Here is a 57,671-nt window from a genome sequence, read left to right on the forward strand (position 1 = left end):
ATTATCTGCGCTATTTTCCTTGTTTGACTGCAATTTATCTCACTTTTATCCTCATTTTTAAAATGAGGACATGCCCTAAAAACAAGCAAGTTTATAAAATAAGAATGAGTAGCAATCGAGCCTCTAACGATGGTGATCTGGTCAGGCGCTGGTGTGTCGAAGGAAAAGGACTCGCTGTAAAATCCTGCTTGGATGTTTCGAGTGACATATCAGAAGGCAAGCTGATTCATATCATAACCGACTATCAAGCAAAGCCAAGTGAGCTTTGGCTCATCTGCCCAAGTAGGCAATCGATAACCCCTGCGGTCAGACTGCTCAGAGACACCTTAAGAGAAAAATGTAAGGCGCTTTTGAGTCGTTTAGCCATATAGTTTTCACGCTATTGTATAATGCACGGCTTCAATCTATCTGTATTGCATCCTGTTGCCTTTTGGCTTGGTGGCCTCACTCGGTTGGGCCACTCCGTTGATTTCTGCTGTGATCGCTTATACCTTCTTTGGTTTTGATGCCCTTAGCGAAGAGCTAGAAGAACCTTTTGGCTTGGCAGCTAACCAACTACCCCTGACTGCCTTATCACACACAATCGAAATCAATCTGCGAGAAGCATTAGGAGACACGGATATCCCACCTGATATCGCGCCTATCAATGGCTACTTACCGTAAGTCGCATCAGCAATTGAAAACCTAGCTGTCCAAATGTATGATGCCACTATACTTGGTACATCCCTTGCTAATAATGCATGAGTTCGTCTACCATCTGCTTACTCACATTGATAAAAGTAAGTGAACACTATGAATTACCAAACGCTACGTCACCATTGTCCAACTTGGGATGATTATATTCAGCACGACTTTGTCAAGCAGCTAGCGGCAGGTACGCTCGCCCCTGACAGCTTCCGCCACTACCTCGTCCAAGACTATTTATATTTGATCCACTATACTCGAGTGATGGCGTTGAGCGTGTATAAAAGCGACACGCTGGCGCAAATGCGCGTCGGTCAAGCAGGCATCAATGCCATGCTCGATATGGAAATTGGCATGTATTTGGACTTCTGCCACCAATGGGGCATAGCGCTTGAAACCGTCGAGAATGCGCCTGAATCTACCGTAACTATCGCCTATAGCCGCTATATATTAGACGCTGCCCTGTCAGGCTCACTGGCTGAGCTGTATGCCGCTATTGCCCCTTGCTTGATGGGTTATGGTGAAATTGGCAAACGCATCAAAGCCGAAGAGTTCATCACGGGCAATCCCTATCAACCATGGATTGATGTATTTGCTAGTGATGCGTTTCAAGCGATTACTGCGCAGAACGAAGAGCAGATCAATGAACTACTGGCACATGCTAGCCCTGCTCAAGCAGACAAGTTCCAACAGTTATTTAATACTGCTTCACGGATGGAAGTGAATTTTTGGCAGCAAGCATTAGATCTGTCATAACTCGTATTTTTATAGCAAATTTAACTTCACGTACTATTCAATATAGTTGATTCAATTTAAAAGAGTGATAAGGCAACCGAGTGCAGATGTATGAGTAATACTTTAAGCGAGGTTAACACTGTCACTCTTTTATAGTGGATTAACGATACAATAAAAAATCCTCAAGGAGAGACACCATGGCAGCATTTGATGAACACGCAAGCGCGTACGATAGCTGGTTTTTTGACAATCAAAACTTACTGACTAGTGAGCTAAAATTAGTTGCCCATTTCTTAGATAAAAACAGTGAGATATTGTCTATCGGTTGTGGTAGCGGATTATTTGAATCACTACTAGCAAAAGATTATGATATCCATATCAAATATGGTATCGAGCCTTCTAAAGACATGGCCGCCGTCGCCGAAAAGCGCGGATTGCAAGTAGATATCAGCCCTGCTGAAACTTGCGAGATTGAGCCCAATAAGTTTGACATTATTATGTTCAACGGCAGTGTCAGCTATATCAGCGATTTAGATGCCTGTATTAAAAAAGCCTTTAACGCTCTAAAAACTGGCGGCAAATTGATTCTGATCGATGTACCAAAAGAGAGCGGCTTTGCCAGCTTATACAATTTGGCCAGCTCGTTAGGCACTTGGGAGCATCCGCTACTTGCGCACATCTCCCCTGCTGACCCTTATCCTATTGAACTGGTAAAATCAGCCAATTGGCGCACCTCAGATGAAAAAATCGCGCTGATGCAAGCCAATGGTTTCGTCGATTTTGAGTATGCGCAGACCTTATTGACCCATCCAATGTATGCCAATGTTAAGGTACAAGAGGTCATCGAAGGTTATGACCGTGGGGATTATGTGGCGGTTTGTGGTTATAAAAGATAAGCGGTCGCTATCAGTACCCTGTCCGTACCGTAGCCGAAGGTTCGACATACCCTAATGTACTGTCGTCGCTATCACAGGACTTGAATAATAGGCTTAGTGCCACTATAAATGGGCAATAAAGCTCTTATCCAAATATAGTCAAATCCATATAAATCCGCTACATCGTCATCCGCGCTAAGCATACTAATGTATAACTTGCGCTCGGTTTACTTGTATCGAAATTATTTGAATTCAACTATAGCTCATATTTAAAAAAACGAGGCAAATATCATGAGTGATAATTCAAAAGATACTGATAATCAAAGCACCAACCAAAGCAGCAACCAAAACACCAAAGACGTCACCATGACGGATCTGACACCCAATGAAGGTGTCTTAAAAGGCAAAAAAACCGACATTCAAAATCCAGAGCTGTGGGATTTTCCAATGAACTACCCTTTGAGTATCATTGGTCATGAAGGTGAGCATGAAAGCTTACTTAATGAAGTGAAGCTCATCCTCGGTAGCCAGTTCCCTGATTTTGATTTGGCCTCGATAGAAGTCAAGCCGTCGAAAACGGGTCGCTTTCATTCAGCGCGTGTCAATTTATACCTCACAGCAGCCGATCAAGTGAATACACTTTATGCGTCACTTGACGATGCAAAAACGGTTCGCATGGTCGTATAAACAGGTAATGGGTGTTTAGAAAAAAACCCCCTTTTCCGTCCAAATCGTCACTCACTATTGATAACATACGGGTGGCGATTTTTTATGGTTTGGTGTACAATCTGCGCCCGCATTATTGCCGCTCTGATCACTATCATCAGTCGACAATAACCGATAAAATAAAAATCAAACCACCACGATATTTTTACAAAAAATTTATGATGAGCGCATTTGCGTCTAACCCTTATCCCATCGTCCTTTGCCCAAATCTGGACCGTCTACAACCTCGCAGCAACATAGTTTTAGTCTAAAATCAATATAGTATTTTCAAAATTTTCCCGCTATATTGTGCCTACCAATTAACAAACACGCTATATGTAGTACTCAGTGATTTTAATCATCATTATGAGTAGCGGTAGTTTTTTGCCTAAAAAAACTGGCTATCGCAACCCAGCATCGTAGCGTTATAAAGAATGTCTGCCGCCGATTCAGCGCGCAGCATCACAATAAGCAATCAAAATAGAGGCCAGCATGACACATATTGACAAAATCCAAGTAACCAAACGTGATGGACGTTTAGAGCCTATTGATTTAGACAAAATTCACAAGGTGATAGCGTGGGCCGCTCACGGCTTGGACAACGTGTCTGTGTCGCAAGTTGAGCTAAAGTCGCACATCCAGTTTTATGAAGGTATCAAGACTCGTGACATTCACGAGACCATCATCAAATCTGCCGCCGACCTTATCTCTGAAACGACGCCTGATTATCAATATCTAGCGGCTCGTTTGGCTATCTTCCATCTGCGTAAGATTGCTTACAATAGATTCACGCCGCCACATCTATTCGATCACGTTACAACCCTAACTGATGCTGGCAAATATGATGAGCATATCCTAGCTGACTATAGCCGTGCTGAATTTGACGAGTTAGAAGCGTATCTCGATCACTGGCGCGATATGAACCTTGCGTATGCAGCCGTTGAGCAAATGGCAGGCAAATACCTCGTCCAAGATCGCGTGAGCAAAACCGTCTTTGAAAGCCCACAGTTCTTGTACATGCTGGTTGGTATGTGCTTGTTCAGCCGTTACGAAAAATCAGAGCGTATGAACTACGTGAAGCGTTTCTATGATGCGACTTCAGAATTCAAAATCTCACTACCAACGCCTATCATGTCTGGTGTGCGTACGTCATCGCGCCAGTTTAGCTCGTGCGTATTGATCGAATGTGGCGATAGCTTAGACTCAATCAACGCCACCACTAGCGCCATCGTACGCTATGTGTCACAGCGTGCTGGTATCGGCATCAACGCGGGTCGTATCCGCGCCCTTGGTAGCCCTATCCGTGGCGGCGAAGCACAACATACTGGCTGTATCCCATTCTACAAACTGTTCCAAACGGCCGTTAAATGCTGCTCACAAGGCGGCGTCCGTGGCGGTGCAGCGACTCTATTTTACCCATTATGGCATTTAGAAGTTGAGTCGTTACTGGTACTGAAAAACAACCGCGGCGTCGAAGACAACCGTGTCCGTCATATGGATTACGGTGTCCAGTTAAACAAAACGATGTACACGCGCCTCATCAAAGGTCAAGACATCTCGCTATTCTCACCAGGCGATACTCCGGGCTTGTATGATGTGTTCTTTGAAGATCAAGACAAATTCGAAGAGTTATACACCAAGTACGAAAATGACCCTGCTATTCGTAGCCGTCAAATCCCAGCAGCAGACTTGTTCAGCCTAATGATGCAAGAGCGCGCCAGTACTGGTCGTATCTATATCCAAAACGTCGATCATTGCAACACGCATAGCCCATTTGACGCGACGGTTGCGCCGATTCGCCAGTCAAACCTATGTATGGAAATTGCGCTACCGACCAAGCCACTTGATAACATCAATGACGAAGAAGGCGAAATCGCCCTATGTACGCTATCAGCAGTCAATTTGGGTAAAGTCGAAAACGTCAGCGACATCGAAGAGCCAGCCGAGCTAATCGTCCGTGCGCTTGATGCCCTGCTCGACTATCAAGACTATCCAGTAAAAGCCGCTCAAAACGGCAGCATGCGTCGCCGTACGCTCGGTGTGGGCGTGATTAACTATGCTTATTACCTTGCGAAGAATGGCGTACGCTATTCAGACGACTCAGCATTGGGTCTGACGCATCAAACGTTTGAAGCATTGCAATTCTATCTTTTGAAAGCGTCAAACAAATTGGCAAAAGAGCAAGGCGCTTGCCCTGCGTTCAATGAGACTACATATTCACAAGGCATCTTGCCAATTGATACGTACAAAGCCGACTTGGACAAAATCTGCCAAGAGCCGTTACATCTCGATTGGGAGACGCTACGTGGCGAGATCACTGAGCACGGTCTGCGCAACTCTACTCTAACCGCCTTGATGCCGTCTGAGACCTCTAGTCAGATCGCCAACGCGACCAACGGTATCGAGCCACCACGTGGTCTGGTCTCTATCAAAGCATCAAAAGATGGCATCCTAAAGCAGGTCGTGCCTGAGATTACGACGCTAAAAGATCAGTACGAGCTACTATGGCAAATGCCAAACAATGACGGTTATCTAAAGCTGGTCGCTGTTATGCAGAAGTTCGTCGATCAAAGTATCTCTGCCAACACCAACTATGATCCTGTTCGTTATGCTGGTGGCCGTGTACCGATGAAGATATTGCTAAAAGACTTGCTAAACGCTTATAAAATGGGTGTAAAGACGTTGTATTACCATAACACTCGTGATGGTGCGAACGATGCCCAAGCGGATATGGAAGATGATTGTGCTGGTGGTGCATGTAAGATTTAAGCTATTGATGGATGGCGGGCTTAAGTTTTTAAATCCGCTGTTTGCTATCGTTTAAATACTTGCTTGAAATCGAATTAATGAGTTGTACTATTCCTGTAGAAAGCGAATGAACTTAAAAAGAAAACATCATTTTGTCAGCCAGTTTTATTTAAGGAACTGGTATGACAGTAATGAAAAAATCATTGTTTGGGATGGACATAAAAAAATTTCCTCTAAATCAGAATCTATTGGCTTTCAAAGAGATTTGTATAAGTTAGCCACCCTTACCAATAAACAGTATGAATTGCTTGATAAGTACTTAGAAGATTGGGAACTCAAAAAAACATCCATTTATAAGCTTAGCTTTAAATATATATTAGAAGCACAAAGCATCTTTAGCAATGGCTTCAAATTTGTAAATCCAAAGGATTTAGACACAATAGACGAACTAAATAGTATTGAAAAAGAGTTTTCAACTAATATAGTCGAAGAAAGACTTTCCAGACAAGAAAGTTTATTTAGTCAAGTATTAGAAAAGTTGACTTCAAAGTCAATTAATATGTTATCGCTTAATGACTATAGTTATTTGGTACATTTTATTGTATTTCAGTATATGAAGACTCCAAAGAAAATAAAACACCTGATTTCTATCACTGAAGAGTCAGAAGTTTTTCGAGAAGCTAATTTCAACAACGAACAGTATAAAACTTTTTGGTTGATATTTACCCAGTGCTTTCAAGAAAGGGTTTATCTTTCAATTTTCAAACAACTTTACACAATAAAAATTTATAGTAATACCTCTAATATCAATTTTATAACTTCAGACGACCCTTGTTTCAATCAAAGAATTAATGAGAATGGTTTTTTAATTCAGCTCCCCATATCTCCTAAGATTATGATTGAACTAGCTCCCAACACTTACGATGATGATTTCACGAAAACAGCGGTCGATTATTACAGCCTGAGCAGTGACAATGCTAATGAAGTATTTCTCTCAGACTCCTTTGTAACTTTCGATAATATAGAAGAAGAACAAGTCATAGATTTAAACCAGAAAATATTTAGTAACCGTGATAGATTTATTTACGCACAGCAAGTAGATGATATTAGCACGTTAGAAACCGTATAGTATTGTAGGATGCGCCCAGCTCAACGATTGAATTTAAAAGGTGCATTAAATGCACCCTACGCCTATTTAAAATTAACACAGCGAGCGTAGGTTGGGTGGAGCTTGCGACACCCAACGATTTTAATTGAATAATACGTTGGGTGTCGTCCCTCGACACCAACCTACCTTTAGATCGTAACGGTTGTTGTAGGCTAGGTTAAAAACCTAGTTGTAGGGTGCGCCCAGCGCACCAATGAAATTCAAGAGTTTAAATAGGTTGAATATAAATGCAGCTGTCTTCACCAATAAGTTATAAAAGCTCTGCTAATGCAACAATTTACCGTGATGGTGGTTCGCTTGAATTAAGATTCACTGCAGATGACAATAGAAGTTACTGTATATTTATGGAAGTTGTTCATGACTCGCCAGATGATTGCAAACGTTATCATCCGCCGATGCTGTTTAAAGAGTCATTTGATATAAATAACAGTAAGCCTGAAGACTTTATCGGCTATCTAAATTGGCAACAGATTGAAGGCTTGATTAGCGAAATTAAGATGTGTATTGGTCAAGGTTTCAAGAAACATCCTGATATCGCATATTTTGAATTGATTGAAAATATTGCAAATGATAATGGTTGGCTTATTAAGTGATGTAGGGTGCGCCCAGCGCACCGATAATATTCAAATTGTGTATAAAAGTGCGTAAGGCGCACCCTACAAATTATTCCCAAACGGAAGAGTCATTAAGAAAAAAGAAAGACGCCCTAGCAAGGCTTTTTAGCCCCGACTATAGCGGTATCCTGCTGACGACGATGGCGATGCAGTCTGTGGCTGAACGTAGTATCGAGACAACAGGAATGCGGTCAGACACGATAGACTGCACGCCAGCGGCTAAGCAGATACAAGCGGTAGGCGGGATTAGCTACCCAAAATATTTAAATTGAACACAGTAACAAATAAGACCTAATTTTCGTGCTAAAATTAGCCCTATATTTAGAGCGTAATATTAGCGGAGAATGAGTCATGCAACCAATATTTGCCACACAGACAGCCAGTATCTCAGAATTAAAAGCCAACCCATCGGCACTGATCAAACAGTCAGATGGTGAGTCCATTGCTATTTTAAACCACAATAAACCCGTGGCTTACTTAGTTTCGACAGATGTATTCGAGCGCATGATGGAAGCGATGGACGACATGGCATTGAGCCAAACCATTAGCGCACGATTAAATGACGGGCAGATACCGATAAAGGTAACGTTGGATGACTTATAATCTTGAGTTTCATCCTTTAGCGTTAAAAGAGTGGAAAAAGATAGCACCAAATATTCAGCAGCAGTTTAAGAAAAAATTACAGCAGCGATTGTCAAACCCTCATGTGCCTGCGTCAAAACTATCGGGACATACGGATACTTATAAAATCAAATTACGCACTGTAGGGTATCGTTTGGTATATACCGTAAAAGATGATGTGGTGGTGGTTTATGTATTGGCAGTTGGCAAAAGAGAAAACAACAAAGTATATGACAATCTTGCGACGCGCCAGCCATGATGAAGCTAAGATATTGAGACATTTATCATAAAAATCGTCCAGCGCTATCATAGAAATATAGAAACACACAAACAATAAAAACGACGGAGGTCATGTGCAATATACCGCAATCATCAAAGACGGTGGTTTGTTTATCCCAAACGTATTTTCAGACCTAAACGATGGTGGCTCGCATATCGTACAAGTGGAAGTCGACATCGCAGACGTCCGTGAGCAATTAGGTGAAGGCATAGCAGTAAAACCAGAAGTATTAAAGAAAGACGCCGCAAAAGCACCCAAAAAACCAGTAAAGAGAGCGACCAAAAAAGACGTACAGAAAGAAATACAGCAATTATCAGATGATGAGGGTTTGAGTGCGCTGCGTAAAAGTGCCATCGATGAATTGGAAGCATTGGATGATGTGGAGCTGAGCGAGATATTCAAAGCGTATATGAATGATGGACAGACGCCAGAGCAGATATCACTAGAGCACTTGTAATCTAATCCAGTCAAACCCAGTCAAATCCCTATAAATTAATAACCGTATCAATTATAAAGGCAGTCCCATGACTTACTCGATTTTTTCTCAAACGCCAAACAATGCGCTAAAAGAGCCGATGTTCTTTGGTAATCCAGTCAACGTGGCGCGCTATGACCAGCAAAAGCACCCAATCTTTGAGCAATTGATTGAAAAGCAACTGTCGTTCTTTTGGCGTCCAGAAGAAGTTGATGTGTCAAAAGACCGTATGGACTTTGGCAACCTGTCCTCGCATGAGCAGCACATATTTTTGAGTAATCTCAAATACCAGACTCTACTCGACTCTATCCAAGGTCGTAGCCCAAACGTAGTGCTATTGCCATTGGTTTCGATTCCTGAGCTTGAGACGTGGATTGAGACATGGTCATTCTCTGAGACCATTCACTCGCGCAGCTATACTCATATCATTCGTAATATCGTCAATGATCCAAACATCATATTTGATGACATTATGCAAAACGAGCACATCTTAGAGCGTGCCTCTGACATTGCCCAATATTACGATGACCTGTACCGCAACTCGCAGCTATATAGCTTATACGGTGCTGGTACGCACAACGTCAATGGCGAGGAAGTGACTGTCGATTTGAGATCACTGAAAAAGCAGATGTATCTGTGTATCGTCGCGGTCAACGTCTTAGAAGCCATTCGCTTTTATGTGTCATTTGCCTGCTCGTTTGCCTTTGCTGAACGTAAGCTAATGGAAGGTAATGCCAAAATCATCAAGCTCATTGCTCGTGATGAAGCGCTGCATTTGACGGGCACGCAACATATGCTGAACCTCATGCGCAATGGCCGTGACGATCCTGAGATGGTCGAGATTGCCGCAGAGTGTTATGAAGAAAGCATCGAGATATTCCGCAAAGCTGCCGAGCAAGAAAAAGAATGGGCAGGTTATCTGTTCAAAGATGGTTCGATGATTGGTCTGAATAAAGACATTCTTTGCCAATATATCGAATTCATCACCAACTTGCGTATGGAAGCCGTTGGCTTGCCATCAGTATTCCCGAACTCTAAATCAAACCCGATTCCATGGATCAATACTTGGTTGTCGTCTGACAATGTGCAAGTCGCGCCGCAAGAGACAGAAATCAGCTCTTACTTGGTTGGTCAGATTGACTCAGACTTATCAGACAGTGATTTTGATGACTTTGAGTTGTAGAAGATAGTTTTTCAAGATTGAGCTTTTAATATAGTCGATTCATTATAGAATAAGTGTAGTGCTGCTGGGATAAGTTTTGCGCAGCCTCTGTCTGCGTAGGCACAGCAAGCAAGTAAAATTTATCCCAGTAGCACGTTATAATAATTGTACTTATTTTATTTAGGATTGACCATATTATAAAAAGATAGGATAAATTATGACGTGGGTAATGACCAGTAAAAAGCAATTCTACTTGCATGATGATGAAAGTCTGCTCGATGGACTGCTGCGCACTGGACACGACGTCAATTATCAATGTAAGGAAGGCTACTGTGGCAGCTGCCGGATAAAACGTATCGCCAGCTCACACGTCATTGACTATCCGTTTGAACCACTTGCCATGATTGACGAAGATGAAATCCTGCCCTGCTGCTGCCGTGTGCAAGGCGTCATCTATATCAATCATGACCCTATTGAGAAATAGAGCAAAACAAACATAAAAAAGCGCGCTATCTACATAAGATAGCGCGCTTTTTTAGTCTATTAGCTAAATGCATGTGCTGTCTCATAAACACATTATGAATCAGCACATCGTTATGACAAATTACTGTGCTGCGGTGTCTTGTTCAAACAGTTTCATTAGCTCTTCACGCATACGATCACGCTCAGCCTTTGACATCATGGGCGCTTCTTCATCGTTCTGAATGCTTCGCTCGGGCATCTCGCCCTCTTCCATTCCGCCTATGCTTCCCTCTTGTAGGACGACAGGACGCTCGATAGGTTCTTGTGCTGGGCGCTCTTCTAGCATTATTTTTACTTGTGCATTTTTACCTTGGCGTAGTATCTGTGCATCAAGCTCAGTATCTGGCGCTTTGCGAGCAACGTACTGAATCAAAGTATTGGCATCTGTCATTTCCACACCGTCGATTGTCAGGACGATATCGCCGACACGTAGACCACTCTTCGCCGCTGGACTTTGATCGATGACGTTTAGTACTTCTACACCAGTTGAGCTTTCAAGCTGCGTTGGATCACGTAGCTGCGATTGTATCTCTATACCTAGCCAGCCACGACTGACCTTGCCGTCTTTAATCAAAGCATTCATTACTTGCTCAACCAGCGCTGTTGGAATGGCAAAACCAATGCCCATCGAGCCACCAGAGCGCGAGAATATAACCGTATTGATACCGACCAACTCGCCGCGAGCATCGACCAGCGCACCACCTGAGTTACCTGGGTTAATCGCGGCATCGGTTTGAATGAAATCTTCGAACTTATTGACACCCAGCCCCGTACGTCCAGTCGCTGAGATAATACCTTGGGTCACGGTCTGACCGACACCAAACGGGTTACCAATCGCCAATGCCAAATCACCCACGCGAATAGGATTTTCGCGGAAGCCAAGTGGTGTCAATCCTGTCATATCGACCTTGATCACTGCCAAATCACTATCAGGGTCAGTACCAATGATTCTGGCACGGCTCTTACGACCATCGTTGAATGCGACTGTGATCTCATCCGCTTTTTCGATTACATGGGCATTGGTTACGATATAACCGTCCTCTGATACGATCACGCCTGAACCTAAGTTGGTTGATCCTTGATCTTGGGAAGGCCCACTATGATCTTCAAAGAACCGGCGCAGGATAGGATCATCCATATACGGATGCTCTGCCATCGTCTGGGTGGTATAGATATTGACCACAGACTGTGACGCACGCGCGACCGCATTATGATAAGAAGAAATAGGTGCTGGCGTATCTGCCACCGGCTCTGACGCCTGCTGATCAGCCGCTGAGGTTCTCGGCGGCTCCCATGTGGCCTCCGATGTCGACTTCATACTCGTGAACAACCAGATAAACGCTGCCAATACTAATAGCAATAAGACCCATGGCAACCATTTTAATAAAGATGCCTTGTTATTGGTGTTCTGGGATGACGACATATAGAACCTCTATAAATTTAATGCAAACGGACAGTGGGAAACAGAGTGAGATGCCTGCAATTTCTGAAATATTATTGCTTGGTTAGCGCTTGATGACCCGCTAGGCAGACTCACATGTATAAATTATAACCGCAATGCCGTGAAATAGTAACGTATCGTGTACCATTTCAGTTATCCATCTTGTCTACTCTTTTACAGCAGCATGTTAAAATAACTGCTACAAAAGTATGCCTTAAAGAGCGATTGAGTATTTTTCTCTTAAGTGAATGTGTTGTCCTGCAATAATAATAAGGAAATCTAATGACTGAGAACCATACGACATCTGAACCTTCGAACAAAAGTATCAGCGCGCAAGCATTGACGCAGTTTTGTGATGACTATCTATCTGCCAGTGCTTTTAAAGACTACGCACCAAACGGCCTACAAGTAGATGGCGGACGACCGATTCAGAGTATCGTAACAGGTGTGACAGCATGTGAAGCACTGATTGATGCGGCCATCGCTGACAATGCCGATGCCATTATGGTACACCATGGTTATTTTTGGAAAGGCGAACCTGCCCCTCTCATCGGCATGAAAGGTCGACGCATCCGCAAGTTGATGCAACATGGTATCTCTATGATTGGCTATCATTTGCCCCTTGATGCACATCCTGTTATTGGCAACAACGCAACACTTGCTGACATACTAGATATGACCATCACTGGTGCACTCTATCCTACCGAATCCCATCCCGTTGGCAACATCGCCACTTGCACACCGCAAAGCGCGGATAGTCTCATTGCAAAGATTACGCAAGCACTAGGGCGTGCACCGCTACATATTGCGGCCGAGTATAATTCTGGTAAAGAGGCAGAGAATAAAAGGCTTATCAAACGTGTCGGTATTTGTACGGGCGGCGCGCAAGATATGATTGAGCAAGCTGCCACGATGGGCTGCGATGCGTTTGTCTCTGGTGAGATATCAGAACGTACCACGCATATCGCGCGCGAGCTTGGTATTGATTACTTTGCCTGTGGTCATCATGCAACCGAACGTGGCGGTATTCAAGCGCTAGGTGAGAGAGTTGCCCAGAAATTTGGACTACCAGTGACTTTCATCGACATCGATAACCCAGCTTAACAATTAGAGTTAGTCATTAAATTCAGCCGTTATAAAACCACCTCAGTAGTAACTGAAACATATAGTGTAAGAAAGCCCATAATATTAAGTAGGTTAATCAAGTTTTAACCAATGTAGCAATAATGAGGGCATTTCTTACCGTCTATAGTCCAATTGTTAAGTTTTATCGCTCTTTTCTTAACTTAACTTGAATAATCTACTATATAACCGCATATTAGTAATTGAAGAAAGAACGTTTTGTCATGAAACTTCCCATTTATTACAGCTTCCGGTTATGGCACTAAAATAATGCTGGTAGTCATTTGAGACTTTATCATGCTACAAGTGATAAGGCTTTAAACTGCTATCCATTGAAATACTATGTTTGCACTATATATTTTAGCAACATGGTATTTTTTTATTTTTAGTGTCGCGATGATGGTATTAAATTACCTGTTTGATAAAAAGCGACACAAACTATCAAGCTTGGTTATTTTACTTACCCTTATTGCTGGACAAAAAACTTTAACAGCCAGCTATCCTATTACTAGTGAGTCAAGGTATAGCCAGCCATTAAAGTTAGCATCGTAAAAACAGATGAATGTATTTGCTTAATTAGCAAATGATTACATCAAGATTTTGCACGATGTCGTTGTCTCAATGACTTAATCATGACCTTACCTGTGTTTGACATATAGTTGTTTGGCCACTAGCCATATTTAGTTATCGATGAAGGAATCATCTGATTTATATCCTTCGCGTCGTTGTGCGTCCAGTTTTTAAAATAAATATAAAATATTATTTTAGAACGCTTTGATAACGCACCGATAGCTGGCTGACGACAAACTACCCCACTAACTCTTAGAGAGAGTACGCTAGTGGCGCTATAGTCAAGCAAGATAGAGTGGCATTTTTCCTATTAAAAGGTGCGACTTTATTTAAGATGCGATATCGATATATGTCAATATTATGGTCATATATTTGTACGTGTTTTTGCGGTAAGAAGGATGGCTAAAACTAGGAGACATCCATGCAGCGTATTACTTATCGTGTAAAAGTATCTGCGCAAGGGGCCAAACGCCGTATCTCATATTTACTGCGTCCATCTAAACGCCTACTGAACACTAAAAGTAACCTCGTTACATCCGTTAACCCTGTTACTTCAAGTCGTTTTGCCAGAACCAAAAAACTGGCACAAGTTTCTAGTATTGCCCTGCTCTCTTTACCAGCTGAGAGTTTTACTACCATGGATTCACAAGTGCCAACTTATGATCATGTCATGCTGGAGAATACCTTAACCATTGCCGCTGTACCAGGTGACAGCACTTATTTTGCGACGGACGGTTTTCAGCACGGCTTCGGTTATGACTTGGTACGTACCTATGCTGATGAGCTGGGCGTAGACGTCAACCTAAAAGCCTATGCCAGCGAAAAAGCTGCTCTCAGAGCGGTAAAATCAGGTAATGCTGACATGGCGTTGACGACAGCCAGCACCCAACTCAAAAGCCAGCTAAATTTGTCTTCTGTCAATGTCAGCTGCGGTTATGATGCAAGCTTGACCAAAAATGGTCTACATCCCAAGGTCAGCTGGACTTTCAATTCAGCCAATGATCCGCTATCGCAAAAAGCCAGTTACTTCTTGTGTGATAGCATCAAACTACAAAACACACAAAAACTAGCAGCGTTTTACAATCAGAACTTGTTAAAAGACGCTTATAGTCAGGATCACTTCCAAAAAACACTGACAGAAAAACTGCCTGATTATCAGTCTTCGTTTGAAGAGCAAGCTCGCAATTACAACCATGACTGGGAGCTATTAGTTGCTATGGGCTACCAAGAATCACATCTTGATGCCAACGCCGTATCTCCGACTGGGGTACGCGGCCTCATGATGCTAACCAACAATACAGCAAAAGCCATGGGCGTCTCAGATCGCGTCGACCCTTATCAAAGCATTGGTGGTGGTGCACGTTACTTAGAGCAAATGAAGTCAGACTTTGCCGATGTACCCAAAACTGACCGTATTTGGTTTGCCCTTGCTGGCTATAATATGGGTCCGAATGCGGTAAAAAGCATTCAACGTAAACTGAGAGCTCAAGGTATTGATGACAAAAGCTGGGCAAATATCTATGCTTACCTTGCTGAAAACAGAGCGTCGAACAGCCGTTATGGGCAAGCGATGCACTACGTTAGCAATATCAGAAGCTATCTTGAGACTATTAAAACTCAGACTGTTTAAGTGATTGTTTTCTTAGTGATTTTTTAAGTGATTGTTTTAGTCTCGTTTTGTCAGCCTTATTGTGTGAGTCTCGTTCTAAAATAGAGTTAAAAAAACCTTTTTGGTAAATTTATTTTAGGATGGAATACACAATAAAAAAAGCGCCTAACGATATCGTTAGGCGCTTTTTTTATTGTGTATTCCATCCTAAAATACGCGGTTAAGACCATTTAGCGCCGCGACGCGATAGGCTTCTGCCATCGTTGGATAATTAAAGGTCGTATTTACGAAGTACTCAAGCGTATTGTTACACTTCATGACCGCTTGTCCAATATGGATAATCTCTGAGGCATGATTGCCGTAGCAATGAATCCCCAATATCTCAAGCGTCTCACGGTGGAATAATATCTTTAATACGCCTGTACGCTCACCGATAATCTGGGCGCGAGCGAGATGCTTAAAGAAGGCTTGTCCCACTTCATAAGGTACTTGCTCATCCGTTAGCTCCTGCTCGGTCTTACCAATACTGGAGATTTCTGGAATGGTATAAATACCAGTAGGAACGCTCGAAACTGGCTCTGCGTCGCTATCACCAACCATAAAGGCTGCTGCACAGCGACCTTGGTCATAAGCAGCAGAAGCCAGAGATGGCCAGCCAATCACATCGCCAGCCGCATAGATATTTTCGATATCAGTACGGTAGGTATCATCCACCTTTAGCTGACCACGACTATTGGCTTCTAAGCCGATGGACTCCAAGTTTAAACCTTCCGTATTACCTGAGCGACCATTAGACCAAAGAATCGCATCAGACTTGATTTTTTTACCACTTTTTAAATGCAAAATCACACAGTCATCGTGAGTCTCAAGATGATCAATCTCTTCGTTATTGCGGATAAGGACGCCAAATTGTCTAAAGTCATGCGCTAGCGCATCACTGATTTCACTATCTAAGTAGCTGAGCAGCTTACCCTGATTGTTGATCAAGTCGACTTTATAGCCCAGACCGGTAAAGATAGAGGCGTACTCGCAGCCAATCACCCCAGCACCATAAATGATGATTTTTTTGACCACATAATCCATTTGCAGGATTTTATCCGAATCAAAAACGCGCGGATGATTGAAGTCTAAAATCTCAGGACGATAAGGGCGGCTACCAACAGTGATGATGGCTTTGTTAAAGGTAACGGTTTCAAAGACATTTTCATCAAGCTCAACACGAATGGTATGCGCATCGGTAAAGCTTGCCCAGCCATGAATCACTTCAATCTGATTGCGCTCATAAAAGCGAGTATGGGTGCTAACTTGATTGCGTATCACTTTACGAGCATTTGCAAGCACCTTGTTTAGTGGTACTTGGTGATACTCCATCGCCTTGGTAAACATAGGATCACGGCGAAAGTTAATCAAGTTAAATACCGATTGGCGTAACGCTTTACTCGGAATCGTGCCGACATGAGTAGAGTTGCCCCCAACTTGCTCACGCGGATCGATAACCACGACTTTCTTGCCTGATTTAGCAAGCTTCATGGCGGCCGCTTCACCAGCGGGTCCCGCGCCCAACACCACCGCATCATATTCAAACTGATGCTTGTCGCCCTTGATACGCTCAGAGTCTCTAGTAAATCCTGACTTTACATCAATACGGGTATCGTCTAGCGGATTAACCAAGTCAGGGTGGTGCATGATGTCGTCGGTGACTTGCTCATGTGTTTGTTCGATTTTTTCTTTTTTATTTTTGTCTGCCGTATGTTCAGGATTTGGCGCTACGCCGCTTTCTTTATTAGATACTTCGGTATGAATGTCTTCACCAGTGTCATTGGTAGCATCGCTAGTATTTTTGCTTCCCATTGTGTCCTCTTTATTTCTTTATTTGTCTGTCTTTAGGCTATGAATGAATCAATGCAAAGATGCGTCAGGGTCATGCTCCTAAGGAGTGCCCACCATACGTTGTGATAGGATGTTTTGCAATGTCCAATGCCCTGTCAAGCTTTGTTTGCCTTCATCTATTTGTGGACGCGCACTAATTATATACTCGGTGCCAAGGCTCGGTTTAAAATCATCGATCCAATCATAAGGAATCTGAAACACGCTGCCATCTTTGCTCGATTTGGCCAACAAGCACTGCATCGGTAACGCTGAAGCACACGCCACACGATTTGGCATAACAGTAAGCGTTTGCGCTTCACCCAACACAATCGTTGGAACATAACGGGGCTCAGGTACCGGCTCACGTGCAAATGGCGAGGTCTGACAAGCACTAAGCAAAGTCGCCGCGCTTAACAACAGGCTGGTAAGTAATAAAGGTGTCTTTCTAGACTTATAAGATGAACTCATAATATTCTCTATATGATAAAGGCATTGTTTTAAGTGAAATTGTTTTATACAAAATGGTACAAATTATTTTTGTCAACGCTAACATATTATTAGCTGCCAGCATTAACCAATACGGCGCTTAAGACCCGTCGTTTGTAAGATACGTGTGGCAATTTCTTCAACCGACATCTCTGATACGTCTAAGCTAGGAATACCGTGCGTGATATAAATACCTTGTATCGCCCGCTGCTCTTGCTGACACTGTTGATAACTAGAATAACGACTGCCTGCACGGCGTTCTTGACGAATTTTGACCAAGCGATCCGTATCAATGAGCAAGCCAAACAATTTGTCTTTGTGCTCACGCAACGCTTTTGGTAATTGATTGTCGTACAAATCATCTTCGGTCAAAGGATAGTTGGCCGCACGGATACCGAATTGTAAGGCTAGATATAATGACGTTGGGGTTTTGCCCGAGCGTGAGACTCCAATCAGAATAATATCGGCCGCATCATAATGACGTGTGCGTGCGCCATCGTCATTGTCCAAGGCAAAATGAACCGCGTCGATACGTTCCTTGTAGGTCTCAGAGTCGACATCATCGTGTGCATGACCTGAGTGTCCGTCTGGCTCCACCCCAGTCTCTTCGGCAACACGACCAATCAAACCCTCGTACATATCTAAGTTACAGCTGGTCGCTGAGTTGATTTTTTCGCGAATTTCAGAGTTAACAATGGTATCGAATACCAAAGGCAACACACCATCGCGTTGATAAGCCATGTTAATTTGCTCAACAGCGTCTTCGGCGCGCTCTAAACTATCGACATAAGGCAGTACGCGCGTCTCAAAAGGAACGGAAGCAAACTGACTTAAAATAGCACGTCCAAGAGTCTCAGCCGTAATAGCCGTACCATCAGAGATAAAAAATGCACTTCTTATGGTTTGCGAATTGTCTAAGTTCAACGCATCATGATTTTGTATCGTCGGCTTATTTTGTTCAGATAGATTGCTTGAGTACATAACTTTGATACCTCGGTTGAAACCCTAATATTGGCCTGTGACTGGCTTATTTTTTTGACTGTCTTTTGATCAGTCATCATATTTTAATGATTGATTCAATTATTCGCGCAGGGCGTTTCACTTTTCATTATACGCATAATAGAAGCTCAATAGAAATCAATGTTGTCGACAAGCGACGACAAACACCCCGCTCTTTCTTTCGATATTGTCCTGCACAATTTCGTTTTATTGACTATGTAAGTCCCAATATAAGTCCCAATATTATGTTCTATATATAGTGGTAAAAATCCTAGGAGTATTTTTGGACAGATTTTACTCATTTTTAGGGGGTTTGATGAAAATTATGGCACCCTGTTATTTCGGTAGCATTGACATTTTGGCTCGGCCATAAAAGTAAAACCGTCAGGCAACTGACGTAAATTATGTAGCAAACCCGACAATTTGTATCTTTTTGACGAATTTTTTGGTTCTAGGTCTCGAAATTATCCAAATATAGGGGTATAATTGACCGTTATAATCTTTACTAAATAACCTTATTTTCTGGAGTTATCATGGCAGCGCAATCTACAGCACTTGTAATCAATCTTGATCAGCTAGGAAAAGACGACATTGAGATGGTCGGCGGTAAGAACGCCTCATTAGGTGAAATGATCAGCCATTTGTCTGATTTGGGTGTTAGTGTTCCAGGCGGATTTGCCACCACTTCAAATGCATTTAACCGTTTTTTGAACGAAACTGGCTTGCTTGACAAAATCAACAGCGAGCTAAAAACATTAGATGTTAATGATGTAAAAAAACTTGCAGAAACGGGTAAAAAAATCCGTACGTGGATTATTGAGCAAGAGCTGCCAAGCGATCTAGAGCAAGAAGTGCGTCAGTCATTTGAAACCATGAGTGGCGGCGATGACATCGCGGTTGCTGTCCGTTCTTCTGCGACTGCCGAAGATTTGCCAGATGCCTCATTTGCCGGTCAGCAAGAGACTTTCCTAAACATTCGCGGTATTGATAACGTTCTGATTGCGATTAAAGAAGTATTTGCCTCTCTTTATAACGACCGCGCAATCTCTTATCGTGTACACAAAGGTTTTGAGCACGAAGGCGTTGCATTGTCTGCTGCTGTACAGCGCATGGTACGCTCAGAGACTGGTGCTGCTGGTGTGATGTTCACCCTAGATACAGAGAGTGGTTTTGATCAAGTGGTCTTTATCACCTCAAGCTATGGCCTAGGTGAAATGGTCGTACAGGGTGCGGTTAACCCAGATGAATTCTACATCTCTAAGCAATTGCTAGCCAATGGCAAACCTTCTGTTATTCGCCGTAACCTAGGCAGCAAGCATAAGAAAATGATCTACGGTGATGAAGGCAGCACGACTAAGTCTGTCAAAACCGTTGATGTTGAAAAACAAGATCGCATGCAGTTCTCGCTATCTACCGAAGAGCTGACCTCACTTGCCAAGCAAGCGATGACCATTGAAAAGCATTACGGTCAAGCGATGGATATCGAATGGGCAAAAGACGGCGACACCAATGAAATTTTTATCGTTCAAGCCCGTCCAGAAACCGTAAAAAGCCGCCAAGACAGCAATGTCATGGAACGTTATATCATCAATACAACTGATGCAAAAATCTTATGTGAAGGCCGCTCAATTGGTCAACGCATTGGTGCGGGCAAAGTACGTATCGTTAGCAACCTAAACGAGATGGACAAAGTACAAGACGGCGACGTCCTCGTATCAGACATGACCGATCCAGATTGGGAACCAGTCATGAAGCGTGCCTCTGCCATCATCACTAACCGTGGTGGTCGTACCTGTCATGCAGCTATTATCGCCCGTGAGCTTGGTGTACCGGCTATCGTCGGTTGTGGTAATGCCACTGAACTGTTGGTTGATGGTCAAGACGTCACTGTTTCGTGTGCCGAGGGCGATACTGGTTTCATTTATGAAAGCCAAATTGACTTTGAAATACAGACCAACTCTGTTGAATCTATGCCAGATCTTGCCTTCAAGATTATGATGAACGTTGGTAATCCAGATCGCGCCTTCTCTTTCACCCAAATGCCGAACGAAGGTATTGGTCTTGCGCGTCTTGAATTCATCATCAACCGTATGATCGGTGTGCATCCAAAAGCCTTGCTAAACATGAACAGCTTGCCACGTGAGATATCACAAGCAATCCAAGAGCGTATCGCTGGTTATGCTTCACCTGTTGACTTTTATGTTGATAAATTGGTCGAAGGTATCTCAACTTTAGCCGTTGCCTTTATGGATCAGCCAGTTATCGTTCGTATGTCGGATTTTAAATCAAACGAATATGCTAACTTGCTTGGTGGTAAGCTATACGAGCCATCAGAAGAAAACCCAATGCTTGGTTTCCGCGGTGCCAGTCGTTATGTGTCTGACAACTTCCGTGACTGCTTCGAGCTTGAGTGTAAAGCACTGAAACGCGTCCGTGATGAGATGGGTCTAGTCAACGTCGAGATTATGATTCCTTTCGTACGTACCGTTGGCGAAGCAGCACAAGTCATCGAGTTACTTGAGAAAAACGGTCTAAAACGTGGCGAGAACGGCTTACGCATCATCATGATGTGTGAACTACCGACCAATGCGCTATTAGCAGAAGAGTTCTTAGAATACTTCGATGGTTTCTCAATCGGCTCTAACGATTTGACTCAGTTGACCCTTGGTCTAGATCGTGACTCAGGCATCGTCTCACATCTATTTGATGAGCGTGACCCTGCGGTTAAGAAGCTGTTGACTATGGCTATCGATGCTTGCCGCAAAGCGGGTAAGTATGTCGGTATCTGTGGTCAAGGGCCATCAGATCATCCAGATCTAGCTTACTGGTTAATGGAGCAAGGTATCAGCTCAGTATCATTGAACCCAGATTCAGTACTAGATACTTGGTTATTCTTGGCTGGCGAAGAATCAAAGTAAGCCATTACGTTCATTCGTAGCGGTCATTTACACAGTCATTAAAAGTACCACTATTAGGGTCTATTTGATTTTTTCAAATAGACCCTAATATAATGTATGAAGACATGACTAACTATGCAGGCAATTATGCAGATTTTCCTTGCTCGAAATAACGTACAAGCTGGGCCATATAGTTTGGATCAGCTCAATATCATGCTCACATCTGGTGAAGTATTATTTGACGATTTGATATGGCACGACGGCCTAGACCAATGGCAGCGAGTTGGTAACTTGACGAACAATCAAGGGGTTTATCGACCTACTAGCATCAGCAGCCCTGAGGTTAATGACTCTATTGTCAATAATGTCACCGTGTTTCCCGAAGACACTGAAACCAGTAGCGCTAAAGACGGAAAAAGCGTGTCGTTAGACAGACTATATGGTAAGCCTGAACGTCCAAAAGACAATGCCAAAGCAGATATGACCAGCAACCGTCATCACACACCGCATAATAATGTGTCATTAAATAAAACGGCTGCTAATAAGAATATCACAGCCAAAGATAAAGTCGTTGGCGATGTAGTACTAGCCCCGATCATGTCGCGCATATTGGCAACTGCGCTCAATGGCTTATTGTACTTGCTAGCCATCTTTCCACTTGGATTAGCGTTAACCAAAATGGATGTGGACTATAGCAAGTTTCAAAATATCCAAGACATGGACGCCGCTTATCAATATTCAATGACGCTGATGGAGAGCCTTCCTAGCAGCACATTGATGATATCGCAAGTCATGGTTTTTGGCTTGTTTGCGTTACAGTTAGTATTTATCACTATGCGTGGTCAATCACTGGGCAAGCTGATTACAGGTATTCGCGTCGTGGATCAAACCACGCATCGTCTGCCTTCTTTTATCAAACTTATCGGCACGCGTACTTTGCTATTGTTCATTATTTACAACTTACTGTTTTCATTCACCAGCTTTTTAGGTTTTGTGATTGTCGCCATTCATTATTATATGGCCTCAAAAAGCCCGCAAAATATCGGCTGGCATGACAAGCTTGCCAAAACGTTGGTGGTAAAAGCAGATAGCAGTCAATTGATAAAACAGCCCAAAGTAAAATAGCAACGTTTTGAGCGTTTTATCAAAAATAAGTCTTAGATGATGTCAAAAAAGTAGCGTTTTATCGTGGCTTTTTATTGATACAGATCATTGATACAGAAAAATTTATTGTTTTCATGTTTTTATTGGCAGCTACGCAACGATTAACCTTTGTGTTAATCGTTGCGTACTGTTATAATACGGCGCTTTATAAACTAAGCTTTTTTCCTATTATATTTTGTTATATTTGATGGGAATACAGCTTACCTTATAAATCTCCTTGCTATTAACATAGGGTTAATAGCTACTAATCCGTAAGGAGTCATAATGCGACATTACGAACTGGTGTTAATTGTACACCCAGACCAAAGCGACCAAGTGGTCGGCATGGTTGAACGCTATATCAAGTTAGTTCAAGACAACAACGGTGTTATCCATCGTTTAGAAGATTGGGGCCGTCGTCAACTGGCTTACCCAATCAACAAGATTCACAAAGCTCATTACGTTCTTTTCAACATTGAAACTGACGGTGAGACTTTAGCTGAGCTTGAAGAATTATTCCGTTATAACGACGCGATCATTCGTAGTCTAGTTATGCGCCGTGACGACGCTGTCACTGAAGAGTCGCAGTTAGCCAAGAATGCCGATGAAAAACGCGCACGCAAAGCAACTACTCGTCGTCCAGACAGTCGTGAAAACGATAATGACGACAACGACAACAGTGAAGACTAATTAAAGGAGAATACTCATGGCACGTTTCTATCGCCGTCGCAAATTCTGCCGTTTCACTGCTGAAGGCATCACTCACATCGATTATAAAGATGTTGAATTGCTAAAACAGTATATCAGTGATAATGGTAAAATCGTACCAAGCCGCATTACCGGTACATCTACTAAATATCAGCGTCAACTAGCTACTGCTATCAAGCAAGCTCGTTATTTATCGCTACTTCCATACACTGATAACCATCAGGGTTAACCGTTAACTAGGAATGACTCATGCAAATTATTTTGTTACAGCGTATCGTCAACCTTGGTAAACTCGGTGAAACTGTCGATGTAAAACCAGGTTACGGACGTAACTTTCTTATCCCATTGGGCAAAGCTCTACCTGCTAATAAAGCTAACATTGAAAAGTTCGAAACACGTCGTGCCGAACTCGAAGCTGAAGAAGCAAAAGAAGTAGCTGTTGCTCAAGAACGTGCTGATGCATTGACTGACGTTAATGTTATCATGCGTGCTAAATCAGGTGACGAAGGCAAGCTATTCGGCTCTATCGGTACTCGCGATATCGCTGAAGCATTGACTAACTCAGGTCTAGAAGTAGACCGTGCTGAAATCAAGCTACCTGAAGGTACACTACGTCAAGTGGGCGAATATAATGTTGATATTCAACTACATCATGACGTTACTGCTAGCATCTTAGTTACTATCCTATCTGAAGATGGCGATGACCAAGATACAGCTGAAGAAGCTACAGACGAGAATGACAACTATTCTGAAGAGTAATCTTTGAAATAGTTAGACTCAGTCTATAAAAAGCCAGCAACCTTGTGTTGCTGGCTTTTTTTATGTCAATTCATTCAGCGCACACATCGGCTCAATCTCTTAATCCAATGACTCAGCCAACACTTCATAAATCCTAGCGTCTGATGCTTGTGCGACATTGAAACGCATAAAATTTTCAGCGTTCTGAGCTTGACTAAAGACATTGCCCGGAGCCAATAACACACCCTTTGCTAAGCAAGCGTTTGCTAATTCAGCCGCGTTGTTGCCCTCAGGTAACTGACACCAAAGAAACATGCCAGCTTGTGGTAATAGACAGGGAGCTATACCCAATTTAGCCAAGCGTGGTAACGTTTGCAAGCGTGCTTTTGCCAAGCGTAGATGCATAGTATTCATATGTTTGCGGTAACCACTATCTGTCAATGCAGATAAAACCACTGCTGCCGCCAACTGCCCACCACCAAAACCTGTGGCTATTTTTAAGTCTAATAAGCTCTCTACCCAAGCAGTTGGTGCCGCAATATAACCGCAGCGCAATGATGCAGATAAGGTTTTAGAAAAGCTACCGATATAGAATACTTGCGATAAACCATCTAATGCTGCCAACCTAGTTGCTGGAGTAATCTCAAAGTCCGCAAAAATGTCATCTTCAATGATATATAACCCAGCGGCTTGTGCCAGTTGCAGCACTTTATAGGCTGTGGCTGGTGACAACGTAGCGCCTGTAGGGTTATGTATCGCGGCATTGGTTATATAAAGGCGCGGCTTATGCTCATCTAATACTGCAGCGAATACATCAACATCCGGCCCAGTAGAGGTGTAAGGTACTCCTACCACCTTTACCCGATGTGCTTTTAATAACGCATGAAAATTAAAGTAACAAGGATCATCTACGACTACGGTATCACCTGGTGTCAATAAAAAACGACAAATCAAATCTATGGCCTGTGTACCAGACTCAGTCAACATGACCTGCGACGGTTCCGCGTTTATCCCCAAACCTACCATACGCCTAGTAAGTAGTTGGCGCAATTCTAATAATCCCAATGGCGTGGCATACTCGCTCATCACACTCGCACTGCCCTTCGCCACACTACGCAATCCGCGACGCATACCTTCTTCATATAGCCAGTCAGGCGGTAACCAGCCACATCCTGGCTTCAAAGCATTATCAGAAGTTTCAAGCGATTGCCTCGACACCCATAACGGATCTACGGCTCGATCAAGCTTTGGAGCAATATCTGCCAAGGATAGTGGTGGCGTAGACTCGGCAACGTAAAAGCCAGCACCTGGACGCGAGTATATAATCCCATCAGCTTGCAGCCGCTCATAAGCTTCTACGACTGTCGACGGTGAAAAACCGTGATTTTTAGCAGCGGCGCGTACCGAAGGCAAACGTGTACCGGGCATGTAGATGACAGTAGCAATCTTTGCTTTTACATCCGCTCTTACCATCTCAATACGAGTCGATCCAATTTTCATAATTCTCTATTCTCTATTCTCTATTCTCTATTCTCTATTCTCTATTCTCTACCATGCCATTAGACCTCTTGCAAAAGTCATAGGTTTAGCTCGAAATTAATGATACCAGCAAACAGCTTCATTCTAAGATCATAGCGCTGACGACGGTTACGATATTTATGAGCCACGATTTTGAACAACTTAATTAAGCCTATTTTGTGCTCAACCACAATACGGAACTTTGCCAGATAGTGATTGGCCTGTTTGCATATCTCTAATAACTGACCACCACGAGGTTTCTTAAATGGCGTGAAGGTTTGGTTATGTAGCTTTGCTATACCCTGATAACCACTATCGGCTAATAGCTTGGCGTCACAAGGTAACCAGTCAGGACAAGTATCTTTATAGAGCTTAAAATCGTGGATTGACCCTTTGCAGGTTTGTACATCAAGTATCAACCCTGTTTGCCAATGAACGATAACCTGCGCTTTTAAGGTGTGTTGTTTTTTCTTACCGCTATAGTAGTCGCTTTGGTTTTTTTTGGATGCTCAATTGGGGTTTCGGTCGCATCAACAATGACGACGCTCCAATTGATGTCATCATCGACGCGACTAGGGAGCTTTTTGGGCAATTCAAACTTGCCAGAGTCAATCAGGATGTCTTCTACTTTACGGATGATACGGCTAGCAGAAGATTCATGAATACCAAAGTCCATACTGATATGATAAAGCGTGCGGTATTCACGCCAATAAGTCAGCGCTAGTAGTATTTGTGCTTTAAGACTGAGCACGCTGGGTCTGCCTGATTTGGTTTTAGATGCTTCATGCTCTTGCATGGCCTCAAGCATGTCATAAAAGGTGGCTTTATGAATGCCAGTATAGCGTTTAAAACCAGCGTCACTTTGTTTGAGTAGCTTATCTATGTTTGGCATGGTTCCTAAAAAGTTATGAGCGTCTTCTTATTTTAATTCCCTTTGCTACTTTTGCAAGAGGTCTAATATCGATAAAAAATTTAGAGATGTATGGGAGGAAGCTAGAATAACTTATTCAATAGCTATCATTGAGAAAATGGTACTCTCAACTAATCAAGATATATTTCATTCACAGATACCAATGGAAGCGAATGGAATGCTTAGTAAGGAGTTGTCTAATTCCTACATAGTTCAAAGAGCTTGGTCTGAAATACCTACAGCTAGTGTTTCAAATATTTTGATACAGGTAAGATCGCGCCTTTTAGATTTTGTTCTGGAATTAAGTTCTGAGTTCTTTAATATAGAATCTGATAAAGAAATAAAAGAAACAGTTGGAAAGCTCGATGCTTCCAATCTCTTTAACAATGCGATATTTGGAGACAATGCAACTATATTATTGGGTTCAGAAAATATCCAAAAAGTGACAAACAGTATTGTAAAGAATGATTTTGATTCGTTAGCTGTAACATTGCAGCAGAATGGAGTTCATGAAAGCGATGTTGCCTTGCTCAAAGATGCTATTAATAGTGATCAGAGTTTTTCGATAGTTGAAAAGGACAAATTTGGTCCTTCGGTAAAGTCATGGATGGAGTCAATATTATCCAAAGTAATAAATGCAAGTTGGCAAATTGAGTTAGGCGTGGCAGGGAGCTTACTCGCTACAGCACTAAACAATTACTATGGTCTAGTAGCATAATAAAAAGATGTAGTGGAGCAATGAATACTGTACATCGCTTTATTCCAAATAATAATCTTACAAATAGACTTTCTTTCTTAAAACTCCAAACCTAAAATCTCAAATCCTAACTATTAAAGGGAACCCTATGACCACCTCAAAAGTAACCTACCAAGGTAATTTACGCACCCAAGCCATTCATTTACAATCTAATAACCAAATCATTACCGACGCTCCTATAGACAATCACGGTAAGGGCGAAGCTTTTTCACCGACTGATTTATTAGCGACCAGCTTAGCCAGTTGCATGCTGACCATTATCGGGATTAAAGCTCGCGATATGGATATCGATATCACTGGTACTACCGCTGAAGTGACCAAAGTTATGACAGCTAATCCAAGACGCGTGAGTGAGATACATATCATTGTGACTTTTAATAATGAGCTTGATGATAGAACACAAACCATCTTTTATAACACCGCATTGACTTGCCCTGTGGCTAAAAGTATCCACCCTGATATTACTCAGAATGTCACTTTTAAATGCGCAAAACCGCTTTGATAAGGTAACGACTATGTCTGCCAAAATGCTACTCATCGTCGCGCATGCGCCATCGCCCAACACTCAGAAATTGGCGCAGGCAGCTCTCGACGGTGCCAATCATCCTGATATAGATATCACTGTCATCTTGAAATCACCGCAGGATACGCAGCCTGAAGATGTGTTGGCTGCTGATGCGCTACTACTAGGTACGACCGAAAATCTAGCGTATATGGCAGGGCTGACCAAGGACTTTTTTGATCGTTGCTATTATCCAGTGTTGGAAGAAAAGCAAGGCATGCCATTTGCGGTATATATACGGGCAGGGCATGATGGCACGGGTACTAAGCTTGCGCTCAAAACCATTTCCACTGGATTACGCTGGTCATGGATTCAAGAGGCGCTGATACTACAAGGTGATTGGCAAGATAGCTTTGTTGAGCAAGTAGAAGAGCTTGCCATGATGCTGGCTGCTGGGGTAGAAGCGGGTATTTACTAGTACTGAGACATTTGGCAGTGACTAGAGTAGGATATGACAATGCTTATGAATCTATCGACATTAATGCTAAGACAATAATAGACGGTCTGGAGAGAGTAGTCATGCATGACACTGATCTAAATAGTGATAATCTGAATAGTAAAGTGGACATCGCTGCATTGCCGTTTTCTCAAGCGTGTGAGAATAATAAGCAGCCTATCTTAGAAGTGCTGCAAATTGAACTACAAGGCTTTAATCATGTGTTAGAGATTGGCTCTGGAACTGGTCAGCATAGTGCGCACTTTGCGCCCAATCTGCCTGAGCTACAATGGCAAACCAGTGATGTGACTAATAATCATCGGCACATAACAGCTTGGCATCATGCTTACCCTGCGCCTAATCTATATGCCCCTTTGGCGTTTGATTTGAGTACGGATTCCGTACCTGTGAATAGCCAGTTCAACTTACCTTATGATGCAATGTTTACGGCCAATACGCTGCATATTATCAGCTGGGCTTTGGTTGAACGGTTATTTGCATTGGCTGGTGATGCGTTACCTACTGAGGGCAAACTGATTGTCTATGGCCCATTTAACGAAAATGGCAAATATACCAGTGAGGGTAATCAGCGATTTGATGCGATGCTGAGAGCAGGCAACCCTGATAGTGGTATTCGTGATAAAGAAGATATTGTAAGCTTGGCAACCACGCATCATCTACTGCTATGCAAAACGTATGCGATGCCTGCCAATAATCAACTGTTAGTATTTCAAAAGTACTAAGTTTTTAAAGCGTCAGCAAAAATTAAATAAAAAAAAGACACCTCAATGGATCGTTATAAGATCTTATTGAGGTGTCTTTTTTTGGGCTTGCTTATATTATTACTTATTTGATTTGTACAGTTAGACTATTTATATTCTTCTGCTAAGAAGTCCAAGTAACGTTTCCAAGAGCGCTCATCGGCGCGGGCATCATATCTATCGCTACCGAACACGCTAAAGGCATGTGGTGCGCCGCTGTATGTCACCATCTCATGAGGTACCTTGGCTGCTTCTAATGTCTTACCCAAAGTCGCAAAGCTTTCTAGAGAGACAGATTGGTCAGCTGAGCCATGGAATACTAATATCTCTCCAGTGGTATTGTCATAGCTTTGACCCGTTGGGATATCAAAGGCACCGTGGAAGGGCACAAAGGCTTTTTGCTCAAAGCCTGAGCGTGCTAGCTCTAAGGCGACCGTACCGCCAAAACAATAGCCCATGGTCGTGCCTTTGCGCACATCATTGCCTTGTAGTTGTCCGGCTGTTAATGCCCCTGCTAATATGCGACGCATTTTATTACGATCATCATATAGCTCACCAGTTAGGCGTTTGTTTTCTTCGATAGAAGTAGGGCGAACACCTTGTCCGAACATGTCTGCCGCCAATACGTTATAGCCTTCAGCCGCTAACATGTCAGCACGTTTGCGCTCATAATCTGTCAATCCATCCCAATCATGAATGAGCAAAATAAAAGGTGCGTTTGGTTTATCCGCTTTGGCGTAATAGCCTTCGTATGCTTGGTCATCAACTGTATAAGTAACGTTTTTGGTCGTGATAGCGGCAGCCGTTTGACTAAAAGTTAGTATCATTAGACCCATTGAAGCGCCTACTAGCAACGAGTGATAAGGTTTATTAGATGGAGATTTTAAAGTTGGTAGCATAATGGATCGCCTTATAGTTATATAAAAAGTAGTCGCATCGTCAAATTCATATAAATCCGCTACATCGTCATCCTCGCTAAGCATACTAATGTATAACTTACGCTCGGTTTTCTTGTATCGAAATTATTTGAATTCAACGGTATAAAAAAGATAAATATAAAGCTAAAACCATGCCAATTTATTTATCGATAGTCTTTAGTACTTCATAAAAGCATACCTTAAAGAATAACTACATTACAAGATTCTATTGTTAATATTGACACTCCCTTAAGACAGCCTAAAACGGCTAGTTTATAGCGACTGCAAACCTTAACCAAACATCAACAAGGTTTACTATATACGCAACTATATTTGACTTAATTTTTGGGTAGTATAAGTCCTAAGCCTATTATTCCTTTATGAATTTTAGTGCGGTATCAATTTAACGCTCGGCAATGCTGAAGACACAGACAAATAATTGACAGATGAAGTCATCATTCTCTCAAAGGATATCAAACCTGTGTAAGCACTCTTTTAACGATTTAAAAGAGCATTCTCAATCTATTAGCTAGGACTTTTTATGAATAATAATATCGATCATACTGACCCCGCCAAAGACATGAATACTGAACGTGGCAATGGTGGTGAAACCCATCAACGCGCAGGCGATGACACCAAAGTATTGACCACGCAGCAAGGTGTGGCTATCGCTGACAACCAAAACTCTCTAAAAACAGGCTCACGTGGGCCTACGCTGTTAGAAGATTTTGTGCTACGTGAAAAAATCAATCATTTTGACCATGAGCGTATCCCTGAGCGTATCGTCCATGCTCGTGGTAGTGCAGCACACGGTTATTTTGAGCTGACAGAGTCACTAGAAGAATATACGACTGCCAAAGTATTGACCGAAACAGGTAAGCAAACGCCATTGTTTACGCGCTTTTCAACGGTAGCGGGTAATAAAGGCTCAAAAGATACGCCACGAGATGTGCGCGGTTTTGCTGTGAAAATATATACAGAAGAAGGTAACTGGGATATCGTTGGTAACAATATGCCAATCTTCTTTATCCAAGATGCGATGAAGTTCCCAGATTTGATTCATGCGGTAAAACCAGAACCAGATCGCGGTTTTCCGCAAGCAGCTTCTGCCCATGATACGTTTTGGGATTTTGTCTCGTTAAGTCCTGAAACCATGCACAATCTAATTTGGCTGATGAGTGATCGTGGTCTACCACGTAGCCTACGCATGATGGAAGGCTTTGGTATTCATAGCTACCGTTTGATTAATAAAGATGGCAAAAGTACCTTTGTACGTTTCCACTGGAAACCAGTATTGGGCGTACAGTCAACCACGTGGGATGAAGCAGTGAAAATCTCAGGCGCTGATCCTGATTATCATCGTCGTGACTTATTTGAGTCAATCAACAACGGTGACTATCCTGAGTGGGAGTTTGGCGTACAGTTATTTACCGAAGAAGAAGCCAATGACTTTCCGTTCGACCATCTCGATGCGACCAAACTGATTCCTGAAGAATTGGTGCCAGTGAAAGTCGTCGGTAAAATGGTGCTGAATCGTTATCCAGATAACTTCTTTGCAGAAACTGAGCAAGTAGCGTTCTGCCCATCGCATTTGCCACCTGGTGTTGATTTTAGTAATGACCCATTATTGCAAGGTCGTCTGTTCAGTTACTTGGACACCCAACTATCACGTCTAGGGTCGCCAAACTTTGCCCAGATTCCTATTAATGCACCAAAATGTCCGTTTGCTAACAATCAGCAAGATGGTCATATGCAGATGCAAGTACCTAAGACGCGTGTACTCTATGAGCCACAAAGCCTAGATCCAACTCGTCCGCGTGAAAGCGCTAAACGTGGCTTTAATTCATTCCATGAGCAGTTAGATGATGGTGTAAAAGGTCGCGTACGTGACGAGAGCTTCGCTGATCATTACAGCCAGCCACGTATGTTCTATCGTAGTCAGACGGCTATTGAGCAAGCGCATATTGCTTCTGCTTATGCATTTGAGCTGGGCAAAGTAGATACAGCACATGTACGTACTCGTATGCTGAGTCATTTGATTCATATCGATGAAGATTTGGCCAACCGTGTAGCAACGGCGCTGGGTATGGAACTGCCAGAGCCTGCTGATGCCGCTGCACCTGTACAGAATATGGCAACTTCTAAAGCACTACAAACCATTGGTCTAACGCCTGACAGTCTAAAAGGTCGCATGCTCGGAATATTAGTCGCAGAAGGCTCTAATAGTAGCGAAATCAAAAAATTCGAAGATGCTGCTAAAGCGCAAGGCGCTAGTGTCAAAATCGTCGCGCCTAATAAAGAAGTTGTGTTGGATGATGGTACACGCATCCAAGCTGATGAGCGCCTCGCTGGTGGTCCGTCAGTGATGTTTGATGCCGTGGTTAGTATCATTATGCCAGAGCAGGCTAAGAAGCTAGCAAAAGACAGTGCAGCGCTAGATTGGTTCAATGATGCTTATGCTCATTGCAAAGCCATTGCTTATTGCGGTGCGACCGATGAATTTATCTTAAGCAAGCTGCCCATTGAAAAAGATGAATTTGTGACGCCATTGGCTGAATTAGATACCTTTATCAGCAATGCCAAGTCTCGTCTATGGGAACGTGAGCCAAAGGTTCGTGACCTTGCATAATCAATAGGTAGGTAATCTCGACTACGATTTATTTTAAATACTAAATGTTTTCTTAAACCCAGCCTATGTGCTGGGTTTTTGCTTTTTACTAATTAATAAGGTGAGAGTTATCATGGATATATACAGGCGGTTATTAATAATGAGTTGTCCATAGTTATTAGTCGCATCGTCTCTGTATGCCGTATTACTCTTGTATATAGTCACGAGCGTTCACTCAAAGTCGTTTTTTTTGGACTGACGGACGTTATACTAAAGATTGTCTATAAAATTGAATAAAAGCCTCACAATAGCAATGATGAATGAGGTAGGGAATACCAATGAGTTTATGTGAAATCGTACGTTTAGAAGGCTATATCCAGAGTACCTACCTTGCGGTATATCCGGATAAAATCATGCTGCTAGATGGTGGCTGCCGTGCTGATGTGACGATGGTGATTGATTATATTAAAACGACGCTAAAGCGACCGATCACTGATCTGAAAGTAGTGGTGGTCACACACATGCATCCTGATCATGCAGGCGGGGCAAATAAGTTTCGAAAAGAGACCGGCTGTCTGATAGTCTCTGCTGACAAGAAAGGTCAATGGTATGGTGGTATTGGTGGACGTGCCATGCACCTTGTAGACATAAATCTAGGGTATTATGTGGCCAGACGTCAAGGGCGACCATTTAAAAACCTGTATTATTCTGCAAGCTTGAAACCAGATATCACGGTAAAAGATGGTGAGCTTGTGCCAAAGTTTGATGAATGGCAAGTTTTAGAAACGCCGGGACATACGGATCGTGATTTGTCTTTATTTCACCTGCCTAGCCGCCAAGTATACACAGCTGATTTGATCATCAAGCTACGCCATAAATTCGTTGCACCCTTTCCTGTCTATGACCCTAAAACATACATCCAGTCTTTACAGAAGATAAGAGATTTGAAACCCTCAATGGTGATGATGGCGCATGGCCGAGAGCTGGCTATGGACACAGCAGATTTTGATCATTTTATTGCTCAAGCGCCCAAGCATCCACGTACGATTAAAGACACCATCAAGCACAAACTAATGTGGCAAAAGGATGGGGACTTTAATATCTGGAAACGCAAACGTTAGATATAGTCAGTGAAAAGTAATCTCGATATATCAGCAGTATCGTAGCGTTTTTAGGGTATTTTGACTATAGTAGAAAAAAAGCATAAGCAAAAAAAAGCCCAGTCACAAAATGACTGGGCTTTCTAAATATGGTGGGCTGTCCGCGACTCGAACGCGGGACCAATTGATTAAAAGTCAACTGCTCTACCAACTGAGCTAACAACCCTGAAGAGTGTATAAAAAGCATTTGCTTTTTAACTCTGCAAAAGAAAATCCTATGTAACGAACTTTCTAAAAACTAAACGATGTCTTTTAAACTTATCTTTATTGGTCTACTACCGGATAGGGCAGAACGATTAATAAAGAGCAAACTAAATATGGTGGGCTGTCCGCGACTCGAACGCGGGACCAATTGATTAAAAGTCAACTGCTCTACCAACTGAGCTAACAACCCTAACGTTTAAAGTGTTTGTATCCCTAAACGTGAGAGCACATTATATATATAATTAAGACAATTACAACCCCGTATTAGGAAAAAAGTGTAAATCTCTCGTAAAACTGCGTATTTCTTTGATTTTTTATCGTCACATCGACATTTCGTACTGAATATTTGGCCAAAACGCTCAGGTGTCTAGGTATTAATCCCGAGACAGTGCCTCTACAGGATCCAATTTGGCTGCATTGCGCGCGGGCAAGAAACCGAAAATAACACCAATCAGCGTCGAGCAGACAAACGCGGCAATGATAGAGGTCGGTGAGTAAATGACTTTAAAGTTATCACCGCCAACACGATTAATCAGTTCACCAATAGCAAATGCTAAGCCAATGCCTAGCAAACCACCTAAAATACAAACCAAGATAGCTTCAATCAAAAATTGCTGCATGATGTCGTTTTGACGTGCGCCTACAGCCATACGTACACCAATCTCATTGGTGCGCTCGGTGACAGACACCAGCATGATGTTCATGACCCCGATACCACCAACTATCAGTGAAATGACAGCAACAGATGATATCAATAGCGTTAAAGCACCAGTTGTAGATTCGATCGTTTGACGAATAGAGTCTGAGTTGCGAATCTGAAAATCTTCTTCGCCATGACGATTTTGTATCAAGTCGGAGATCGCAGACTCGGCCACACTTGAAGAGATATCGTCACTTATGAGAGCCACAAACCTATCGATATTCGTACTGCCTCTAATCCGTGACATAACGGTAGTGTAGGGCATATATATAGTTGGTGTGGTTAAATCTGCACCAAAGCCACCATCGTTTTCTTCCAGCACACCAATGACTCTACCAGGTACACTACCGATGAGTATCACCTCACCAATAGGGTTATCAAGGTTTGGGAAAAAGGTTTGCTTGGCATTATCATCAATAATGACATCTTGGCTGCGTAAGTTGATGCTCTGTTCATCAAACCCTTGACCCAATGCCAATGTCTCACCAGTGACTTCTAAGTAGTCTTGACCGACTCCATTGACGGTAGACTCTTCTTGTACGCTGCGATAACGAACGCTAGAGTTGGCGTTCACCTGAGGGCTAACGCTGATAATATAAGGCTGATTGGCTACCGCTTGTGCATCTTCAGGCGTGAGATTGTCATCGTTGTAACGTCGTCTAGGGTCGCCTCTAGGATAGCCGTCGCTGACGGTGATGGTGTTGGTACCGAGCGAGCTGATATTAGCCAAAATCTGCTGCTGAGAGCCTTGACCTAAGCCTACGATAGATACGACCGCGGCAATACCGATGATAATGCCAAGCATGGTCAGTAGGGTACGCATCTTATGCGCGCGCATGGCAAGCAAGGACATTTTAAACGCTTTAAGCAGCCGATCAACGAAGCTACCAAAGGCACTTTTACGATGCCCACCAAGGATAGACTCTGGTTTTTTGTTTGTGTGCTTGTAATGCTCCGTTTGATAGTCAGCAATGATGTAGCCGTCTTTTAACTCAACAATACGTTCAGCTTGCGCCGCCAAGTTGGGATCATGAGTCACCATTATAATAGTATGACCTTGTGCTTTGAGGTCATGCAAGATCTTCATGACATCTTCACCGGACTTGCTATCAAGCGCGCCAGTCGGCTCATCTGCTAAGATGACATCACCACCATTCATGAGCGCACGAGCAACTGAGACCCTTTGTTGTTGTCCACCTGACAGCTGATTTGGCCGACTATTGACCTTATCCCCAAGTCCTAAATCAGTTAAGAGCTTTTCGGCACGGTCAATTCGAGTTTCTGTGTCCATACCAGCATATACGGCAGGAACCGCTACATTGTCTTTGGCGCTAATGTCACCAAGCAGATGATAACGCTGAAAAATAAAACCAAAGTGTTCACGGCGTAGTTCAGCGAGCTCGTCAGCATCAAGCTTGCGTGCTGACTTACCATATATTTTATAGTCGCCAGCCGTCGCCTGATCGAGGCAGCCCAAGATATTCATTAAAGTCGACTTGCCAGAGCCAGACTGCCCAATGATTGCCACCATTTCGCCTTGATTGATAGTCAAATCGATATCATGCAACACCCGAATCGTTTGCTCACCAGCAGCAAACTCGCGAATAATGCCAGATAATTGCATGATGGGCTGGCCAGATACCGATGAAGTACTATGCTCTGGATTTGCTGCTGTAGTGGCAGAGCTATCGGCAGGCATGTATTGCTCTAAGTCTTGAGCCGTATCATCTTTAGGCAACGGTTTAGAAGCTGGAGGTATAGTCATAGCAGTGTCTTCAATCAAGTGTGGTGAGCGTCGTTATGAAAGGGCTGCCGCGCTCAAGCCCCCAATCGTCATATATAAAGAAAAAGTTACATTCTTGGCGGACCACCAGATTTACGACTGCTTCCTGAGTTCTCACCACTGTCTTCACTAATGATGACTTCTTCGCCTTCTTTTAGACCACTTAATATTTGTGCGCTTACTCGGTTGTCGATACCGACTGTTACAGCTCGTTCTTCTACGCTGCCGTCATCTTTTAGCACGCGTACAAACTTGTTTGCTTTGACTTGTCCAGCCGTTTTGTTTTTAGCAGGGCTTTCTTGTATGACAGCTGATGGTACCAATAAAGCATTTTTGGCTTGGTCGATAACAATATAGATCTGAGCGGTCATATCTATGCGAAAACGCCGATCAGTATTAGGTACTTCGATGTAGCCGACATAGTAGATAGCAGCATCTGTTGAGCTGGTATCACTAATCGTTTCGGGCGCAGGTTCAATGGCTTTTAATATGGCATCAAATTTTTGATCAGGATTGCCGATGACATTGAAATAAACCGGCATGTTTGCTTTGACATTAATGACATCAGCTTCAGAGATTTGTGCGTTGATTCTGACGGTAGACAAATCTGCCAAGGTCACGATAGTCGGTGCCGTTTGATTGGCATTGACAGTCGTGCCTTGCTCAGTAGTTACGGATACGACCGTACCTGATATTGGCGCTCGAATCGTCGTATAGCTAAGATCTTCTTTAGCCGTACTAACATTGGTCTGAGATTTGCGTAACGCGGCTCGTTGACTATTGACGTTGGCTGCGGCAGTGGCAATGGCCGCTCTTGCCGTATCGATAGCTGCTCGAGCATTCGCAACAGCAGCATTCGCGGTTTCCACGTTTGTCGCCTGAGTATCATATTCTTGCTGTGATATAGCATCAATGGCAACGAGACCCTGCAAACGTGAAAAGTCTGATTGCGCTTGTCTCAATTCTGATTGACGACTGGTAAGATCGGCTTGTGCGCTTTTTAGACCTGCTTGACGGCTTAGTACCTCAGCTTCGGCGCTTTCGATAGCAGCGACACTTTGCTCAAGGGTAGCTTGCTCGTTGCTTAGATTATTATTCTGAGTGACTTGATCAATTTGTGCGATTAAATCGCCTTGTTGTACTTGATCGCCTACTTCAACATATAAACGAGTGACTTCGCCAGACACCTGTGCACCAACGTCGACCGTATTAAGCGCTTTAACCTTACCCGAGGCCATGACGTTGTTTTCAATATCACCCGTTTCAACGGTTGCCGTTAGATAATTCGGAATCTCTTCTTTAGGTTTAAAGGTGTTATAAGCTAAGGCGGTGAGTATCAGAACTACTAAGGCGATGATGGCCCATTTGATAGCAGGTTTTCTTTTCATTTTGGGCATAGGGCAATCCAGTCACAGTAATAGCAAGTGTAAGTATAGTAGAGGCTTCATGTAAAAAATGACATGGGAATTAGTTTACGAAAGGTTAAGGTGTTTTTGATAGGAAGCCTGCGGTTTGGTCGTAGTGTTTAGCATCGTGCTTCAATATGATGCTATCATCGACAAAAGTTATATTTTTACCCGAGTAAAGTGCATATAGATTTGTGTAAACAATAAATCAAAAGAGTAAGTAATATGTTTCGATTTATCTTGATAGGACTGGTTTTCTTAAGCTTTAGTATTTTGAGTCATAGTATGCAGCCCACTAGTTTAGAAGGTACTTGGGTTAGTTCAGCTTACTTTAACTCAGACATTGACGTTATCTCAGAAACGATCGATATCGATGTCTCTGAGCATTTTAAGAAAGCTCGCTTTACCGTGCAGTATGAGATATACAATAAGCAAGTGGGTAGCCAAATCCCACTGTTGTTTGCTTTGTATAATGATGAAACGGCTCTAGAGATGCCGAAAAATAATGTCGTCCTAAGTATCAGCGTCGATGTTCATTCTGCTACTGTCCAAAACATAGCGAGTAGTAAAACGAAAATAAATTTTGATGATTTTTTTGGAAGTTACCAGATAGAGCCTTATGATTATAGAATTTATCTTGTTGAAGATGGCATCAACGTATTCCCCGATTATGTCAGCTTTATAGAAGCAGACTTGAGCGTAGGCTATCATACTATTGTAGCCACCTATGATGCCATGCCTTCGTATAGAGACACTAATGAATTGACCTATGCCTACAATTTTGATTACTCATTCGATCCTATAAAGCTTAAGCAAGGCTTTGCAAGGACAAGGGTTAATCTAAATTTTGATGGTGATATAGAGGATGTCAGCTTTCAAGTTTTTCCTGATAGTAAGCAGGACTTAAGCAACTTGAAGAATAGCACTATTAGTTTTGAAGAAACTTTGCCCGAAGGTATTAACTTTAGCTATCAGCGGCAATTTCCAACTTGGGTAAAGCTACTGGTTAGAGGGCCAGCTGTAGGGTTCTTTACTATACTTTGTGGGCTATTTGCATGGTGGCATATCAAAGAAATTAAAAAACTATCAGATTCAAAGCCTGCAAGTATTTTAGGATATATTTTAGTTGCTAGTATTTTTATTCCTTTCATTAGCACTCTTACCTATACGCTCTATAGATTGTTAGCCTATACAATTATTAAGGCACAACTAATAGAAGATATGTTTATAGTTTTTGGCTTCTTAGCTTATGTCATTCTATTTCTTTTCTTAGCGCCATTTTATTCAATATTTATTTATTACAAATACTATAAATCAGGCATTAAACTCTAAGCGTATAGGCTAAAGGTATGAAAATAAGGATTATGTGATGTTAAATTACCAGCAAGTTCAAAATATAATCAATGAGTATGGTAAAAATATAGGGTTGAGTACCAATGATATGATTTTAAGAAAAAAACCATCTGGATCTGGGTAGCCACATTTAGAGATAAGCGATGACTGTTACCATTATGTCGTATGTGAACGAGGTAGTGAACTCACTAGAGAGTTTTTTAGAGATGTAAACGATTTTATCTATAGGTTTTTCGACACTATAACTTTTATGATAGCAGGTGAGTATCAAAAGCAAAACATCGTATTTGGTGAAGATCAAAGAATAATTTGCTTTCGTAAACAAATCGAACTTATGACTAAATTAAGCTATGAGTGGGGTAAAAGAAAAGAGGCTGATATAGCAGAAATTTTACAGAACGCTCCTTATTCAGTTAACAAAATTACTTGGCTAAATAAGTTATTGAATTTTTTCAACCAATCAAACGGCAAACAGCCGCTTACCTGACAACTCAAGCGCGGCCTGCAATAACAATTCCCACGCTGGCTGACGAACGAGCCCCTTAATAGCTTGATCACAACGATATAGCAGCGCAGGCCATTCAGCCGTTTGCACTTTTGCTTGGCGGCGGCAGGCTTGTTGATATAATCCTTGCTTGCTACGCCAAATACCCAGTGCTTGCGGATCTTGGCCATCCATTAATTGTATGATTTGGCGCATGTCTTTGCTGATTGCCCACAGTACCAAGGTCGTCGGCTCATCAGTGGCTTTCAGCTGAAAAATGATTTTTGCCACTTGTGTACTATTGCCTGCCAGCATCGCATCGGACAGATCAAAGACACTGAATTGGGCGTCGCTGACCAAGGCAGCTTGAAGATCCTTGATATCTAATGCTACGTTTGGCGCGGTCGTTGTAGACTGATTGCTGCCTTCGTGAGTTGCGTCATGACTACTAGCATCCAACTGCGGTGCAAATAAATAAGACAGCCGCCATAAGGTTTGATAAGCACTTAACAGGTGATGCTCGGTGTGCGACATGAGCAATTGCCACGCTTCTTGTGACAGCCTGAGTCCAAATTTCTGAGCTTGAATCTGCAACAGCTGCTGACGTTGCTGTTCGTTGTATAAATTGCAATCAATGACGTGACCGTACTGGGCAAATGGCGCAAACCACTTGCTGCTTTGCGCTCGTTTGTCTTGTTTAGGCGTTAACCATAATAAGCTATGACTGTGCGCCCCTGTTTGTGCCTCAACGGCAAAGCGCTCAAGCTCAGCGATAACCGATTTGTCTGGTTTATGATTGCCGGTCACGATCAGCGCGCTAGCATCATCAAATAGAGATTGACTGCCAAGCTCTGACAGTACTTCTTGCCAGCTCTTAACTGATATCAGTTCTATACGTTTAATCGCGTAATTTTGTGCACGCCAATGCGGACGCAAGGCGTCAATCAGCCACTGACTCAGTAAGGGCTCATCTCCATGTGCCAGCCACAAACCTGCTACCGCCACGGATGACTGTAGTAGTTTGGGATAGGCTTGTATAAAAGTATCTTGCATAGACTAATGAGGACACAGGTTTATGAGGATGGATGTGCAGAATGCCGTACGCTAAATATTAAGGGTTTGGTGCGTTTGGTACGATAACTGCCGTAGATGCTGACCCTGTTTGTGATGGTGTATTGGCGCTGGTAGGGGCGACTCTAGGCAGAGCAATGGCGACATACTGATCAGTGATACGGCGTGCCAAACTGTCATAGAGCCAGTCACGAACTTGGTCACCTTGCTGGTCATCGGTACTGACCGATGCTTCATTATACTGGTAGCTGCGCTCAACTTGGATGGGGTTGGTCAGCGTCACAACTTTGCCATTTTGTAAGGCTTGGTAGCTGACATCTGCTGATATTACCAAGCGAATTTCTGTCAAAACGCCGACCAATTCATAACGCTTAAAGCGTATGTTATTGACGCTAATCGCGGCAATGGGTTCCGCTGCAGCATTTTTATTGTTATTGGTCACATCAGCCGAGGTCATATTATCAATCACCTCGACACCCAAGGCCTCTAGGCGTCGTGACAACGGTGATTTTAGTGGGAAGGAGGTACGATTGTCTTCGATAATGACTGCTGTTTTAGCAACATCAAATAGCATCGGCGTGTCATAACCTCGTAGCTGAAAGCCGCAGCCACTAAGCGCTGCTGTCGATCCAAGCACAGCAAACAGTGGCAAGCTTGTGAGTAGTGCTGTCGCTAGCTTCTGTCCACTAGACCTTTTTGCCATACTGCATTGCCCATTTGGCTTACTTAATTTCGTTTGAGATGACTGCACAGCTCGATGCTTATACGACATAATCGCTATCCTTATGTTGATAAAAAGGCTTAAAACACTAAGTTTAAAAAGGTCTAGCCTGCAACCACGATATTGACCAGTTTATTCGGTACGACGATTTCTTTTTTGATTTCACCGGTCAAGAATTTTGCCACACTATCCATCGCGCGCGCTTGCGCCTTTAGTTGTTCAGGGTCGCTGTTCGGCGCGACATCCATCTTACCGCGCATCTTACCATTGACCTGTACCACCATCGTGATCATATCCTGTACTAGCGCACTTTCATCCACGGTTGGGTAGTTTAGGGTTAATGTATCGAGCCCTAACTGCTCAAGTAAATGCTCGCCTGCATGCGGCGCATAGACTGATAGCATAATAAGCAGATCAATCAGCGCTTCGTGCTGTACTTGTAGATCCTGTTCACTATCGGCTTTAAAGCTCGAAAGTTCGTTGGCAAGTTCCATGAGGCTTGATACGGGGGTGTTTAGCGCCAGACGATCGCCCAAATCACTATCAATCTTGGCAATAGTTTCATGGGTCTTACGGCGTAAGTTTTTCGCTTCTTTACTTAAGCCATCCGTATTAAAGGCGGCATTGTTTAGCGTCTCAAAGCTTAGGTTTGCTTCGGTGAGCGCTTGCATGTGCTCAGTAGCAATGCGCCATACTTTTTTAACGAAATTATAAGGGCCTTTTAGCGCGTCATCTGACCATTCTAGCGTTTGATCGGCAGGCGCAGTAAATAGGGTATAAAGGCGAACCGTATCAGCGCCGTACTTATCAATGGTGATTTGTGGGTCGACACCGTTGTTCTTTGACTTAGACATTTTTTCAATTTTGCCAATAGTCACTGGCTGACCATCTAACTTTAAGATGGCTTTAATCGGTTGACCACGTTCGTTGTAGTCAATATCGATGTCTTCTGCAAAATAATAGGTCGTGCTGCCATCAGCATTGACACGGTAAAAAGTACCGGCAAGCACCATGCCTTGGGTCATAAGATTGGCAAATGGCTCATCGCCTGACACCAATGACTCATCACGCATGAGTTTATGAAAGAAGCGTGCATACAGTAAATGCATGACCGCGTGCTCTACGCCGCCAACATATTGATCGACCGGCAGCCATTTATTGGCGGCAGACTTGTTGACCATGTTTTGTGCATCATTTGGACTGGCAAAACGCGCATAGTACCAGCTCGACTCCACAAAGGTATCAAAGGTGTCGGTTTCGCGCTCAGCAGGGTTGCCACATTTAGGACAAGTGGTATTCACAAACTCTGGGATGTTTTTGAGTGGGTTGCCGCGACCATCAGGGACGACGTCAGTCGGCAATACTACTGGCAAATCTTGCTCTTCAACAGGTACAGTGCCGCAATGTTCACAGTTGACCATTGGGATAGGGCAGCCCCAATAGCGCTGGCGAGAGACGCCCCAATCGCGCAAACGATATTGGATCTTTTTCTTCGCAAGTTCCTGTGGTTCAAGTTTGGCTAGCATCGCTTCAAACGCTTGCTCAAAGTCTAGACCGTCAAATTCACCTGAATTGATCAAAATATTGCGCTCAGTATAGGCAAGATTTGGCTCAGAACCATCTTTTTTGGCTTCGGCGATAACAGACTCAGTATTACCATCAGGAGACTGGATAACTTGTTTGATAGGCAAGTCGTATTTAACGGCAAATTCATAATCGCGTTCGTCATGTGCCGGTACTGCCATGACTGCGCCAGAGCCGTAGCTCATCAGCACATAGTTGGCAACCCAAACAGGCACTTCTTCGCCAGTCAGTGGATGCGTCACGGTGAGACCAGTGTCCATACCAATTTTTTCTGCTTTGGCTAGGTCTGCCTCTGCAACCGAGCCTTTTTTGCAAAGCGCACAAAACGCAGCGATTGTTTCATCGTGCTCAGCCGCATACTGCGCCAATGGATGCTCAGCGGCAACCGCTACATAAGTGACGCCCATCAAAGTATCGGGACGGGTAGTAAAGACGTCTAAGCTATTGGCTTGGTCGGCAAGCTCATAAGGGAAGTGCACTTCCATACCAGCACTACGACCAATCCAGTTGCGCTGCATGGTCAGTACTTCAGATGGCCAGTGACCTTCTAATTGATCCAAATCATCAAGCAATTCGTCGGCATAATCGGTGATATTAAAGTAATACATCGGGATATCGCGTTTTTCGACCGCAGCGCCACTACGCCAGCCTTTACCGTCGATAACTTGCTCGTTGGCTAAAACCGTATTATCAATCGGATCCCAATTGACCGTCGCCAGCTTCTTATAGACCAAGCCTTTTTTGTATAACTGTAAAAACAACCACTGCTCCCACTGATAATACTCAGGGCTACAAGTGGCAAATTCACGCGACCAGTCAATAGACAAACCTAGCAATTTAAGCTGTGCACGCATGCTGTCAATATTAGCGAACGTCCATTTGGCAGGCGGCGTCTGATTGGCAATCGCGGCATTTTCAGCGGGCAAGCCAAAACCGTCCCAGCCCATTGGCTGCATGACTTCATAGCCCTTGAGGCGATAGTAACGGCTCAGCACATCTGAGATGGTATAGTTACGCACGTGACCCATGTGCAGCTTGCCGCTTGGGTAAGGGAACATCGACAGCATATAGCGACTTGGCTTATCGCTAGGCTCGTTGCCCACTTCATAACGCTTATCCGTTGCCCATTTGGCTTGTTGCGCGGCTTCAATTAGCTGCGGCTGATAGTAGGTGCTGTCATTGGTATGATTAGTATTAGAAGGTTCTGCTGTCACGGCGTTGCTCATAGTCGGCTCGAAATTGGTTAATACGAATAAATTGGGTGAAATTTCACAATGCCATAGCATAGCGTAATTTGGCAAAAATTGCGACGATATGATGGTGCGCTTGCTCGATATGTTTGATGTTTTAAAAACTAACGATGGCTAAGTTTCCGCTCTCATGCTCGGTAGTGTTAGGTATAATAAAGACAATAATGATAATTGACTTGGAGCTTATATGACCATCACCATTTACGGTATCAAATCTTGTAGCACGATGAAAAAAGCTTTTACTAAGCTTGATGAGCTGAATGTAGGTTATGATTTTCATGATTATAAAAAACAAGGCATCGATAGAGAGAGCGTCCAGCGTTGGGTAGATGAGTTAGGTATTGATAAAGTGCTCAACAAGCGCGGCACCACATGGCGCAAACTAACCGATGAGCAAAAGCAGTCAGCTGATGCCAATATAGATAACGCGATTGATTTGTTAGTAACAAATACCAGTATGATTAAACGTCCAATTGTAGAAGGTCATATCGACGATAAAAATCAAGCTCAGCAAATACTGCTATGCGGCTTTGATGCCACTGAATTTGAGGCAAATTTTCAATAAAAAGCTATCACTTTGGCAAATTATAAACTATGCTACTTATTAGTAGAATTAAGTTTGTTCGTTTGTAATAGTTAAGGATAAGATTATGAAAAATTTATTGTTAATGGCAGCGTTGGCGGTGAGCCCTTTAATGGTTACAAGTGTCCAAGCAGCTGACTCGTCTACCAAAATTACCTTTGCAGATAATAGCTATTGCGGCAGTTTTACCGGTAATATTAAAAGTGGTAAAGTGTTTCGCTTGTGGCTCATGCCAGATCAAAATCTGGTCATTCGCAATGTGGGTGACGATCGTATCAATGTTGCTTATGTCACGGGGCCAAATGGTCGCCTTGATGGTGACCGTTACGAAGATGAGACTTCATATTTTACCGAGCGTAAAGGCAATCACCATATGAAAGTATACGGCAATAGTAGTCATAGTTCCGTAGAGTTCTGCGCTTATTAGGGTCTGTTTAGCGATCAGCAGTCCTAATATTTGAATGTTCAACAGACCCTAAACTTGTTTGACTATGATTTGATTTGATTTCATAGCATTCAATCAATAAAGCCCGAACTTAGCATTGTCTAGGTTCGGGCTTCGTTTTTTATACATCTGATTTGGGCGGCTGGTTATTAGATCACCGTAGAATCTATCTCACGACTAATCAGCGTGCCGACACCTTCGTTGGTGAAAATCTCTAACAGCGTCGCATGAGGCACACGACCATCAACGATAACCGCACTTTTTACGCCACTGCGCACTGCATTTAGCGCACATTGAATTTTCGGAATCATACCACCTGAGATAGTGCCGTCTTCAATCAAGCTGTCCACTTTCTTTGGCGTTAGTCCGGTGACGACTTCACCGTCACGACCCAGTACCCCTTTGATATTGGTCAATAGCATGAGCTTTTCTGCTTGCAAAAATTCAGCAACTTTACCCGCGACCAAATCGGCATTGATATTATAGGTATTGCCTTCGCTATCGACCCCAAGTGGGGCAATCACAGGAATGAAATCAGAAGCAATTAGCATATTAATCACGTCTTTATTGACGCTGACCACATCACCGACAAACCCTAAATCGACAGGCACAGCGATACCATCTGCACCAATTTTTTCCATCATTAGTTTTTTGGCTAAGATTAAGTTGGCATCTTTACCCGTCAGACCAATCGCGCGGCCACCGTGCTTATTGATTAAGCTGACGATAGATTTGTTGACGCTACCGCCCAATACCATCTCGACGATATCCATCGTGCTCTTGTCCGTAACGCGCATCCCATCGATACGGTTGGACTGGCGACCGAGCTCTTTTAGTAGATTGTCTACCTGTGGGCCACCGCCATGTACGACGACAGGGTGTATACCAACGGTTTTTAGCAAGACGATATCACGAGCAAATGAGCTCTCAAGCTCAGGGTCGGTCATGGCGTTGCCACCGTATTTGACCACAATGAGCTTATCCACAAAGCGCTGGATATAAGGCAGTGCTGTGGTTAATACTTCAGCGGTATTTTTGGCTTCATCCAAATTAAGCGTCATGATAAGCTCCTAAAATTTAGTTCTAAAAGAGATGGGTTTAAAAAGTTGGTTTATTACGGCTGACTATCGTTAGACAGGCTTATCTTAGGGCGTGTTGAACATTTACAAATAGGCACTGCTGATTGCGAAAACTGTTCTAGACAAGGCGTAAAACGACGGTAATGCTCATGCCTTAACTAGGTTTACAACGCAGCATAGGGCAGTTTTCGCATTAGCTCGAAGAGACAGGTCTATTTTTTGCCATTTCATGGTTAAAAATAGACGTTTAGAATGACTAAACTTACTGTTTTAACGTCGAACTGTCTAAAAAATAGTCTCTGTCAGTGCCATGGTCGAATGTTCAACACGCCCTAATTATTCTCAGATATGCTGGTCTTTATAATGATAAAAAACAATTTATACAAGGATTGGTAGCGAGATTTTATGTCAGCGGCTAGGCAATGATGATAATGAAACAAGTTAATTCAATCAAAGTCAGTTCAAAAAGCTATTCAGAGAGAAGTGCTGCAATCTGCTCTGCCAAGTTTTTATCAAATGGGCGACATAGCGCGACGAAGCGGGCTTGTATGTCTTTCAAATCTGTAAGGCTGTCACCAGCAAAGCGCACGGTCAAATGATGACTGGTGTTTGATTGGCGTAACACACCAAAACCATGAGCAAAATCTAAGCGCACGCCATCAATACAGGTCAGCTGCGTGCCGCTCGGTAATAACTGCTTTGCTTGTGCTAACGTTGTTTGCTTGACGCTCGACGATACACAAGCGCATTGTGATGAGACATAAGCCGCAGTCAAGGCGCTGTCGAGGTCATCAGAAGACTCGGCAACCAAACACTGCAAATAACAACAAAATTCTGCCAATTGTTGCACGACTGGGCACTGCACAGGCGCTCTATTGGGTAAAGGTAAATAATGATCTGCTGTACTGACCAACATCGGTAATTGATGGGTAATCTCAGTCAAGCGAGTAGGGCGTGACTGCTCAATCGGCTCACCCCATAAACCAACAGCAGCCGATGATGTGTCACGATGCGTCGCTGTATAGGCCAACCAATGTAGTAGGCGCAAGCCCGCATACATCGCATCATCATGAGCAGTAAAATAACCATCGTTAAAAATAAAGTGCCCAGACAATTCACCTGCGAATAAGATTTGACTGTCATCGGCCTGTAGCTGTTGACGCATTAAACTACTGCCAGTTTTACTCAGGATCGGAGTCGCTCCCAAATCGCTTAAGAGAATAGGTAGATGGTGTGAGCATTTAATATCGAACAGCACTTGCGGGGATGCGGTATGAGTTTGCCACGTCTCTGGACGCTCGCTCATGGCGACTGAGGCGAGCAAATACAGCAAATGATCGGGCATGACTATTTTACCACTGTTGTCGACGATCATCAGTCTATCGCCATCACCGTCGAATGCTAGACCAATATCAGCAGTATTAACGATGACATTTTGTTGCAACTCTGCCAATCGATTCGGCTCAGTAGGGTCAGGGTTACCCATGGGGAAGTTACCATCAGGGGTGTCATTGATGATGATGACGCGCTGGCAGAAAGTGGTAAATAAGGGCAGGGCAATCCTGCTAGTGGCCCCATGCATACAATCAATAACGATGGTGAGATCAAGCTTTTTAAAGGTTCGTTTGTTACTAGCCGATAGGTTTTGCTCTGGATAAATACTGACAAATACTTCGGCAATGGCATCAATATAAGGCGTTGCCACAGTGTCAGTCGGCAAGCCAATGACCGATAGCATTGAAGTTGCCTGTTTGTCATTACTTTGGCTAGCACTTGGAAGCTTAAGGCTGTCACTATTACTGTCGATCTGATTGTGGTGTTGGTTGGTATCAAACGCTATCAAATCTTGATAAAGCACCTGAATATCTTTAGCACTAGGAGAAGTATTGCCGACCAGCCATTTGAGACCTAAGATGCCTTTTGCAGAATGACTGGCAGTGACCATGATGCCATGACCAGCGTATTGCTCGGTCCAAAATGCCATCATCGGTGTCGTAATTAACCCTAAGTTAATTACTTGGAGGCCTTGCTTTTGTAAGATCGATGCCAATGACTGAGCCATACTGTCACTACCACACCGCACATCATAGCCGATGATGACCGTGGTTTCTTTCGGCTTTTGATGCGGTTTAACGTTGCTGTTAGAAATATGGCTATTAGCAATGGGGCTGTTAGAAATGGGTTTGCTACGTTGTTTCGCATTATGGTTTTTATAAAGTCGCACAAATGCGGCGCCCAAAGCCTGTATAAAATTCGGAGTAAAGTACTGCTCGTCGCCGCGAATATCGTAAGCACGAAATAAGGATTGCTGCGTCGCAAAAAACGGCATGGCTTTACTCTCCTTATCATCGTGGTTGATATTGTCGTGATACATGCAAAATGGCTAGCCAGTGATTATCTATACAGTGATTATCTATACAGATTAATCGTCTTAATGACGACCCGAATGTCCAAACCCGCCAGCACCGCGTACGCTTTCATCACTGAATTCTGCGACAACTTCAAACTCAGGACGGACAACAGGCACCACGATATATTGCGCCATACGTTCTGCTGGATTAAGCACAAAGTCGTCTCCACTGCGATTCCAAATACTAACCATCAGCTCACCTTGATAGTCCGCATCAATCAATCCGACCAAATTGCCCAAGACGATACCATGCTTATGCCCAAGCCCTGAGCGCGGCAAAATCATACCAGCATAGTTGGGATCTTGAATATACACAGCGAGACCAGTACCGATCAAATGCGTTGCGCCTGCTTTAATGGTCAAAGGCTCATCAATGCAAGCACGTAAGTCGATACCAGCACTGCCATCGGTGGCACGAGTCGGTAAGGAAAACGCTTTATCTTCAACGATTTTAGGATTTAACACTTTTACTTGTACAGCTTGCATAACGCACTCACTTAACGATTTGATGGTTTTTAAATTGTGATTTTGAACAAAAGTTATTCAAGATTCTTATGTAACAAGACCTCTATGTAAATAGCATTTCTATATGTTGACTGGGTAATTATTGATTCAGTCACTTAATATCCAATTAAAGTATCAGCACACTCGCCAAGCCCAAGAATGACATAAAGCCAACGATATCGGTTACTGTGGTCAAAATAACGGAAGCAGATAGCGCAGGGTCGATATTCATCCGCTTTAGCATCAGCGGTATACTAATACCTGAAACGTTAGCGGCGGTCATGTTAATTGCAATCGCAAAGCCAATCACGGCGCTGATTTTGATATCATCAAACCATAATTGGGCAATAAATGCCATGATTATCGCCCAAATGATACCGTTTATCGCGCCAACCCACAGTTCTTTGTTTAGGAGCCAGACACGGTTAGAACCACCAATTTGACCCATTGCCATACCACGGATGACAACCGTGAGTGTCTGCGAGCCAGCGATACCGCCCATACTGGCGACGACTGGCATGAGGATTGCCAGTGCTACCACCTTTGCCAATACTTCCTCAAACTGTCCAATCACCGCTGCCGCTAAAAGCGCGGTACACAAGTTGATACCCAGCCAGATACTACGACTTTTTGCACTGGTTAGGATGGGTGCAAACAACTCTTCATCTTGACTGACACCAGCGAGGTTTTTCATGGTGCTATCGACATCATCTTGGATAATTTCCATGATATCTTCGCCATTTAACTGACCAACCAATTCGCCATAACTGTTAATCACAGGCGCGAAACGAATGTCTTCTGAACGAAAAATCGCGGCGGCATCTTGAATGTCTAAACGATCATTGATCGTAATGGCTGTATCAATCAGCGCTGACACCAACGTGTTTTGCTCATGCTTAATCAAATCGACCAGACTCAGCAGTCCAAGTAATTGCTGGCTTTGATCGACGACCAGTAGCTCTTGGCTTTGGTCATCAAGCAAGTCGTCGTTTTCGCGTAGCCAGTGCTGTACATCAGAAAGGTGGATGTCATCTCTTATCTGGATAATGTCAGGATCCATGTAACTACCCACTTCCCAGTCGGCATAAGTATCCAGTTTATTAACTTGGACACGAGTTTCTTCATCCAGCGTTGCCATGACTGAGGTACGCACGCTCTCAGTAACGGTATCCAAAATTTCTGAGATGTCTTGGGCGTCAAGGTCTTGGGTAAATAACGAGATTTCTTGAGAAGAGATATTCTCCATCAATGGCTGGCGCGTATCGTACTCTAGTTCTGCAAGCACTTCACCTTTGATGTTTTCTGGTACTTGCTCCCAGATTAGTAGACGGTTTTGAGTGGGAAAAGACTCGAGTAGGTTGGCAATTTCATATTCCGACTGCTTTTCTAAAAACTCAGTAATCGCCTCATAAGCTTTATCAGCAACCAAACCCTGCAAGTACAGCAGTTTATATTCGGCGCTATATTCCGCCGGATTATAATCTCCTGATAGCATCGAGGGTCGTTCCTGATTGGGCGTCTGGGTAGGCATAAGGGTTCCAATATTTTTAGAAGATAGAAATGATATCGTCAAAGTATCTGTAAATGATTACAGCGTTAACTTTGTTTAATGTGCTAATTGATGACACGCCCTAATATTGCTTTGCAGCCATCAATAGTGCTAATGCTGAGATTAGCGCTTACCCAGTAACGCTCGAATATTGGCCAAATATTCATCAGCGACGGCTTCTGGGTCTTTAGTCGCTTTTTTCTTTTTCGCTTTGGCAGGCCAATCAATATGATCCTCAGGCAGCTCATCCAAAAATCTTGATTCTGAGGTGACTCGCATTTGTCCGCCAGCACGGCGCTGGGTCGCGAGCGTCAGTGTCAGCTCACGGCGCGCACGAGTAATGCCCACGTACATCAGACGGCGCTCTTCTTCGACCGTCTCGCTCATGATAGAGTTGCGATGCGGTAGCATTTCTTCCTCAAGCCCCATGATGTAAACAAAATCAAACTCCAGACCTTTTGCCGCATGCAAGGTCATCAAATTAACTTTATTAGTGTTTTCTTCTTCTTGCTGCTGCTCAAGCATATCGAGCAACACTAGCTTACGGATAATAGTATCAATCGTCCGATCTTCATCTTCTTCAGCACGATTGATTAACGATTGAATACTGGTATAAAGCATATCAATATTATCGATACGGTTCTTTTCTTGTTGTGGCGTTTTGGCATCGCTACGAACAAAATCAATATAACCGGTCTCATCAATCATCTGGCGCACGATTGGCACGGGGTCAGGATGTTGATCCAACTCGCGGGTATAATGCTCGATGAATTCACCAAACTCTTTTATCGTGCCATAAGCTTTAGACGGCAATACGTGAGCAAGACCAGCATGCGTGCAAGAGGCCAATAATGAGATGCTATGCTCTTGCGAAAACAAACCAAGCTTTTCGAGGGTTGCAGGTCCCATACCGCGCTTAGGCGTATTGATAATACGCAAAAACGCGCTGTCGTCTTCGGGGTTCAAAATCAGACGCAGATAGCCCATGATGTCTTTGATTTCACTACGCGCAAAGAAAGACTGACCACCGGACAACTTATAAGGCACTTGCAACTGACGCAATTGCGCTTCCAACATTCGAGCCTGAAAGTTACTGCGGTAGAGGACAGCGTACTGTTCCCACTCATTACCAAAGCGTAATTTATGAGTGACGATCTCTTTCGCCACGCGCTCGGACTCGTCGTCATCATTACGACAGTTGATAATGCGGATTTTTTCGCCTTGACCTTTATCTGACCACAATTTCTTTTCGAATAAATGCTCGTTATTCATAATAACGGCGTTAGCAGAGGTCAAAATACGCGTGGTCGAGCGATAATTTTGCTCAAGCATGACGATTTTTAGTTTCGGAAAGTCTTCTTTGAGCAGCGCCATGTTTTCAGGCTTAGCACCACGCCATGCATAGATAGATTGGTCATCATCACCTACGACGGTAAAGCGCCCTTGCGGTCCGACCAGATATTTAATCATTTCATACTGCGCAGTATTGGTGTCTTGATACTCATCGACCAATAGATAGCGAATGCGGTTTTGCCATTTGTCACGCAGCTCTCTGTTTTCACGCAGGATTTTGGTGGGCAGTACAATCAAATCATCGAAATCGACCGCATTATAAGCGCGCAAATTACGCTCATAAAGCGCATACAAGGTCGCAAAAATCATATCTTCTGGGTCGTCTAAGGTTTCCATCGCCTTGTCAGGCTCAACCAAGTCATTTTTCCAATCAGAAATCATTTTAATGGCTTTGCCGACCAGCTCGCGACTTTCAGCACCACTCAAATTGTCACGCATCATCAGCTCCATCAGCAAACGCTTACTATCGTCGCTGTCCATGATGGAGAAGTTGCCTTTTAGCGGTGTATGAATCAGCTCATAGCGTAAAAACTGCAAGCCAAACTGGTGAAAAGTTGACACGGTCAGTCCGCGCATTTTTTCACTTGGTAGCAGCTTGCTCACCCGCGCTTTCATCTCACGTGCCGCTTTATTGGTAAAGGTTACCGCCGTGATGCGCTCAGCTGGCATGTTGCATTCTTCGATCAGGTAGGCAATCTTACGCGTAATCACTGAGGTCTTACCGGATCCGGCACCTGCTAGTACGAGTAATGGACCAGATACGTAGAGCATCGCTTCTTGTTGTTTGGGATTAAGTTGACTCATAACGTGACCTGTAAGACAAAAGCAAAAAAGAGGGTAGAGCTGATAGTATCGTGGCTAAACGAACGCGGCGTGTATGATTAAAGTCGATATCGTGGCAATATTTTTAATCAAATTAATCAGGCAATTAAAGTAATGGAGTGTGCTATTTATTGAAAATGTGCCATTAAAATTGGCTGGGCTATTATAAAGCAAAAACCATAACTTTGGGTAAGGAGTTGGCTGATGACAATGGCATGATAAAGCATGCAATATTTAGCAGCAACGCTACTGATGACGGTTGGTAATAAAAAGTAAGGATTTGGTGTTAATATAAGGTAACGTCTATATCATAATTTATAGATAAAAAAATATGTTTTTTTCGCTTATAAAGTGACCGTCCAATGCAGTTAAAAACTAGCTTTTGAACCATGATATGCGTATAGTACGTAAATAATTTATGCCAGTTGTCACGTCACTATTGACCACGTGTAATGAGCTATTAAATCAATTAAATAAAACATCAAATATGATATTGATTTAATACGTTGATCTTACGTTGTTAGAAGATGCGTTAGGCGACCAGCTTTCTCCGCGCGCGTATCGGGATTCTACAGTTGGGCACGTCTGACACCGTCGTCAATAAGCTTGATAATTGGTTATTACCAGCACAGTACCTATAATCATCATCGAATTACTGATAAAAAGTGACTCGATGACAGTTACTTTGTGTTTTCGTCTGCGTTACGCCTGTCGCAAAATTGCCTTAATGGGTGTATCTGCGCTGCGCTTGACACTCGATTGGGTGAGGAGCACGTATTATCATGTCTGCTTTTAATTGGTCAGCAGTTGCGTTTATTTTAGCCGCTATTGGGCTAGTTGTTTTTATGCTGGTCGTTCCGCGCTTGCTTGGCGGTCGCTCTCAGGGCTCACAAAAAGAAGAAGTATTTGAAGCGGGTGTTGTCGGATCTGGCAACGCCCGTATTCGTTTGTCTGCTAAATTCTACTTGGTCGCCATCTTCTTCGTCATCTTTGACTTAGAGGCGTTGTACTTATACGCCTATGCGGTCTCCGTTCGTGAAACTGGCTGGGCTGGGTTTATTGCGGCGGCAACCTTCATCATTGATTTGTTAATCGGTCTGGTATACGCTTTAAGTTTAGGAGCGCTAAACTGGGCGCCTGCTGACAAACTGCGTAAAAAAGCACGTCTCTATGCGGCGCCTGCGCCCTTTAATTGGGCGGACATCACCAAGTTTGATGGTGTCGATGAGCTGATGGTCGACCCGACGGGTAAGATACCAGCGCAATCTTCAGGACAGATTAACGTCTCTAACAATATTGAGACCAATCGCCGTCATTTACAGAACATCGATCATATTAATACCACGGGTAACGTTACTTCTGTGGACTTTGCGACGTCTGCACAGCCAGACAAAGCGGGGCGTTAATGCCAGCTGTTGATCTTCGCTTATAGCGTTCGTAAAAAAGATGAGCAGCCAGATATAAAAACGTTTGTTTATATTGATGATCGTTGATGATTAGCCACTTATTAATAATAGAAGTTATGGCGCTAGTGCTGGCAAGATGATTGCCCTGCTGAGCCTAATATAAAGGTTGTATGTTATGAAATACACATTAACAAAAGCCAACCCTGATGCAGATGTCTATCCTGCACAGACCAGTCAAACGGTCAACGATCCTATTGAAGACGAAGTCAATAAAAACGTCTTTATGGGTCGTCTCGAAGACCTCGTTCACTCGACTGCAAACTGGGGGCGTAAGCACTCACTGTGGCCATTTAACTTTGGTACCTCTTGCTGTTATGTCGAATATGCCACTACTCTGACGGCGGTTCATGATTTGTCACGCTTTGGGGCAGAAGTTATTCGCGCCTCACCGCGTCAGGCAGATGTGATGATCGTCGCTGGTACTTGCTTTGTCAAAATGGCACCCGTTATTCAGCGTCTTTATGAGCAAATGCTTGAGCCAAAATGGGTTATCTCGATGGGCGCTTGTGCCAACTCGGGCGGCATGTATGATATCTATTCGGTCGTGCAAGGCGTGGATAAAATCATTCCAGTCGATGTCTATGTACCGGGTTGCCCGCCGCGTCCAGAAGCGCTGATTCAAGGCTTGATGCTGCTACAAGAGTCTATTACCAAAGAGCGTCGTCCGCTGGGCATTCACGTCAATGAACAGGGTATCTACAAGCCACAAATGACCCCTGAGCGTGACCGTAAGCAAGCTGACCGTATTGCGGTCAAAAACTTGCGTAGCCCAGATAGTATCTAGATTTGTGCGTTTAGATTTATAGCGATAGCAACAACCTCAATATTTTATGCCCTCATCATAGTTCGGTTATGATTAACATAGCTTAGTTATGGTTGACATAGTTCGGTTATGACTAACATAGTTCAGTTATGATTAATGAAGGAATACATCATTCATGGTCACGGTAGTCGAAAACATAGATCCTAAGATTAAGCCTGTTCCAGTTGTTATCAAAGAGCTGGAGCAGAAGTATGCCGGTAAGTTTGTGGTACAGCACACTGTTGATGAGATTCCAACGGTTTGGGTAGCGCGTGCTGATTTGCTCGATGTTCTCTTATTCCTACGCAAATTGCCTAAACCTTACGTCATGCTATTTGACTTGTCAGCGATAGATGAGCGCTTGCGCCAACATCGCCAAGGCATGCCTGACAGTGACTTTACGGTGTTTTATCACTTAATGTCGTTTGAGCGTAACAGTGATGTCCGTATCAAGGTCGCGCTGAGCGAAGACGACGTCAATGTACCGAGCGCTACCCAGATTTGGCCAAATGCCAACTGGTATGAGCGTGAAGTATGGGACATGTTCGGTATTGTCTTTACGGGCCATCCGCATTTGACCCGTATCTTATTGCCAAAATATTGGGAAGGTCATCCACTGCGTAAAGAGTATCATGCGCGGGCGACTGAATTTACCCCATACTTCTTGAATACAGCTAAGCAGCAATACGAGCAGGAAAACTTGCGTTTTGTTCCAGAAGAATGGGGCATGAAGCGTTCAGGTCGTGATGAAGACTTTATGTTCTTGAACATCGGCCCTAACCATCCCTCTGCTCACGGTGCCTTCCGTTTAGTACTACAGCTGGATGGTGAAGAAGTCGTTGATTGTATCCCTGATATTGGTTATCACCATCGCGGTGCAGAAAAGATGGCGGAGCGTCAAACATGGCACTCATTTATTCCTTATACCGATCGTATTGATTATCTTGGCGGTGTAATGAATGAGCTACCGTACATCATGTCGGTTGAAAAGCTCGCTGGGATTACCATTCCGCCGCGCGCTGAAACCATCCGCGTGATGATGAGTGAGTTCTTCCGTATTACCAATAACTTACTCTTCGTTGGTACCTTCATTCAGGATGCGGGTGGTATGACCCCTGTATTCTATATGTTTACCGATCGCCAAAAAGCGTATGACGTCATCGAAGCGGTGACTGGCTATCGTATGCACCCTGCTTGGTTCCGTATCGGTGGTACTGCTGCTGATTTGCCACGCGGTTGGCAGCGTTTGGTTCGTGAGTTCTTAGATTGGATGCCAAAACGCTTGGACGAGTATGTCAAAGCGGCATTGCAAAACAGCGTGCTCAAAGGTCGTACCCAAGGTGTTGCTCAATATAATGCTAAGCAAGCATTGGCTTGGGGCGTCACTGGTGCAGGTCTGCGAGCGACAGGCGTTGACTTTGATCTACGTAAAGCACGTCCATACATGGGCTATGAGAATTACGACTTTGAAGTGCCAGTCGGTTACAACGGTGATGCTTATGATCGCTGTATGGTCAAAGTTGAAGAGATGCGTCAGTCGTTACGTATCATTCGCCAGTGCATGGACAATATGCCACAAGGCCCTTATAAAGCGGATCATCCACTAGCCGTACCACCACCGAAAGACCGTACATTAAATGATATCGAAACGCTGATTAACCACTTTATCTCAGTATCTTGGGGTCCTGTGATGCCAGCGGGCGAATGTACGACGATCGTTGAGGCGACCAAAGGTTTGAACAGCTATTACATCACTTCAGATAAGGCGACGATGAGCTATCGTACTCGTATTCGTACGCCGACATTTGCGCATTTACAACAGATGCCATCTGTTATTAACGGCTCGCTGGTTTCTGATGCCATTATGTATCTGGCATCGATTGATATTGTGATGGCGGATTGTGATCGTTAAGGTTTTGATCGTTAAGGTCAAAGCCGCCGCTTCAAAAGTAGTTGTTCATCAATATATTATTGCCTGATGGCACACCAAAATGCTGTCACTTTTCAATATAACCACAGTTGTAATCAGACTGATATTATTTAGTGATAGAGCATGATGAGTGAGGAAAGATAAAAGATTATGAAAATTGTTTCCGACAAAATGCCAAAAGTAGATGTGGCAAGCATCCTCACTAGCGAGGAAATTGCGGCTATTCATGAGTTTATGCACCATTATCCACAGGCGCGTGCTGCCTCGTTAGATGCGCTAAAAATTGTGCAGAAACGTAACGGCTGGGTCGATGATGCACAAGTGAATGCCATCGCCAATATACTAGACATCCCGATGTCAGATATGGACGGG

52 protein-coding genes, 2 tRNA genes and 1 pseudogene (1 of these 55 running past the window's edge) are annotated in these 57,671 nt (G+C 43.4%); 35 read left to right on the plus strand and 20 right to left on the minus strand.

Annotated elements, in window-relative coordinates:
* From RH96_RS06390 to yfaE, 14 genes are all read left to right on the plus strand, one after another.
* The coding region (locus RH96_RS06390) for a LysR substrate-binding domain-containing protein (protein ID WP_010198745.1) at window positions 1-371 on the plus strand (371 nt) is incomplete at its 5' end.
* 37 nt (window positions 372-408) lie between these two features.
* Window positions 409-663 (plus strand): bestrophin family ion channel, encoded by a 255-nt coding sequence (locus RH96_RS06395; protein ID WP_227500952.1) that lies wholly within the window; start codon window positions 409-411, stop codon window positions 661-663.
* A 129-nt stretch (window positions 664-792) separates the two neighbouring features.
* Window positions 793-1,440 carry a thiaminase II gene (gene tenA / locus RH96_RS06400; RefSeq protein ID WP_010198749.1) on the plus strand — a complete coding sequence of 216 codons (648 nt, stop codon included), beginning with the start codon at window positions 793-795 and terminating at the stop codon, window positions 1,438-1,440.
* 176 nt (window positions 1,441-1,616) lie between these two features.
* A complete protein-coding gene (locus RH96_RS06405) occupies window positions 1,617-2,315 on the plus strand; it encodes a class I SAM-dependent DNA methyltransferase (protein ID WP_010198752.1) in 699 nt (232 codons plus the stop codon).
* Between the two features lie 345 nt (window positions 2,316-2,660).
* Window positions 2,661-2,981 carry a YbeD family protein gene (locus tag RH96_RS06410; protein WP_051000722.1) on the plus strand — a complete coding sequence of 107 codons (321 nt, stop codon included), beginning with the start codon at window positions 2,661-2,663 and terminating at the stop codon, window positions 2,979-2,981.
* A gap of 510 nt (window positions 2,982-3,491) precedes the next feature.
* Window positions 3,492-5,768, plus strand: coding sequence for a class 1a ribonucleoside-diphosphate reductase subunit alpha (nrdA, locus tag RH96_RS06415; RefSeq protein ID WP_010198756.1), 2,277 nt, complete (start codon window positions 3,492-3,494; stop codon window positions 5,766-5,768).
* A 106-nt stretch (window positions 5,769-5,874) separates the two neighbouring features.
* On the plus strand, window positions 5,875-6,876 hold the full coding sequence (locus RH96_RS06420) for a DUF4238 domain-containing protein (RefSeq protein WP_010198764.1): 1,002 nt from the start codon (window positions 5,875-5,877) through the stop codon (window positions 6,874-6,876).
* A 266-nt stretch (window positions 6,877-7,142) separates the two neighbouring features.
* The gene (locus RH96_RS06425) at window positions 7,143-7,508 is read left to right on the plus strand and encodes a hypothetical protein (RefSeq protein WP_010198766.1); all 366 of its coding nucleotides are present in this window, start codon (window positions 7,143-7,145) and stop codon (window positions 7,506-7,508) included.
* A 47-nt stretch (window positions 7,509-7,555) separates the two neighbouring features.
* Entirely contained in the window at window positions 7,556-7,801 is a 246-nt protein-coding gene (locus tag RH96_RS14955) for a hypothetical protein (protein WP_141629702.1), read from the plus strand.
* 79 nt (window positions 7,802-7,880) lie between these two features.
* Complete coding sequence (locus RH96_RS06430) at window positions 7,881-8,132, plus strand: type II toxin-antitoxin system Phd/YefM family antitoxin (protein WP_010198768.1); 252 nt, start codon at window positions 7,881-7,883, stop codon at window positions 8,130-8,132.
* Window positions 8,122-8,409, plus strand: a complete 288-nt coding sequence (locus RH96_RS06435; protein ID WP_010198775.1) for a type II toxin-antitoxin system RelE family toxin — start codon at window positions 8,122-8,124, stop codon at window positions 8,407-8,409. Before RH96_RS06430 ends, RH96_RS06435 begins: the two co-directional genes overlap by 11 nt.
* Before the next feature lie 94 nt (window positions 8,410-8,503).
* Complete coding sequence (locus RH96_RS06440) at window positions 8,504-8,887, plus strand: hypothetical protein (RefSeq protein ID WP_010198777.1); 384 nt, start codon at window positions 8,504-8,506, stop codon at window positions 8,885-8,887.
* A 67-nt stretch (window positions 8,888-8,954) separates the two neighbouring features.
* Window positions 8,955-10,088, plus strand: a complete 1,134-nt coding sequence (gene nrdB / locus RH96_RS06445; RefSeq protein ID WP_010198779.1) for a class Ia ribonucleoside-diphosphate reductase subunit beta — start codon at window positions 8,955-8,957, stop codon at window positions 10,086-10,088.
* Between the two features lie 196 nt (window positions 10,089-10,284).
* Window positions 10,285-10,551: a class I ribonucleotide reductase maintenance protein YfaE gene (gene yfaE / locus RH96_RS06450; protein ID WP_010198781.1), complete on the plus strand. Its 267-nt coding sequence runs from the start codon at window positions 10,285-10,287 to the stop codon at window positions 10,549-10,551.
* A gap of 120 nt (window positions 10,552-10,671) precedes the next feature.
* Here the strand turns inward: yfaE and RH96_RS06455 are convergent, their stop codons facing one another.
* Window positions 10,672-12,012 carry a S1C family serine protease gene (locus RH96_RS06455; RefSeq protein WP_010198783.1) on the minus strand — a complete coding sequence of 447 codons (1,341 nt, stop codon included), beginning with the start codon at window positions 12,010-12,012 and terminating at the stop codon, window positions 10,672-10,674.
* 300 nt (window positions 12,013-12,312) lie between these two features.
* On the opposite strand from RH96_RS06455, the gene RH96_RS06460 reads away from it, so the two are divergent.
* Both RH96_RS06460 and RH96_RS06470 read left to right on the plus strand, forming a co-directional pair.
* Entirely contained in the window at window positions 12,313-13,134 is an 822-nt protein-coding gene (locus tag RH96_RS06460; protein ID WP_010198785.1) for a Nif3-like dinuclear metal center hexameric protein, read from the plus strand.
* 1,009 nt (window positions 13,135-14,143) lie between these two features.
* Entirely contained in the window at window positions 14,144-15,352 is a 1,209-nt protein-coding gene (locus RH96_RS06470; protein WP_010198789.1) for a transglycosylase SLT domain-containing protein, read from the plus strand.
* Between the two features lie 186 nt (window positions 15,353-15,538).
* On the opposite strand, the gene sthA is transcribed toward RH96_RS06470, so the two are convergent.
* From sthA to RH96_RS06485, 3 genes are all read right to left on the minus strand, one after another.
* Window positions 15,539-17,182 carry a Si-specific NAD(P)(+) transhydrogenase gene (gene sthA, locus RH96_RS06475; RefSeq protein ID WP_010198792.1) on the minus strand — a complete coding sequence of 548 codons (1,644 nt, stop codon included), beginning with the start codon at window positions 17,180-17,182 and terminating at the stop codon, window positions 15,539-15,541.
* Between the two features lie 78 nt (window positions 17,183-17,260).
* Window positions 17,261-17,668, minus strand: a complete 408-nt coding sequence (locus RH96_RS06480) for a hypothetical protein (RefSeq protein ID WP_010198794.1) — start codon at window positions 17,666-17,668, stop codon at window positions 17,261-17,263.
* 102 nt (window positions 17,669-17,770) lie between these two features.
* Window positions 17,771-18,667 carry a pyruvate, water dikinase regulatory protein gene (locus RH96_RS06485; RefSeq protein ID WP_010198796.1) on the minus strand — a complete coding sequence of 299 codons (897 nt, stop codon included), beginning with the start codon at window positions 18,665-18,667 and terminating at the stop codon, window positions 17,771-17,773.
* 551 nt (window positions 18,668-19,218) lie between these two features.
* Here RH96_RS06485 and ppsA point away from each other — a divergent pair.
* The 5 genes from ppsA to rplI all read left to right on the plus strand — a co-directional run bounded on the left by ppsA (window position 19,219) and on the right by rplI (window position 24,192).
* The gene (gene ppsA / locus RH96_RS06490; protein WP_010198798.1) at window positions 19,219-21,603 is read left to right on the plus strand and encodes a phosphoenolpyruvate synthase; all 2,385 of its coding nucleotides are present in this window, start codon (window positions 19,219-19,221) and stop codon (window positions 21,601-21,603) included.
* Window positions 21,604-21,717: 114 nt separating this feature from the next.
* Window positions 21,718-22,707 carry an RDD family protein gene (locus tag RH96_RS06495; protein ID WP_010198800.1) on the plus strand — a complete coding sequence of 330 codons (990 nt, stop codon included), beginning with the start codon at window positions 21,718-21,720 and terminating at the stop codon, window positions 22,705-22,707.
* Between the two features lie 303 nt (window positions 22,708-23,010).
* A complete protein-coding gene (rpsF, locus tag RH96_RS06500; protein ID WP_010198801.1) occupies window positions 23,011-23,415 on the plus strand; it encodes a 30S ribosomal protein S6 in 405 nt (134 codons plus the stop codon).
* Between the two features lie 16 nt (window positions 23,416-23,431).
* On the plus strand, window positions 23,432-23,662 hold the full coding sequence (rpsR, locus tag RH96_RS06505; protein WP_010198808.1) for a 30S ribosomal protein S18: 231 nt from the start codon (window positions 23,432-23,434) through the stop codon (window positions 23,660-23,662).
* Window positions 23,663-23,682: 20 nt separating this feature from the next.
* A complete protein-coding gene (gene rplI, locus RH96_RS06510; RefSeq protein WP_010198811.1) occupies window positions 23,683-24,192 on the plus strand; it encodes a 50S ribosomal protein L9 in 510 nt (169 codons plus the stop codon).
* Window positions 24,193-24,291: 99 nt separating this feature from the next.
* On the opposite strand, the gene RH96_RS06515 is transcribed toward rplI, so the two are convergent.
* The 3 genes and pseudogenes from RH96_RS06515 to RH96_RS06525 all read right to left on the minus strand — a co-directional run bounded on the left by RH96_RS06515 (window position 24,292) and on the right by RH96_RS06525 (window position 26,581).
* Window positions 24,292-25,671 (minus strand): PLP-dependent aminotransferase family protein, encoded by a 1,380-nt coding sequence (locus RH96_RS06515; RefSeq protein WP_010198813.1) that lies wholly within the window; start codon window positions 25,669-25,671, stop codon window positions 24,292-24,294.
* Between the two features lie 77 nt (window positions 25,672-25,748).
* Window positions 25,749-26,132, minus strand: a pseudogene (locus RH96_RS06520) (transposase family protein); the annotation flags it as partial.
* Between the two features lie 8 nt (window positions 26,133-26,140).
* Window positions 26,141-26,581, minus strand: coding sequence for a transposase family protein (locus tag RH96_RS06525; protein WP_010198822.1), 441 nt, complete (start codon window positions 26,579-26,581; stop codon window positions 26,141-26,143).
* A 67-nt stretch (window positions 26,582-26,648) separates the two neighbouring features.
* On the opposite strand from RH96_RS06525, the gene RH96_RS14550 reads away from it, so the two are divergent.
* The 4 genes from RH96_RS14550 to RH96_RS06545 all read left to right on the plus strand — a co-directional run bounded on the left by RH96_RS14550 (window position 26,649) and on the right by RH96_RS06545 (window position 29,097).
* The gene (locus tag RH96_RS14550) at window positions 26,649-27,317 is read left to right on the plus strand and encodes a response regulator receiver protein (protein ID WP_157999883.1); all 669 of its coding nucleotides are present in this window, start codon (window positions 26,649-26,651) and stop codon (window positions 27,315-27,317) included.
* A 127-nt stretch (window positions 27,318-27,444) separates the two neighbouring features.
* Complete coding sequence (locus RH96_RS06535; RefSeq protein ID WP_010198833.1) at window positions 27,445-27,858, plus strand: OsmC family protein; 414 nt, start codon at window positions 27,445-27,447, stop codon at window positions 27,856-27,858.
* 13 nt (window positions 27,859-27,871) lie between these two features.
* Window positions 27,872-28,336, plus strand: a complete 465-nt coding sequence (locus tag RH96_RS06540; protein ID WP_010198836.1) for a flavodoxin family protein — start codon at window positions 27,872-27,874, stop codon at window positions 28,334-28,336.
* Between the two features lie 101 nt (window positions 28,337-28,437).
* The gene (locus RH96_RS06545; protein WP_010198839.1) at window positions 28,438-29,097 is read left to right on the plus strand and encodes a DUF938 domain-containing protein; all 660 of its coding nucleotides are present in this window, start codon (window positions 28,438-28,440) and stop codon (window positions 29,095-29,097) included.
* 125 nt (window positions 29,098-29,222) lie between these two features.
* Here RH96_RS06545 and RH96_RS06550 read toward each other — a convergent pair whose 3' ends face one another.
* On the minus strand, window positions 29,223-30,014 hold the full coding sequence (locus tag RH96_RS06550) for a dienelactone hydrolase family protein (protein WP_010198843.1): 792 nt from the start codon (window positions 30,012-30,014) through the stop codon (window positions 29,223-29,225).
* A gap of 559 nt (window positions 30,015-30,573) precedes the next feature.
* Here RH96_RS06550 and RH96_RS06555 point away from each other — a divergent pair.
* Window positions 30,574-32,661 carry a catalase gene (locus RH96_RS06555; protein ID WP_010198846.1) on the plus strand — a complete coding sequence of 696 codons (2,088 nt, stop codon included), beginning with the start codon at window positions 30,574-30,576 and terminating at the stop codon, window positions 32,659-32,661.
* A gap of 317 nt (window positions 32,662-32,978) precedes the next feature.
* Window positions 32,979-33,761: an MBL fold metallo-hydrolase gene (locus RH96_RS06560; protein ID WP_010198853.1), complete on the plus strand. Its 783-nt coding sequence runs from the start codon at window positions 32,979-32,981 to the stop codon at window positions 33,759-33,761.
* A 129-nt stretch (window positions 33,762-33,890) separates the two neighbouring features.
* Here the strand turns inward: RH96_RS06560 and RH96_RS06565 are convergent.
* The 4 genes from RH96_RS06565 to RH96_RS06580 all read right to left on the minus strand — a co-directional run bounded on the left by RH96_RS06565 (window position 33,891) and on the right by RH96_RS06580 (window position 37,884).
* Window positions 33,891-33,966, minus strand: a tRNA-Lys gene (locus RH96_RS06565).
* A gap of 152 nt (window positions 33,967-34,118) precedes the next feature.
* Window positions 34,119-34,194: transfer RNA gene (locus RH96_RS06570), tRNA-Lys, on the minus strand.
* A 184-nt stretch (window positions 34,195-34,378) separates the two neighbouring features.
* On the minus strand, window positions 34,379-36,328 hold the full coding sequence (locus tag RH96_RS06575; RefSeq protein ID WP_037033276.1) for a MacB family efflux pump subunit: 1,950 nt from the start codon (window positions 36,326-36,328) through the stop codon (window positions 34,379-34,381).
* Window positions 36,329-36,555: 227 nt separating this feature from the next.
* Window positions 36,556-37,884 (minus strand): efflux RND transporter periplasmic adaptor subunit, encoded by a 1,329-nt coding sequence (locus tag RH96_RS06580; RefSeq protein ID WP_010198858.1) that lies wholly within the window; start codon window positions 37,882-37,884, stop codon window positions 36,556-36,558.
* A 294-nt stretch (window positions 37,885-38,178) separates the two neighbouring features.
* On the opposite strand from RH96_RS06580, the gene RH96_RS06585 reads away from it, so the two are divergent.
* Together RH96_RS06585 and RH96_RS15365 are read left to right on the plus strand one after the other, a co-directional pair.
* Window positions 38,179-39,225: a hypothetical protein gene (locus tag RH96_RS06585; RefSeq protein WP_141629703.1), complete on the plus strand. Its 1,047-nt coding sequence runs from the start codon at window positions 38,179-38,181 to the stop codon at window positions 39,223-39,225.
* Window positions 39,226-39,382: 157 nt separating this feature from the next.
* The gene (locus tag RH96_RS15365) at window positions 39,383-39,733 is read left to right on the plus strand and encodes an Imm63 family immunity protein (RefSeq protein ID WP_081501577.1); all 351 of its coding nucleotides are present in this window, start codon (window positions 39,383-39,385) and stop codon (window positions 39,731-39,733) included.
* On the opposite strand, the gene holA is transcribed toward RH96_RS15365, so the two are convergent.
* From holA to leuS, 3 genes are all read right to left on the minus strand, one after another.
* A complete protein-coding gene (gene holA, locus RH96_RS06595) occupies window positions 39,707-40,783 on the minus strand; it encodes a DNA polymerase III subunit delta (protein ID WP_010198863.1) in 1,077 nt (358 codons plus the stop codon). The genes RH96_RS15365 and holA overlap by 27 nt on opposite strands.
* 58 nt (window positions 40,784-40,841) lie before the next feature.
* Window positions 40,842-41,504 carry a hypothetical protein gene (locus RH96_RS06600; protein ID WP_026037181.1) on the minus strand — a complete coding sequence of 221 codons (663 nt, stop codon included), beginning with the start codon at window positions 41,502-41,504 and terminating at the stop codon, window positions 40,842-40,844.
* A 122-nt stretch (window positions 41,505-41,626) separates the two neighbouring features.
* The gene (gene leuS / locus RH96_RS06605) at window positions 41,627-44,332 is read right to left on the minus strand and encodes a leucine--tRNA ligase (RefSeq protein ID WP_010198874.1); all 2,706 of its coding nucleotides are present in this window, start codon (window positions 44,330-44,332) and stop codon (window positions 41,627-41,629) included.
* A gap of 211 nt (window positions 44,333-44,543) precedes the next feature.
* Between leuS and RH96_RS06610 the strand changes: the two genes are divergently transcribed.
* Both RH96_RS06610 and RH96_RS06615 read left to right on the plus strand, forming a co-directional pair.
* Complete coding sequence (locus tag RH96_RS06610) at window positions 44,544-44,921, plus strand: Spx/MgsR family RNA polymerase-binding regulatory protein (RefSeq protein ID WP_010198876.1); 378 nt, start codon at window positions 44,544-44,546, stop codon at window positions 44,919-44,921.
* A gap of 85 nt (window positions 44,922-45,006) precedes the next feature.
* The gene (locus RH96_RS06615) at window positions 45,007-45,366 is read left to right on the plus strand and encodes a hypothetical protein (RefSeq protein WP_010198878.1); all 360 of its coding nucleotides are present in this window, start codon (window positions 45,007-45,009) and stop codon (window positions 45,364-45,366) included.
* Between the two features lie 167 nt (window positions 45,367-45,533).
* Here the strand turns inward: RH96_RS06615 and argB are convergent, their stop codons facing one another.
* The 5 genes from argB to RH96_RS06640 all read right to left on the minus strand — a co-directional run bounded on the left by argB (window position 45,534) and on the right by RH96_RS06640 (window position 53,083).
* The gene (gene argB, locus RH96_RS06620) at window positions 45,534-46,445 is read right to left on the minus strand and encodes an acetylglutamate kinase (RefSeq protein WP_010198880.1); all 912 of its coding nucleotides are present in this window, start codon (window positions 46,443-46,445) and stop codon (window positions 45,534-45,536) included.
* 487 nt (window positions 46,446-46,932) lie between these two features.
* Complete coding sequence (locus tag RH96_RS06625) at window positions 46,933-48,792, minus strand: phosphomannomutase (RefSeq protein ID WP_010198882.1); 1,860 nt, start codon at window positions 48,790-48,792, stop codon at window positions 46,933-46,935.
* A gap of 102 nt (window positions 48,793-48,894) precedes the next feature.
* Window positions 48,895-49,359 (minus strand): dUTP diphosphatase, encoded by a 465-nt coding sequence (gene dut, locus RH96_RS06630; protein WP_010198884.1) that lies wholly within the window; start codon window positions 49,357-49,359, stop codon window positions 48,895-48,897.
* A gap of 145 nt (window positions 49,360-49,504) precedes the next feature.
* Window positions 49,505-50,908, minus strand: coding sequence for a magnesium transporter (gene mgtE, locus RH96_RS06635; protein WP_026037183.1), 1,404 nt, complete (start codon window positions 50,906-50,908; stop codon window positions 49,505-49,507).
* 141 nt (window positions 50,909-51,049) lie between these two features.
* Window positions 51,050-53,083, minus strand: a complete 2,034-nt coding sequence (locus RH96_RS06640; protein WP_010198889.1) for a UvrD-helicase domain-containing protein — start codon at window positions 53,081-53,083, stop codon at window positions 51,050-51,052.
* 800 nt (window positions 53,084-53,883) lie between these two features.
* Between RH96_RS06640 and ndhC the strand changes: the two genes are divergently transcribed.
* The 4 genes from ndhC to nuoE form a co-directional block, all read left to right on the plus strand.
* Complete coding sequence (gene ndhC / locus RH96_RS06645; protein WP_010198891.1) at window positions 53,884-54,507, plus strand: NADH-quinone oxidoreductase subunit A; 624 nt, start codon at window positions 53,884-53,886, stop codon at window positions 54,505-54,507.
* A gap of 175 nt (window positions 54,508-54,682) precedes the next feature.
* Window positions 54,683-55,351, plus strand: a complete 669-nt coding sequence (locus RH96_RS06650) for a NuoB/complex I 20 kDa subunit family protein (protein WP_010198893.1) — start codon at window positions 54,683-54,685, stop codon at window positions 55,349-55,351.
* Between the two features lie 154 nt (window positions 55,352-55,505).
* Window positions 55,506-57,281 (plus strand): NADH-quinone oxidoreductase subunit C/D, encoded by a 1,776-nt coding sequence (nuoC, locus tag RH96_RS06655; protein WP_010198896.1) that lies wholly within the window; start codon window positions 55,506-55,508, stop codon window positions 57,279-57,281.
* A gap of 168 nt (window positions 57,282-57,449) precedes the next feature.
* Window positions 57,450-57,671: the 5' end (the start) of an NADH-quinone oxidoreductase subunit NuoE gene (gene nuoE, locus RH96_RS06660; protein ID WP_010198898.1), read on the plus strand. Its footprint extends 288 nt past the window's final position; 222 of the gene's 510 nt are visible here — the first part of the coding sequence; its start codon is at window positions 57,450-57,452; its stop codon lies beyond the right edge, outside the window.

Source organism: Psychrobacter sp. PAMC 21119 (genome assembly GCF_000247495.1).
In the GTDB taxonomy this organism is placed as follows: domain Bacteria; phylum Pseudomonadota; class Gammaproteobacteria; order Pseudomonadales; family Moraxellaceae; genus Psychrobacter; species Psychrobacter glaciei.

What these genes read in the sequence shown, in the direction of transcription:
- RH96_RS06610 (WP_010198876.1), top strand. Translation starts at nt 44,544, where the DNA reads ATGACCATCACCATTTACGGTATCAAATCTTGTAGCACGATGAAAAAA.
- RH96_RS06460 (WP_010198785.1), top strand. Translation starts at nt 12,313, where the DNA reads ATGACTGAGAACCATACGACATCTGAACCTTCGAACAAAAGTATCAGC.
- RH96_RS06615 (WP_010198878.1), top strand. Translation starts at nt 45,007, where the DNA reads ATGAAAAATTTATTGTTAATGGCAGCGTTGGCGGTGAGCCCTTTAATG.
- RH96_RS06585 (WP_141629703.1), top strand. Translation starts at nt 38,179, where the DNA reads ATGCAGCCCACTAGTTTAGAAGGTACTTGGGTTAGTTCAGCTTACTTT.
- RH96_RS06425 (WP_010198766.1), top strand. Translation starts at nt 7,143, where the DNA reads ATGCAGCTGTCTTCACCAATAAGTTATAAAAGCTCTGCTAATGCAACA.
- mgtE (WP_026037183.1), bottom strand. Translation starts at nt 50,908, where the DNA reads ATGCCTACCCAGACGCCCAATCAGGAACGACCCTCGATGCTATCAGGA.
- rplI (WP_010198811.1), top strand. Translation starts at nt 23,683, where the DNA reads ATGCAAATTATTTTGTTACAGCGTATCGTCAACCTTGGTAAACTCGGT.
- RH96_RS06455 (WP_010198783.1), bottom strand. Translation starts at nt 12,012, where the DNA reads ATGTCGTCATCCCAGAACACCAATAACAAGGCATCTTTATTAAAATGG.
- ppsA (WP_010198798.1), top strand. Translation starts at nt 19,219, where the DNA reads ATGGCAGCGCAATCTACAGCACTTGTAATCAATCTTGATCAGCTAGGA.
- yfaE (WP_010198781.1), top strand. Translation starts at nt 10,285, where the DNA reads ATGACGTGGGTAATGACCAGTAAAAAGCAATTCTACTTGCATGATGAT.
- ndhC (WP_010198891.1), top strand. Translation starts at nt 53,884, where the DNA reads ATGTCTGCTTTTAATTGGTCAGCAGTTGCGTTTATTTTAGCCGCTATT.
- RH96_RS06540 (WP_010198836.1), top strand. Translation starts at nt 27,872, where the DNA reads ATGTCTGCCAAAATGCTACTCATCGTCGCGCATGCGCCATCGCCCAAC.
- RH96_RS06485 (WP_010198796.1), bottom strand. Translation starts at nt 18,667, where the DNA reads ATGTACTCAAGCAATCTATCTGAACAAAATAAGCCGACGATACAAAAT.
- RH96_RS06560 (WP_010198853.1), top strand. Translation starts at nt 32,979, where the DNA reads ATGAGTTTATGTGAAATCGTACGTTTAGAAGGCTATATCCAGAGTACC.
- rpsR (WP_010198808.1), top strand. Translation starts at nt 23,432, where the DNA reads ATGGCACGTTTCTATCGCCGTCGCAAATTCTGCCGTTTCACTGCTGAA.
- RH96_RS06405 (WP_010198752.1), top strand. Translation starts at nt 1,617, where the DNA reads ATGGCAGCATTTGATGAACACGCAAGCGCGTACGATAGCTGGTTTTTT.
- RH96_RS06575 (WP_037033276.1), bottom strand. Translation starts at nt 36,328, where the DNA reads ATGCAATTATCTGGCATTATTCGCGAGTTTGCTGCTGGTGAGCAAACG.
- holA (WP_010198863.1), bottom strand. Translation starts at nt 40,783, where the DNA reads ATGCAAGATACTTTTATACAAGCCTATCCCAAACTACTACAGTCATCC.
- argB (WP_010198880.1), bottom strand. Translation starts at nt 46,445, where the DNA reads ATGACGCTTAATTTGGATGAAGCCAAAAATACCGCTGAAGTATTAACC.
- RH96_RS06550 (WP_010198843.1), bottom strand. Translation starts at nt 30,014, where the DNA reads ATGCTACCAACTTTAAAATCTCCATCTAATAAACCTTATCACTCGTTG.
- RH96_RS06640 (WP_010198889.1), bottom strand. Translation starts at nt 53,083, where the DNA reads ATGAGTCAACTTAATCCCAAACAACAAGAAGCGATGCTCTACGTATCT.
- tenA (WP_010198749.1), top strand. Translation starts at nt 793, where the DNA reads ATGAATTACCAAACGCTACGTCACCATTGTCCAACTTGGGATGATTAT.
- dut (WP_010198884.1), bottom strand. Translation starts at nt 49,359, where the DNA reads ATGCAAGCTGTACAAGTAAAAGTGTTAAATCCTAAAATCGTTGAAGAT.
- sthA (WP_010198792.1), bottom strand. Translation starts at nt 17,182, where the DNA reads ATGGGAAGCAAAAATACTAGCGATGCTACCAATGACACTGGTGAAGAC.
- RH96_RS06580 (WP_010198858.1), bottom strand. Translation starts at nt 37,884, where the DNA reads ATGCCCAAAATGAAAAGAAAACCTGCTATCAAATGGGCCATCATCGCC.
- RH96_RS06430 (WP_010198768.1), top strand. Translation starts at nt 7,881, where the DNA reads ATGCAACCAATATTTGCCACACAGACAGCCAGTATCTCAGAATTAAAA.
- nrdA (WP_010198756.1), top strand. Translation starts at nt 3,492, where the DNA reads ATGACACATATTGACAAAATCCAAGTAACCAAACGTGATGGACGTTTA.
- leuS (WP_010198874.1), bottom strand. Translation starts at nt 44,332, where the DNA reads ATGAGCAACGCCGTGACAGCAGAACCTTCTAATACTAATCATACCAAT.
- nuoC (WP_010198896.1), top strand. Translation starts at nt 55,506, where the DNA reads ATGGTCACGGTAGTCGAAAACATAGATCCTAAGATTAAGCCTGTTCCA.
- RH96_RS06410 (WP_051000722.1), top strand. Translation starts at nt 2,661, where the DNA reads ATGACGGATCTGACACCCAATGAAGGTGTCTTAAAAGGCAAAAAAACC.
- RH96_RS06515 (WP_010198813.1), bottom strand. Translation starts at nt 25,671, where the DNA reads ATGAAAATTGGATCGACTCGTATTGAGATGGTAAGAGCGGATGTAAAA.
- rpsF (WP_010198801.1), top strand. Translation starts at nt 23,011, where the DNA reads ATGCGACATTACGAACTGGTGTTAATTGTACACCCAGACCAAAGCGAC.
- RH96_RS06650 (WP_010198893.1), top strand. Translation starts at nt 54,683, where the DNA reads ATGAAATACACATTAACAAAAGCCAACCCTGATGCAGATGTCTATCCT.
- RH96_RS06535 (WP_010198833.1), top strand. Translation starts at nt 27,445, where the DNA reads ATGACCACCTCAAAAGTAACCTACCAAGGTAATTTACGCACCCAAGCC.
- RH96_RS06555 (WP_010198846.1), top strand. Translation starts at nt 30,574, where the DNA reads ATGAATAATAATATCGATCATACTGACCCCGCCAAAGACATGAATACT.
- RH96_RS06495 (WP_010198800.1), top strand. Translation starts at nt 21,718, where the DNA reads ATGCAGGCAATTATGCAGATTTTCCTTGCTCGAAATAACGTACAAGCT.
- RH96_RS06435 (WP_010198775.1), top strand. Translation starts at nt 8,122, where the DNA reads ATGACTTATAATCTTGAGTTTCATCCTTTAGCGTTAAAAGAGTGGAAA.
- RH96_RS06480 (WP_010198794.1), bottom strand. Translation starts at nt 17,668, where the DNA reads ATGAGTTCATCTTATAAGTCTAGAAAGACACCTTTATTACTTACCAGC.
- RH96_RS06525 (WP_010198822.1), bottom strand. Translation starts at nt 26,581, where the DNA reads ATGCCAAACATAGATAAGCTACTCAAACAAAGTGACGCTGGTTTTAAA.
- RH96_RS06625 (WP_010198882.1), bottom strand. Translation starts at nt 48,792, where the DNA reads ATGCCGTTTTTTGCGACGCAGCAATCCTTATTTCGTGCTTACGATATT.
- RH96_RS06545 (WP_010198839.1), top strand. Translation starts at nt 28,438, where the DNA reads ATGCATGACACTGATCTAAATAGTGATAATCTGAATAGTAAAGTGGAC.
- RH96_RS06600 (WP_026037181.1), bottom strand. Translation starts at nt 41,504, where the DNA reads ATGGCAAAAAGGTCTAGTGGACAGAAGCTAGCGACAGCACTACTCACA.
- RH96_RS06470 (WP_010198789.1), top strand. Translation starts at nt 14,144, where the DNA reads ATGCAGCGTATTACTTATCGTGTAAAAGTATCTGCGCAAGGGGCCAAA.
- RH96_RS06420 (WP_010198764.1), top strand. Translation starts at nt 5,875, where the DNA reads ATGAACTTAAAAAGAAAACATCATTTTGTCAGCCAGTTTTATTTAAGG.
- nrdB (WP_010198779.1), top strand. Translation starts at nt 8,955, where the DNA reads ATGACTTACTCGATTTTTTCTCAAACGCCAAACAATGCGCTAAAAGAG.